Annotated in this window: 49 protein-coding genes, 1 tRNA gene and 1 pseudogene (2 of these 51 cut by a window edge); 18 read left to right on the top strand and 33 right to left on the bottom strand. The window is 69.4% G+C overall.

The annotated features are described in order from the left end of the window. From ACKTSN_RS21450 to ACKTSN_RS21410, 9 genes are all read right to left on the bottom strand, one after another. Positions 1 to 130: the 5' end (the start) of an FxsB family cyclophane-forming radical SAM/SPASM peptide maturase gene (locus ACKTSN_RS21450; RefSeq protein ID WP_409470591.1), read on the bottom strand. Its footprint begins 1,031 nt before the window's first position; the window shows 130 of its 1,161 coding nt (coding positions 1–130); the start codon lies at positions 128 to 130; its stop codon lies beyond the left edge, outside the window. Between the two features lie 13 nt (positions 131 to 143). Then, positions 144 to 347, bottom strand: coding sequence for a HaaA family cyclophane-containing RiPP peptide (haaA, locus tag ACKTSN_RS21445; RefSeq protein WP_319299621.1), 204 nt, complete (start codon positions 345 to 347; stop codon positions 144 to 146). A 139-nt stretch (positions 348 to 486) separates the two neighbouring features. Beyond that, positions 487 to 3,243, bottom strand: a complete 2,757-nt coding sequence (haaT, locus tag ACKTSN_RS21440; protein WP_409470590.1) for a cyclophane-containing RiPP biosynthesis TPR protein HaaT — start codon at positions 3,241 to 3,243, stop codon at positions 487 to 489. Positions 3,244 to 3,490: 247 nt separating this feature from the next. Next, on the bottom strand, positions 3,491 to 5,260 hold the full coding sequence (locus ACKTSN_RS21435) for a hypothetical protein (RefSeq protein ID WP_409470589.1): 1,770 nt from the start codon (positions 5,258 to 5,260) through the stop codon (positions 3,491 to 3,493). After that, positions 5,220 to 5,483, bottom strand: coding sequence for a DUF5958 family protein (locus tag ACKTSN_RS21430; protein ID WP_409474887.1), 264 nt, complete (start codon positions 5,481 to 5,483; stop codon positions 5,220 to 5,222). The genes ACKTSN_RS21435 and ACKTSN_RS21430 overlap by 41 nt, the downstream gene beginning before the upstream one ends. Positions 5,484 to 5,646: 163 nt before the next feature. Next, positions 5,647 to 7,317, bottom strand: coding sequence for a mobilization protein (locus ACKTSN_RS21425; RefSeq protein ID WP_409470588.1), 1,671 nt, complete (start codon positions 7,315 to 7,317; stop codon positions 5,647 to 5,649). Positions 7,318 to 7,321: 4 nt separating this feature from the next. After that, positions 7,322 to 7,924: a plasmid mobilization relaxosome protein MobC gene (mobC, locus tag ACKTSN_RS21420; RefSeq protein ID WP_409470587.1), complete on the bottom strand. Its 603-nt coding sequence runs from the start codon at positions 7,922 to 7,924 to the stop codon at positions 7,322 to 7,324. A gap of 126 nt (positions 7,925 to 8,050) precedes the next feature. Next, positions 8,051 to 9,040: a DUF2637 domain-containing protein gene (locus ACKTSN_RS21415; RefSeq protein WP_409470586.1), complete on the bottom strand. Its 990-nt coding sequence runs from the start codon at positions 9,038 to 9,040 to the stop codon at positions 8,051 to 8,053. A gap of 382 nt (positions 9,041 to 9,422) precedes the next feature. Beyond that, positions 9,423 to 10,955 carry a DnaB-like helicase N-terminal domain-containing protein gene (locus ACKTSN_RS21410; RefSeq protein WP_409470585.1) on the bottom strand — a complete coding sequence of 511 codons (1,533 nt, stop codon included), beginning with the start codon at positions 10,953 to 10,955 and terminating at the stop codon, positions 9,423 to 9,425. Between the two features lie 292 nt (positions 10,956 to 11,247). Here ACKTSN_RS21410 and ACKTSN_RS21405 point away from each other — a divergent pair, with 292 nt between their 5' ends. The 3 genes from ACKTSN_RS21405 (at position 11,248) to ACKTSN_RS21395 (ending at position 13,814) form a co-directional block, all read left to right on the top strand. Then, a complete protein-coding gene (locus ACKTSN_RS21405; RefSeq protein ID WP_409470584.1) occupies positions 11,248 to 11,766 on the top strand; it encodes a helix-turn-helix domain-containing protein in 519 nt (172 codons plus the stop codon). 128 nt (positions 11,767 to 11,894) lie between these two features. Beyond that, entirely contained in the window at positions 11,895 to 12,269 is a 375-nt protein-coding gene (locus tag ACKTSN_RS21400; RefSeq protein WP_409470583.1) for a helix-turn-helix domain-containing protein, read from the top strand. A gap of 27 nt (positions 12,270 to 12,296) precedes the next feature. Continuing rightward, entirely contained in the window at positions 12,297 to 13,814 is a 1,518-nt protein-coding gene (locus tag ACKTSN_RS21395; RefSeq protein WP_409470582.1) for a LacI family DNA-binding transcriptional regulator, read from the top strand. 223 nt (positions 13,815 to 14,037) lie between these two features. Here ACKTSN_RS21395 and ACKTSN_RS21390 read toward each other — a convergent pair whose 3' ends face one another. Together ACKTSN_RS21390 and ACKTSN_RS21385 are read right to left on the bottom strand one after the other, a co-directional pair. Continuing rightward, entirely contained in the window at positions 14,038 to 14,931 is an 894-nt protein-coding gene (locus ACKTSN_RS21390) for a phosphorothioated DNA-binding restriction endonuclease (RefSeq protein WP_409470581.1), read from the bottom strand. A gap of 31 nt (positions 14,932 to 14,962) precedes the next feature. Then, positions 14,963 to 16,336, bottom strand: coding sequence for a DUF4041 domain-containing protein (locus tag ACKTSN_RS21385; protein WP_409470580.1), 1,374 nt, complete (start codon positions 16,334 to 16,336; stop codon positions 14,963 to 14,965). 682 nt (positions 16,337 to 17,018) lie between these two features. Between ACKTSN_RS21385 and ACKTSN_RS21380 the strand changes: the two genes are divergently transcribed. Continuing rightward, a complete protein-coding gene (locus ACKTSN_RS21380) occupies positions 17,019 to 17,570 on the top strand; it encodes a hypothetical protein (RefSeq protein WP_409470579.1) in 552 nt (183 codons plus the stop codon). Here the strand turns inward: ACKTSN_RS21380 and ACKTSN_RS21375 are convergent. Both ACKTSN_RS21375 and ACKTSN_RS21370 read right to left on the bottom strand, forming a co-directional pair. After that, positions 17,518 to 18,120: pseudogene (locus tag ACKTSN_RS21375) on the bottom strand (IS5 family transposase); the annotation flags it as partial. The gene ACKTSN_RS21380 and the pseudogene ACKTSN_RS21375 sit on opposite strands and share 53 nt — an antisense overlap. Before the next feature lie 18 nt (positions 18,121 to 18,138). Beyond that, positions 18,139 to 18,474, bottom strand: a complete 336-nt coding sequence (locus ACKTSN_RS21370) for a transposase (RefSeq protein WP_409470578.1) — start codon at positions 18,472 to 18,474, stop codon at positions 18,139 to 18,141. 158 nt (positions 18,475 to 18,632) lie between these two features. Between ACKTSN_RS21370 and ACKTSN_RS21365 the strand changes: the two genes are divergently transcribed. Continuing rightward, on the top strand, positions 18,633 to 19,475 hold the full coding sequence (locus tag ACKTSN_RS21365; RefSeq protein ID WP_409470577.1) for a PE-PGRS family protein: 843 nt from the start codon (positions 18,633 to 18,635) through the stop codon (positions 19,473 to 19,475). On the opposite strand, the gene ACKTSN_RS21360 is transcribed toward ACKTSN_RS21365, so the two are convergent. Continuing rightward, positions 19,405 to 21,042: a PE-PGRS family protein gene (locus ACKTSN_RS21360; protein ID WP_409470576.1), complete on the bottom strand. Its 1,638-nt coding sequence runs from the start codon at positions 21,040 to 21,042 to the stop codon at positions 19,405 to 19,407. The two genes, ACKTSN_RS21365 and ACKTSN_RS21360, sit on opposite strands and share 71 nt — an antisense overlap. 402 nt (positions 21,043 to 21,444) lie before the next feature. Here ACKTSN_RS21360 and ACKTSN_RS21355 point away from each other — a divergent pair, with 402 nt between their 5' ends. Further along, entirely contained in the window at positions 21,445 to 22,293 is an 849-nt protein-coding gene (locus ACKTSN_RS21355) for an IS5 family transposase (RefSeq protein ID WP_409467250.1), read from the top strand. Here ACKTSN_RS21355 and ACKTSN_RS21350 read toward each other — a convergent pair. Beyond that, entirely contained in the window at positions 22,241 to 22,786 is a 546-nt protein-coding gene (locus ACKTSN_RS21350) for a hypothetical protein (protein ID WP_409467249.1), read from the bottom strand. The two genes, ACKTSN_RS21355 and ACKTSN_RS21350, sit on opposite strands and share 53 nt — an antisense overlap. Positions 22,787 to 22,990: 204 nt before the next feature. On the opposite strand from ACKTSN_RS21350, the gene ACKTSN_RS21345 reads away from it, so the two are divergent. Then, positions 22,991 to 23,998 (top strand): IS110 family transposase, encoded by a 1,008-nt coding sequence (locus ACKTSN_RS21345; RefSeq protein ID WP_409467772.1) that lies wholly within the window; start codon positions 22,991 to 22,993, stop codon positions 23,996 to 23,998. Positions 23,999 to 24,592: 594 nt separating this feature from the next. Here the strand turns inward: ACKTSN_RS21345 and ACKTSN_RS21340 are convergent. The 6 genes from ACKTSN_RS21340 to ACKTSN_RS21315 all read right to left on the bottom strand — a co-directional run bounded on the left by ACKTSN_RS21340 (position 24,593) and on the right by ACKTSN_RS21315 (position 31,130). After that, positions 24,593 to 25,402: a hypothetical protein gene (locus tag ACKTSN_RS21340; RefSeq protein ID WP_409470575.1), complete on the bottom strand. Its 810-nt coding sequence runs from the start codon at positions 25,400 to 25,402 to the stop codon at positions 24,593 to 24,595. A 728-nt stretch (positions 25,403 to 26,130) separates the two neighbouring features. Next, positions 26,131 to 27,312, bottom strand: coding sequence for a caspase family protein (locus ACKTSN_RS21335; RefSeq protein WP_409470574.1), 1,182 nt, complete (start codon positions 27,310 to 27,312; stop codon positions 26,131 to 26,133). Beyond that, positions 27,309 to 28,529: a hypothetical protein gene (locus ACKTSN_RS21330; RefSeq protein WP_409470573.1), complete on the bottom strand. Its 1,221-nt coding sequence runs from the start codon at positions 28,527 to 28,529 to the stop codon at positions 27,309 to 27,311. The genes ACKTSN_RS21335 and ACKTSN_RS21330 overlap by 4 nt, the downstream gene beginning before the upstream one ends. A 675-nt stretch (positions 28,530 to 29,204) precedes the next feature. Further along, positions 29,205 to 29,278 (bottom strand) — tRNA-Pro (locus ACKTSN_RS21325). Between the two features lie 34 nt (positions 29,279 to 29,312). Further along, the gene (locus ACKTSN_RS21320; protein WP_409470572.1) at positions 29,313 to 30,113 is read right to left on the bottom strand and encodes a Pr6Pr family membrane protein; all 801 of its coding nucleotides are present in this window, start codon (positions 30,111 to 30,113) and stop codon (positions 29,313 to 29,315) included. 90 nt (positions 30,114 to 30,203) lie between these two features. Beyond that, positions 30,204 to 31,130, bottom strand: coding sequence for a metallophosphoesterase (locus ACKTSN_RS21315; protein ID WP_409470571.1), 927 nt, complete (start codon positions 31,128 to 31,130; stop codon positions 30,204 to 30,206). Positions 31,131 to 31,223: 93 nt separating this feature from the next. Here ACKTSN_RS21315 and ACKTSN_RS21310 point away from each other — a divergent pair, with 93 nt between their 5' ends. Then, on the top strand, positions 31,224 to 31,688 hold the full coding sequence (locus ACKTSN_RS21310; RefSeq protein ID WP_409470570.1) for a GatB/YqeY domain-containing protein: 465 nt from the start codon (positions 31,224 to 31,226) through the stop codon (positions 31,686 to 31,688). Positions 31,689 to 31,772: 84 nt separating this feature from the next. Here ACKTSN_RS21310 and ACKTSN_RS21305 read toward each other — a convergent pair whose 3' ends face one another. Further along, positions 31,773 to 34,064, bottom strand: a complete 2,292-nt coding sequence (locus tag ACKTSN_RS21305; protein WP_409470569.1) for a transglycosylase domain-containing protein — start codon at positions 34,062 to 34,064, stop codon at positions 31,773 to 31,775. Positions 34,065 to 34,482: 418 nt separating this feature from the next. Here ACKTSN_RS21305 and wblA point away from each other — a divergent pair, with 418 nt between their 5' ends. Continuing rightward, positions 34,483 to 34,821, top strand: a complete 339-nt coding sequence (wblA, locus tag ACKTSN_RS21300) for a transcriptional regulator WblA (protein ID WP_409470568.1) — start codon at positions 34,483 to 34,485, stop codon at positions 34,819 to 34,821. 92 nt (positions 34,822 to 34,913) lie between these two features. On the opposite strand, the gene ACKTSN_RS21295 is transcribed toward wblA, so the two are convergent. Next, complete coding sequence (locus ACKTSN_RS21295) at positions 34,914 to 36,290, bottom strand: ArsA family ATPase (protein ID WP_409470567.1); 1,377 nt, start codon at positions 36,288 to 36,290, stop codon at positions 34,914 to 34,916. Next, positions 36,287 to 37,264 (bottom strand): ArsA family ATPase, encoded by a 978-nt coding sequence (locus ACKTSN_RS21290; protein ID WP_409470566.1) that lies wholly within the window; start codon positions 37,262 to 37,264, stop codon positions 36,287 to 36,289. Before ACKTSN_RS21290 ends, ACKTSN_RS21295 begins: the two co-directional genes overlap by 4 nt. 107 nt (positions 37,265 to 37,371) lie before the next feature. On the opposite strand from ACKTSN_RS21290, the gene ACKTSN_RS21285 reads away from it, so the two are divergent. The 4 genes from ACKTSN_RS21285 (at position 37,372) to ACKTSN_RS21270 (ending at position 39,788) form a co-directional block, all read left to right on the top strand. After that, positions 37,372 to 37,530: a DUF4177 domain-containing protein gene (locus ACKTSN_RS21285; protein ID WP_009189813.1), complete on the top strand. Its 159-nt coding sequence runs from the start codon at positions 37,372 to 37,374 to the stop codon at positions 37,528 to 37,530. Next, on the top strand, positions 37,527 to 37,994 hold the full coding sequence (locus ACKTSN_RS21280) for a RidA family protein (RefSeq protein ID WP_129799563.1): 468 nt from the start codon (positions 37,527 to 37,529) through the stop codon (positions 37,992 to 37,994). The genes ACKTSN_RS21285 and ACKTSN_RS21280 overlap by 4 nt, the downstream gene beginning before the upstream one ends. Positions 37,995 to 38,091: 97 nt before the next feature. Then, the gene (locus ACKTSN_RS21275; protein WP_409470565.1) at positions 38,092 to 38,961 is read left to right on the top strand and encodes an NUDIX hydrolase; all 870 of its coding nucleotides are present in this window, start codon (positions 38,092 to 38,094) and stop codon (positions 38,959 to 38,961) included. Next, positions 38,958 to 39,788: an MBL fold metallo-hydrolase gene (locus ACKTSN_RS21270; protein ID WP_409470564.1), complete on the top strand. Its 831-nt coding sequence runs from the start codon at positions 38,958 to 38,960 to the stop codon at positions 39,786 to 39,788. The genes ACKTSN_RS21275 and ACKTSN_RS21270 overlap by 4 nt, the downstream gene beginning before the upstream one ends. Positions 39,789 to 39,970: 182 nt before the next feature. Here the strand turns inward: ACKTSN_RS21270 and ACKTSN_RS21265 are convergent, their stop codons facing one another. Next, positions 39,971 to 40,792 (bottom strand): nucleotidyltransferase, encoded by an 822-nt coding sequence (locus tag ACKTSN_RS21265; RefSeq protein ID WP_409470563.1) that lies wholly within the window; start codon positions 40,790 to 40,792, stop codon positions 39,971 to 39,973. A 193-nt stretch (positions 40,793 to 40,985) separates the two neighbouring features. After that, entirely contained in the window at positions 40,986 to 41,660 is a 675-nt protein-coding gene (locus ACKTSN_RS21260) for a Crp/Fnr family transcriptional regulator (RefSeq protein ID WP_133928442.1), read from the bottom strand. Positions 41,661 to 41,938: 278 nt separating this feature from the next. Between ACKTSN_RS21260 and nth the strand changes: the two genes are divergently transcribed. From nth to ACKTSN_RS21245, 3 genes are all read left to right on the top strand, one after another. Then, the gene (gene nth, locus ACKTSN_RS21255; RefSeq protein ID WP_409470562.1) at positions 41,939 to 43,027 is read left to right on the top strand and encodes an endonuclease III; all 1,089 of its coding nucleotides are present in this window, start codon (positions 41,939 to 41,941) and stop codon (positions 43,025 to 43,027) included. A 94-nt stretch (positions 43,028 to 43,121) separates the two neighbouring features. Continuing rightward, positions 43,122 to 43,817 (top strand): NUDIX hydrolase, encoded by a 696-nt coding sequence (locus tag ACKTSN_RS21250; RefSeq protein WP_409474886.1) that lies wholly within the window; start codon positions 43,122 to 43,124, stop codon positions 43,815 to 43,817. Between the two features lie 78 nt (positions 43,818 to 43,895). Next, a complete protein-coding gene (locus ACKTSN_RS21245) occupies positions 43,896 to 45,095 on the top strand; it encodes a MarP family serine protease (RefSeq protein ID WP_409470561.1) in 1,200 nt (399 codons plus the stop codon). A gap of 15 nt (positions 45,096 to 45,110) precedes the next feature. Here the strand turns inward: ACKTSN_RS21245 and ACKTSN_RS21240 are convergent, their stop codons facing one another. From ACKTSN_RS21240 to ACKTSN_RS21215, 6 genes are all read right to left on the bottom strand, one after another. After that, the gene (locus ACKTSN_RS21240; protein WP_224734534.1) at positions 45,111 to 45,290 is read right to left on the bottom strand and encodes a hypothetical protein; all 180 of its coding nucleotides are present in this window, start codon (positions 45,288 to 45,290) and stop codon (positions 45,111 to 45,113) included. A gap of 127 nt (positions 45,291 to 45,417) precedes the next feature. Beyond that, on the bottom strand, positions 45,418 to 46,356 hold the full coding sequence (locus ACKTSN_RS21235; RefSeq protein ID WP_409470560.1) for an alpha/beta fold hydrolase: 939 nt from the start codon (positions 46,354 to 46,356) through the stop codon (positions 45,418 to 45,420). Next, complete coding sequence (locus ACKTSN_RS21230) at positions 46,353 to 46,859, bottom strand: phage holin family protein (RefSeq protein WP_409470559.1); 507 nt, start codon at positions 46,857 to 46,859, stop codon at positions 46,353 to 46,355. The genes ACKTSN_RS21235 and ACKTSN_RS21230 overlap by 4 nt, the downstream gene beginning before the upstream one ends. 78 nt (positions 46,860 to 46,937) lie before the next feature. After that, the gene (gene nhaA, locus ACKTSN_RS21225; RefSeq protein ID WP_409470558.1) at positions 46,938 to 48,368 is read right to left on the bottom strand and encodes a Na+/H+ antiporter NhaA; all 1,431 of its coding nucleotides are present in this window, start codon (positions 48,366 to 48,368) and stop codon (positions 46,938 to 46,940) included. A 221-nt stretch (positions 48,369 to 48,589) separates the two neighbouring features. After that, on the bottom strand, positions 48,590 to 50,545 hold the full coding sequence (gene acs, locus ACKTSN_RS21220) for an acetate--CoA ligase (RefSeq protein ID WP_409470557.1): 1,956 nt from the start codon (positions 50,543 to 50,545) through the stop codon (positions 48,590 to 48,592). A 237-nt stretch (positions 50,546 to 50,782) separates the two neighbouring features. Next, positions 50,783 to 53,296 (bottom strand): bifunctional SulP family inorganic anion transporter/carbonic anhydrase, encoded by a 2,514-nt coding sequence (locus ACKTSN_RS21215; RefSeq protein WP_409470556.1) that lies wholly within the window; start codon positions 53,294 to 53,296, stop codon positions 50,783 to 50,785. A gap of 295 nt (positions 53,297 to 53,591) precedes the next feature. On the opposite strand from ACKTSN_RS21215, the gene ACKTSN_RS21210 reads away from it, so the two are divergent. Further along, positions 53,592 to 54,854, top strand: a complete 1,263-nt coding sequence (locus ACKTSN_RS21210; RefSeq protein ID WP_409470555.1) for a polysaccharide deacetylase family protein — start codon at positions 53,592 to 53,594, stop codon at positions 54,852 to 54,854. 6 nt (positions 54,855 to 54,860) lie between these two features. Here ACKTSN_RS21210 and ACKTSN_RS21205 read toward each other — a convergent pair whose 3' ends face one another. Beyond that, a complete protein-coding gene (locus ACKTSN_RS21205) occupies positions 54,861 to 55,841 on the bottom strand; it encodes an ATP-binding protein (RefSeq protein WP_409470554.1) in 981 nt (326 codons plus the stop codon). 101 nt (positions 55,842 to 55,942) lie between these two features. On the opposite strand from ACKTSN_RS21205, the gene ACKTSN_RS21200 reads away from it, so the two are divergent. Next, positions 55,943 to 56,501, top strand: the 5' portion of a protein-coding gene (locus ACKTSN_RS21200; RefSeq protein ID WP_409470553.1) for an oxidoreductase. It continues 266 nt past the right edge of the window; the window shows 559 of its 825 coding nt (coding positions 1–559); the start codon lies at positions 55,943 to 55,945; the stop codon falls past the right edge of the window.

The raw sequence follows: 56,501 nt of genomic DNA, 5'->3' as shown, positions 1-56,501 counted from the left end.
GGGCGGGCAGGCGCCGCGCCGCCTGGTCCTTGGAGTTGAAGACGAAGCAGTAGTCGCAGTCGATGTTGCAGCGGTTGGCGACCTTGAGGATGAACGTCTGGAAAGGAGCGGGGCCTTCGGGTTCTGTCATCGAGCGGATGTGCTTACAGCGGCCAGGGCCAGATGAGCGAGGCCGCGTGGGCACCGTCACCGACCCGGCTCGTCGCGCCCTCCTCGGCCTCCAGCCGCTGCCGGACGCGGGCGGCCACGCGGTCCAGGACGGCGGTGCCGGCCACCATCGGCTCCGCGGATGCCGGGCCGACGGGCGTGATGGTGCATGGCTCGGTGACGGACGTGGGTGACGGCATTCAACGCTCCTCGTGAGGTACGTGCCGGAGGCGGCACGGTGCGACGGGGCTGAAGCGACAGATCAGCCGGAAACGTAGCATCCTCAACCACCCTCCTGGGACAGGAAATTCGGCCACCCGGTCGGCGTCAGCCGGACCGCTACACCAGCAACCGTTCGATGTCGTCCACGGACGCGCTCACTCCTAACCGCCGGTACACGGTCACGGCGGCTCGCAGCGAGTCCACGCCGTGACCAGGCCCGTCAATCGTCCAGTCGCAGCGGCCGATGCCCTCCAGCGCCCGCGCCTCCTCCAGCGGGCAGCGGATGTCCCGCGCGAGCATGAGCGCCTGATCGAAGTGCCGACGGGCGGCCGGCGGTTCATCGGAGGTGAACAGCAGCGTCCCCCAGTGGTTCAGTACCTCTGCCTCGCCGCACCGGTCGCCCAGGTCCCGCAGAATCTCCAAACCGCGTTGGAACGCCTCGATCGCACCGTCTCGCTCACCGACGATGCCGCGTGCCACGCCCAGCTCGCTCAGCGAGGCGGCCTCACCCCCGCGGCTGCCGAGCTCGCGGTAGGCGTCCAGGGCCTCCTCCAGAAGCCGGATCGCCTGTGTCGCATCCCCGGTCACACGCTCCACGACGCCAAGGTGGCGGACGCTGGTCGCGCGGCCGAACCGTTCACCGAGCTCGGTGAAGTGCGTCATGGCCTGGTTGTGTGCCGTCCGCGCTCCCTCGATGTCCGCGGTCAGCCGTCGGACGACGCCCAATTCGTTCAGCGCGTAAGCCTGGTGCACACGGTCGTCCAGCTCCAGGTAGATGTCGAACGCTTCCTGGTGATGCCGCGCGGCCAGGTCGTACGCGCCCATGAGGCAGTGCGCGACACCCAGGTCCCGCAGGGAGTTCGCCTCCCCGTACCGGTCACCGAGTTCTCGGTAGATCGCCAGGGCCTCGCTCTGCGCCTCTACCGCCGCGTCGAACCGGCTCATCTGCCGGTGTGTCATGCCGAGATCCGCGAGCGCGTTCGCCTGTCCGAGCCGGTCCCCCAGCTCACGGTAGAGGGCGAGGGCCTCGGTCTGGGCGCGGGCCGCGTCCTCGTTGTCCGCGGTCAGGTACCAGACGATGCCGAGCTGGTTGAGCGCGTCCGCCTTGCCGCGCCGGTCGTCGACCGCGTCGTACGCCGTCACGGCGTCGTTCAGGGCCTCGATCGCCTGTGGGTAGGAAGCCGTGAAGCGGCGTACGACACCCAGCTCGGCGAGGGCATCACCCTGCGCCCGCTGGTCGCCGGTGTGGCGGGCGGCCTCGGCGGCGGTCCGATGCAGCCCGACGGCCTGGTCCCAGGGGCCAGCCTGGCGCAGGAAGGGCGCCATGGCCGCGGCGAGCCGGACCACGAGGTCGTACAGGTCGAGGCCGTTCGCTCGCCGGACACAGGCCAGCACGTTGGCCCGCTCTGTCTCCAGCCAGCTCAGGGCATCCGCCCGCGACTCCAAGGCCGGGGTCTCCACCCGCGAGGTGTCGTCCGGCGCCGGTGGCACCGCGGCTCCGCTGCGCACGATGTGCCCGTTAGCGACGGCGAGAGCGGCCAGGTAGTAGGTGCACACACGCCGGACGGCCTGTACGTGGTCCATGCCCTCTCCCTCGGCGGCGAGACCGCGAGCGTAGTCGCGCAAGAGATCGTGCAGCCGGTAGCGACTCCCTGGTTGCTCATCGATCAGGTGGTCGTCGTAGAGCGCCTCAAGATGCCGACGGGCCACCACGACCGAGACCTCACCAAGAGCCGCACCGACGTGCGGGTCGAGATCGGTGCCCGGGAAGAAGCCGAGGTGTCGGAAGAAGCGCTGCCTCTCCGGCGCGAGATCCCGGTAGGAGAGATCGAACGTCGCGGCGACGGCTCGTTCTCCGGCGTGCAGCTCCCCCAACCGGTCCCGCGCCGCCACCAGCCGCCCGCGCAGGTCCTCGGCGGTCCAGGACGGATGGTGCCGTAGCCGTGCCGCGAGAAGCGATACCCCCAGCGGCAGACACCCGCACAGCCGCACGAGCTCCTCCACCACATCCCGGCCGAGAGCGTCGGCCGGCCGACCACTGAGCCGCACGAAGAGCTCGACAGCGTGATCCGGCGGCAGCGCGTCCACCGACATGACCACCTCCTCGTTCGCCACCAGTCGCTTGCGGCTGGTCACCAACACCAGGCACCCGCTCCCACCGGGGAGCAGCGGCTCCAGTTGCCGGTAGCTGGCCGCGTTGTCGAGAATCAGCAGTGCCTTCTTGTCCGCCAGCCTGCTCCGCCACATGGCGGCCCGAGCCTCCGTGACGGCTCCGACGTCGTCACCGACGGGAATCTGCTGCGTCGGCACGCCGGCAGCCGCGAGAAGCGAGGCGAGCGCCTCGCCGGCCTGTACCGGAGTACGCCCCGGCGTGTGCCCGTTGAGGTTCACGAAGAGCTGTCCGTCGGGGAACCGCTCCGAGAGCAGGTGGCCGGCGTGCACGGCGAAGGTGGTCTTCCCGACGCCGGGCATGCCGTCGATCACGTGAACGGGCAGCCCCTCGCCACGCTCCTGTGAAGTCCGAACCGAGCCCACCAGCCGCTCCAGCTCTGTGGCCCGGTCGGTGAACGCGGCGGTGTCGCGCGGCAACGAACGCAGCACCTGGGCGGCCCCCGGTGGCCCCGCTCCATCCTCCGGTCGTCCCGGAGGGGTGGGCGGCCGCGTCTCGGAGAGCCCGGCGAGCAGGGCCGTCAGCCCCGCCATCGCCGCCCCCAACGCGACGAACGAGAACCAGGCGTGCTCCTGTAACCACCCCAGCCAGCCGGGCCACCGCGACTCATCGGACACGGCGTTCGTGACGAGCCCGACCAGCATGGTGGTCACAGCGCCGCCTCCGGCGACGACGGCGATCGCGATCCCGCGCCGGAGTCTCATACGGAGGCCCCGGCAGCCGAGGGAACGGCCGATTCCTGCCTGGTGCCGCTGATGAGACACCACGCACTGCCAACCGACCTGGTCACGAAGGCAACCCCCGAGTAGAACGCCCAACTTCCCTAACGGAACAATCCTCGTAGACCTTGGTCAAGGGCGCGTCTGAGCCACGGCGTGCACCAGCTTCCGCAAGGCGCGGTGACCGCTTCCCTATCGGCCCCAGCCACGAACTGGTCAATCGGCTCGGGGCCTACTCGGCATCGCAGGTCGTGGCCTCGGGTTCAGCCGGTTCGGTAGACCTCGTGCCAGCACTCTCGCTCTTCTTGCCCGCCTCGATGGGGGCGTAGCGTCGCCGTTGCAGCTCATCGCGTTCAACGTCCGGGATCGTCATCGACTCGGCAAGCACGGCGGCGAGCGCGCCCACTTGAGTGTTGTCCATGTCAGCGTGAAAGAGCCACCGGATGTTCTCGTCGCGCGTGATGAGGTCGATCGCCAAGCGCGCGCTTTTGTCCTGTGTGGTCGTTGCTCGGACGTATCGCACTTGGTTAGTAGGGATGTCTTGCCGGATCTCGGCTTGCTCAAGGAATGCGTTCGTCTTGGCCGTCATGATGCGGCGATCCGTGACGGCGACCAGTGTCTTTGCCGCAGCCTTGTCCCTTGCTACCGCCAACCTCTCCTTCGCTCCGCCGACGATCGCAGAAATGGGGCCGAGGGCATCGACCTGGTCGGGGAAGCCGAGGACACGTAGGGTCTCACCGTCCTCGAGGAGCCATCGCAGGATACGAAGGTACGGCTCGGGATCCAGCGATTCGGGTGCGCAGACGACGCCCGGAGCCTCAAGCGGAGGGGCCGGCGGACGGAGAGCGTTGGCAAGAGGCTCGATCGTTTCCAGAAGACGGGCGGAGGTTTCGCGGGCTGCCTTCACGTCCTTCCGCTTCCCCGGTAGCGGCCATGTGTCGGGGCCGGGGAGTTCGGCGGTGATCCGCAGCTCCCGCGTCAGCGCGTCGACGAGGCTCGTCGACTCGGCGAGAGCGGAGTCGAACTCCGCGCGGGTGTCGCGCGCGATGACCTCGGCGTACTGCGCCTCGGCGGCGTCTTCGCGTCCAGCGGCTCTCGCCCTTGCGGCGCGGAGCGCGTGATACCCGGTCCATGCCTTGAGGGAGGACAGGAGGGCGTAGGCGTCGAAGGCGATCGCCTCGGCGTTCGTCTGCAGATATTCACGGTGGCTGCGTGCGTCGGCCCGACCGATCTGCCTGACGTGGTCGCGAGCGTTCCCCTGGTAGAGCTCAAGCTGCTTCTGCAGCAGCGCTCCACTGCCCGCGACGTCCTCCCACAAGGACGTCGGGACCGATTCGATCTCTCGCGCCTGGTCGACCGCGCGATCGATGGCGGCGACGAGCCCCGTCAGTTCAGCCCACTGATCCTTGCGGATGGCGGTGAGGACCTGACTTGTCACCGCGAGGTTGGTCCTGACGAGGCCCGAGACCTCACTCAACATCATCTGAAGGCCGACCATGGCCAGCGCAGGCCCGATCGAGGCTGCGGTCTGCGCCTTGCCCGCCGCATTCACGGAGTAGAAGCGGGCCTGACGCAGGAAGCGGCCAGGAACCATCACCGCTCCGAGGTTCCCGCCGTCCTTGACGGCGAGCGTCGCGCCGCTGTTCAGCAGGGCCTGTGTCGTGGCGTCGATCCTGTAGAGCCCCTGCACGCCGGCGAACGCGTTTCCGAGATTGCCGACCACGGTCGCCGCGTTCCCGATCGAGGCGAGGATCGCTGAGATCTGCTTGCGGTCGGCAGCCGGCACGATCCCGAAGTCGATCAGATCGGGCTTCAGCTCCGGCGGGACCTCACCGGCGACGACAGCCACCCCTGGGAGCACCTCCACCAGGACCGTCGACGCCGTGGTCGAGTCGATGTCCGAGTTGGACGTCGGATCGTCCACAACTGGTGAATCGGCGGTATTGCTCCGGCCGTTCTCCTCAGGCTCGGCGATCTCCTTCGAGTCCGAAGGGTCCTGCATGCGATCTCCTCCCCCGCGGGCGCGCGCAACGGCCGGACTTCGTCGGCGTTGAATGCCGAAGTCTACGGCTCAACGCCCTGCGGTTCAGCCCGAATCCGCCGGATTGATTCCGCACTGGCTGATGCCAGGCATGGGTGCACCCGGCGGCGCAGAACCGCTCTCTGCGGTGCTTGTCGGCCACTCCAAGCAGGCATACCAGAAGCCGAATTAGTGCTGGGGGCATGACGAGCGGCGTCATTCGCGGATCACGCGGCGGGCGCTGAGGGCGGGGCGCGGTGCTTGGGTCGGGAGGGCGTGTCCTGGGGGTTTTCCGGGGTGGGCAGGTGGGTACTGCGGAAGCGCCTTACGAGGACGTCGCTGATGGTGGCGGCCGGGCGTAGGGGTGTTCAGCGCCGCCGCGTCTGCGGTTCCTGCGGGCGTGGAGCGGCGGGGTGCGCTGCGGCGTGGCTGGCGTTGGCTGCTTGGGCTCGTGGGCCGGGCGCGTGGCGTTCGCCGAGGCGGCGGATGCGCCAGGTCAGTGCCCGCGCGGGGCTGTGGGCGTCGTCCAGCGTGCGCTGGCCGAGGGCCCGGTCGAGGATCGCGGTCGCGTTGTGCCCGGCTGCTTCCGCCTCGGCGAGCACGGCGGCAAGGGCGTCCCAGGCGGAGTCGGCCAGGATGCGCTCGGCATGCTCGGGGACCGCCTGCTGGAGCCGGTGGGCGTAGCGGCGTTTGGTCTGCGGGCTGGGTGCCCGGCTGGCGAGGCCGGCCAGGACCGTTCCGGTGATCTGCGCGTACGCGGCCTGCAGGTGGATGAGGGTCTGCTCGGCTGCCGCCTGCTGCTGGGCGTGCTGGCGGGTGCGGTGCCAGTGCATCGCGTAGGCGACCGCGGTGAGCGCGACGTCCAGCAGCATCGCCAGCCCGGCACCGTCCCCATGCCGCGCGGGGTCCTTCCAGATCGCCTGGACGCTGCGGCGCAGGACACCAGCACTGGCATGGTCGGCAGCGATGCGGGAACGGGTGGCACGCTCGAAGGCAAGGGCGGCTCGTTCGAGTTCGGCCCTCGCTGTGGTGGGGGCGGTGAGCGGGAGCAGGTCGAGCGCTCCGCCAAGCGCGGCCAGCTGGCCCTGGGCCGCTTCGTCGTCACTGCGGGTGAGGTGGCGGGGGATGCGTTCGGTGGCGGCGGTGGCCTGGTGCCAGGGGTTGCCCGGTCGGATGGCCACCGGTTCGGGAGTGGTGGTGGCGATGCGTTGGCGGATCTTGGGCAGGGAGAGGTCGCCGGCGAGGGTGGAACCGGCGTAGAACACGGGCTCGCCCTTGTCGTTGGTGTCGCCGGGCAAGGCGAAGTTGCAGCCGAGCGCATCGCCGGAAGGGCCGAGCTTGAGGCGCACAGTCACGCCGGTCGCCTCCAGCAGGGCGAAGAACTCGGCCTCGGTTGAGGCGGCTGCCATCGCGCGGCGGACCCGCAGGCGCAGGATCTCGCGGGAGGTGGCGTCCTGGCCCAGGCGCTTGGCCTTGAAGTGCTCCTTGCTGGTGGGGCGTTTGGCGGCGGTGCCGTCGCCCGGCTTCAACCGGCGGAGCCCGTAGTCGATTTCGATCTTGCGGGCTTCCCTCTGCACGGCGCGGATGTCGTAGTCCCGCCGAGGGCGGCGGCCGTCTTGGCGGACCAGGGTGGCGGCGATGTGGATGTGGTCGTCGGCGTGCCGTACGGCCACCCAGCGGCAGGCTTCCGTGTCCCCGGTGGGGGCGATGCCGGCGGCGGCCACGATCCGGCGGGCGATCTCTGCCCACTGGGCGTCGGACAGGATGGGGTCCTCGGGGGCGGCGCGGACCGGGCAGTGCCAGACCGTGGTCTGGGGTGCCCGGCGGCCGAGCATGGCCACCGGCTGGTCGAGCTGGGTGTGGAGCTGCTTCTCCGCCTCCTTGGGGGCGCGGTGAGGACTGCGGCCGGGGTCGGGGGCGAAGCCGTTCCAGGACGCCACCAGGTGCGGGTCAACGTGTTCGTTGGCGGTGCCCTTGCCGAAGAGGTAGGCGATCAGGCGGCGGGTGTCGCCCTTGCCAAGGATGATTTTCGGTATCACCGGCTCACCGCCCCTCTACGACCTGGGCGACTGCGGTGTCGACGGCGGCGATGGCCGCTTCGATGCGCTGGAGGAGACGGAGGACGGCGTCGGGCTGGGGCCAGGCGCCGTCCTTGTTGAGGTGCCACGTGAGCTGGTTGAGGTTGTTGCCGACCCCGCCGAGCTGCCGGTTGGCGGCCATCAACGACTTGACCATGGCGCGGTAGTCGGCGACCGCGGCCGATGGGTCCTCGGCGCGGGCGGCGGCCAGCGATGCCTCGGCGACGTAGCCGCCGATCGGCATACGGCTGACGTCGGCGGCACGTGCGAGTTCGGCGAACTCGCTGTCGCTGTAGCGGGGATGGGCACGGTGCTCACGCAGGCGCGGCTGACGCAGTCGGCGACGCGGAGCGGACGGCTGAACGGGTTGCGTCGACGACGTGGTCTCGCCCCCTGTCTTGGTCGGTCCCCCCGGGCCGGCCGACTCCGCCGCCCCTGCGCCGGATGTCTCCGCCTCCCCCGGGGCGGGGACCGGGTAAGGACTCCTTACCCGACAACTTGCTGTGCTGTTCAGACCGGTGGCCATCTCCAGCTGGGGGATGGCGAGTTCGTGGTGCGGGTCATGCATGGATCGTTTCTCCGTGGGGTGTTGGTGCCGGGGACTTCGCTGCGTGTGGCCCCTCTGTCCCGCGCTCGTCTGCGCGGGCACGGGGCGAGCCCGCGCAGGGTGCGGCGATTGGTTCGCTTGCGAGGGTCAGGCGGTGCCGACGGCGGCTGTTTCGAGGCCCTTCTGCCGCGGGGAGGCGGCTTCGTCGTGGCCGTCGACTGGCTCGGACTCGAAGCCGTCGTACGTGACGGGCTCGGTCTGGCCGGTGCGCTCGGCATGCAACTGGTCGCGCAGGGCGCGGGCGCGTTTCTGCCCGATCCGTAGTTCGCTGCGCAGACGCTCGGCGGTCAGCCGGTCGTCGCTCCAGTCGGCGGTCAGGAGTCGGGCCTCGTCGAGGACTTCGGCGTCGGTCCGGGCGCGCGTGCGGTCGGCGGTCGACTTGGCGGTGCCGGGGACCCGACCGGTCGCCCGACGTGGGGCGGCTCCGGTCGACTTCCCCGCGGCGGCCGACCGGGGCGGTCGGGTAGCGAGGGCCGACTCGTCGGCCTCGGTCGGCCTCGTCACGGGCACCTCGGCGACCCTCACGGGGGTCGACTCGGTCGGCTGCTCGGGGGCCGATTCGGCCTGGTCAGACCTCGACCGTGCGGCCTGCTCCTCAGCTTGTCGACTCACCGATTGGGCAGAGGCTGCTTCGGCGGAGTCGGCCGACTCGGGGTTGTGGTGCAGCACCTTCGCCACGAGGTCCGACCCGAAGTAGATCGACCCGACCGGGAGCGAGGTCGCCAGCAGTACGAGGGCCCAGTTCGCTGGGTCCCAGTCGGCCAGTCGGCCCCAGTGCGTCGACGTGGTGTGCAGGGCCGGTATGAGGCCGTGCACGTAGTTCAACAGGAGGCTGGCGATCGTGTAGGTCGCCAGGACCCGCAGCGCGAACTTGCGGTCGGTACCGGTCAGCACGAGTGTGGCGACCAGTGCGAGGGCCATCAGCCCGTCGACGACGATCGGGTAGAGCAGGGCGGCGGTGGAGTCGGCGCCGATGGCGCGGGCCACGTCGGACAGCGCGTTCCACGAGACCCGGAAGGCCATGAGGACGACGGCCACCAGGCCGAAGACGAGGATGATGCGTCCCTTTCGGTTCACGCGACGACCCCCAGCGGGTGCCTGTGCTCGGCGGCCGGGGTGAGCGGGAGCCGGGCGATACCGGCGCGGCTGCTGCGGCCGCCGCGTATGGCTGCCGGCGCGCTCGGGGCAGGGGAGTGCAAGGGCGGGCTCCAGGGTGGTGCGGTGGGGCTTGTGGCGTGCGAGTGAGGGGCGTTCACGCAGGGGGCGTACACGCGGGCCCCCTTCTAAAGGGGGCCCCGCGCGTGATCGCTTGCGTGCGTGTACGGCGTGGACGCTCGCGTGATCGCTTGACCTGCGGTTTCGCGATGAGCGTGAGCGCTGTGAGCGGTTCACGGCCCGGTGTCCGCGTGAGGGCCGCGTGTACGGTCGCGTGATCGCTTCGCGCGGGCCGAGAGGGGGTTCAGCCGACGGCGGTGAGGTGGCGTGCGGAGGCGTAGTAGCGGGTCTGCTGTCCGCCTCCGGCTCCTCCGGCGACGCCGTCGGCCCTGGTGGCCAGGCCGCTGTCGACGAGGCGGGCCAGGTGGCGGCGTGCCTTCTCCACGTCGGCGCGGTCGGGGTCGCCCCCGCCGATCAGGGTCGCTGCCAGCTCTCGGGCGGTCAGGCCGCCTGGGGAGTTGCGGAGCAGGACGGCGGGGTCCTTGGTGGGGTCGACCGTGGTGGTGCCGCGCACGTGATCGTGGGTGACATCCAGCGGGCCGATCTCCCCGGTGGGGGTCTTGAGGTGGTGCAGGGTGACGGCGGGGTCGCCGGCCTTGCCGGTGACGAACAGGACGCTGCCTGCGCCGGAGACGTACCAGGTGGAGCCGTAGACCTGGTCCAGGCTGGGGCGCTGGCCGCGCGGGGCGTCGGCGGTGGCCTTGCGCTGGTGGTGCAGCTCCAGGATCTCCACACCGCCTCGCAGGGCGCGGTTGCGGGCGTTGTGGAAGGCGACGGCGAGGCTGTCGTCGACCATCGTGCTCACCGCGTCCTTGAGGCTGTCGATCACGATCGTGTCAGCCCGGTGGGCGGCGGCGAGATCCGCGAGGAGGTCGGGCTCCTTGTCCAGGCTGGCGGGCAGCGGGCCCTGCCAGACGACGAGCCCCTCGCGCAGGATCTTCTCGTCGGCGTCGAAGACCCGGCGGGCCATGGCCTTGGCGATCTGCTTGGGGCGGTCCATGGCCAGGTAGAGCACCCGCCTGCTGGGGGCGACCGGCATCTCCAGGACCGTCTCCGTGAGGCCCAGGCGGGCGAAGACCACCTGGTGGGCCAGGGTGGTCTTACCGACCCCGGGTGCGCCGACGATCATCAGGCTCTCGCCCGGCGCCCAGACCGTCTTGTCGCGCGTTCCCCACAGGGGCTCGGCGTCCGCGCCGGTCTCCGTGACGAAGGTCCACCCGTCGGTGGCGAAGCGGTTCAGACGTCCCTGTCCCGAGGCGAGTGCGCGCTCGCGCTCGGCGCGCATCTCCGCTTCGATCTCGCTGCGTATCTCGTCGGGGTCGGCGCCCGGTTCCTGGGCGCGCTGGACGGTCCGTACGGCGGAGGCGAGCAGGCGGCGCAGGTCCGCCTTTTCGCGGATGATCTCCGCGTGGTGCTCCGCGCTGCTGCTGTCGTAGAGGGCGCCGGCGAGCTGGTGAAGGTAGCTGGCGCCACCGACACGCTGAAGGTCCCCCTGCTGCTGGAGCATCTCGGCCAGCACGATCGGATCGGTCGGCCTGCCCTCGCGGTGCAGGGCGAGCAGCGCACGCCAGACCGTCTCGTGCGCGGGCCTGTAGAAGGCATCGTCGCCCAGGATCGGCCGGACAACGTCGATGACGTCGCAGTCGTGCATGCACGCGCCGAGCACCGCGCGCTCGGCCTCCACGTTGAAAGGCTGCGAGGGCCTGTCCGGCGCTGACGCGTGGAAGTCCATGGAGCGGGATGGCGTACTCGGCTGGGCATCGGTCATACTGGGCATCAGCTCCTCTGCTCGCGGGCCATACGGGACGGCAATCCCGGCCACGCGGGTCGATCGCTAGGGATGGCGGTTGAGAGGTTTGCGCTTGGCCCCCGGTGACAGCCGGGGGCTTTTTGCATGCGGCGCTACATGGGGTGGGTCGCGCAGGCTCCTCGGGCTGATGGGGGTGGGGCTACCACTATGCCACAGGAATTGCCGATCGCAGAAGTGTTCTGCATCTCGCAGAACGGATGCTACTCTTTAGGGGTCGCTGCAAAAGGCAGTGCCTTGTTACGAACGGAAGGAGGTGGCCGTGGCAGACGACGACGCCCCACAGGGCGTGCTGCTCAGCGGCGAGGCGAACGTCGCGGTGCGCATCAAGCTGGAGCGAGAGGCGCGCGGCTGGAGCACCAACGCCCTGTCCGACCGCCTGAACGAGGCCGGCTTCGAGATGAACCCGTCGGCCGTCTGGCGCATCGAGAACGGCAAGCGCCGCATCAACCTCGACGAGGCCATCGGGTTCGCCGAGGTCTTCGGCATCGACCTGCGCAACCTCGTCGGCCCCCCGCAACTCGCCGCCCAGGCCCGCGCCATGGAACTCATCGACGCCGTCGTGGACGCGTTCCGCGAGACCCAGTGCGCCAACGCCGCCTACACCCAGGCGCGCGACGCCCTGGACGCCTACCTCGCCGAACATCCCGACATCCGCGAGGAAGCGGACGTGATGGTCTCCAACGCCATGGCCGAGGCGTCCGCCAAGCATCTGCTGGAGGCTTACGGACCGCCGTCCGCCGAGCGCCAAGACGAGGCCGACACCTCCGACGAGGCATAGCCTCCATCCCTCTCTCCACTCCGTCCTGGGCCCGCAAACCCCCAGGACGGGCACCTCACCCCATCCCCAGCGATCGACCGGCGGTCCGGTGTTGCCGCACCCACGCCCGCCAGAAGAGGACCCACCCCTTGCGCCAACCCGCAATACCCCCTGCCTCCACAGCGGCTCCGCACTCGGAGGCCGCCCTGCCACGCCTCTACGTCCCGGAGGAGGTCGCCGCCGTCCTCGGCTGCTCCGCCTGGTGGGTCAAGGACCGTGCCCGCCGACGGCTCATCCCCTTCACGCGCGTAGGCCGCGCCTACCGCTTCACCGGTGAGCACCTCGCGGAGATCATCCGCATGAACGAGGCCCGTCCTGCCTCGCCGCAGCAGCACCCGGCGGCGGCTCGCGCTCCCAAGCCGCCAACTCCTCAGCCCTCCCCGCCGACTGCCGTGCCCACGTCTCGCCTGCGTGCCCGGCCACCGCGCCGAGCACGCCAGGGCCAGTTCGGGACCGCCGCTTAGGACGACGACGGGGAAGGGGAAGTACACGTGGGTTTCGCGGAGAAGCGCGGAAACTACTGGCGCGGCCGGTACAAGACCGCGCCCGGCAAGCACCTCACGGTGGTCGACGACAACGGCAAGGCGATCAGGTTCGCCACCAAGGGCGAGGCCCAGCGCGCCGCGAGCGAGGCCGAGAACAAGTACCGGCGCGGCGACTGGCGCGACCCGTCACTCGGCCAGGAGACCTTCGGAGAGTACGCGAACCGCTGGTACGAGGCCCAGGACCTGGCCGCCTCGACCATGCAGAACTACAAACGCCACATCGAGGAGCACCTGCTCCCCGACTTTGAGGACAAGGCGCTCGCCGGCATCCTGCGCACGGACGTCGACTTGTGGGAGAAGAAGGAGAAGGCCGCGTACGCGGCCTCGAGCGTCAAGACCTGGCGCTCGACGCTCCATCTGATCTTCGAGGACGCGATCGACGAGGGGCTGATTACGTCCAACCCGGCCGCCCGACGTCGCGGGCGCGGCAAGCGCGCCGGCCGCTCCCGCGACCGCGGCCCGGAGAAGGTCGTCACCGACCCGCTCGGCATCCTGCTGACCGCCGAACGGGCCGCCCTGCTCTCCGGCCGCGACGACGAGTTCGTCGCCGTCGTCCTCAAGGGATACACCGGCATGCGCTGGGGCGAAATCGTCGGCTTGGAGACGGAGTTCGCGCGCCCCGGCTCCATCCGCGTCGAGTGGCAGCTGTACGAACTCGACACAGGCGAGCTCGTGCGCTGCCCGCCCAAGGACGACAGCTACCGCACCATCTACGCGATGGACTGGCTGTCGGCCTTGGTCGCCAACCATGTCGCCCGTACGAAGCCGAAACCTTGCCCGTGTCACGGCAAGACCTACGTCTTCCGGGGACAGGGCGCGGCCCGCACCGGCGGCCACCAGGGCGGGAAGCTCGTCGACGTCGCACGCCGTGCCGAAGTCTCCACGGGCACGGTGTCCAACGTCCTCAACCACCCTGACCGCGTCACCGAAGCCAGGCGGATGAGGGTGGAGCAGGCCATCGAGGACCTTGGCTTCGTGCGGGGTGGCGTGGTGGCGGAGCACGCCGCCCACTGGCGTCGAAACGGGTTTGCGACGTGGCTGTTCACTCCGGCGGTCTCCGGCTGGTACCCAAAGAAGGCACCACAGGAGGCCCGCCCCGTCCCGCTGCTCGGCGAGCCGTGGCCTGGTGTCCCGGCCAGAGGACGTGGCGCCAGTGACCGGGCCGACGCCTGCTGGCTCCCGATCGCCAAGGGCTTCACGCCCCACGGCCTTCGCCACACCCACCGGACCGTGATGGAGGACCTCGGCACCGAGAAGGTGCTCATGGACGAACGTATGGGCCACATCGACGGCTCGGTCTCGGCGCGCTACGCGCACGTCACCCCTGGCATGCGCAAGCGCCTCATGGCTGGCCTAACCGAGCAGTGGGAGGCAGCGCTCGATGCCCGCTTGACAATGAGCGCACGCTCGCCAGTGAGTGTCCTCGACACGTTGTTGCGAGCGCGCCGTGAAGCGGTGGAGTAGCCGAAGACGAGGGTGCATACGATGCGGTGAGAGGGCCTCGACCAGAACATGGTCGAGGCCCTGGCCACGCGTGGATCGCCTCCCGCACTTCGACCGGGCGGGGAGGCCGAGCGTTGCCTCAGGCGACGGACTGGGAGCCGCATGCCAGCGGTGAAAGCAGCATGAGGAGCGATCAGGGATGCTTGGTGCGCCCCGTCCATGGAATCCCACATTGAACACCAGGTCAGGCGGCGGCCGCGCGTGGGCTGCCGTGGAAGACCTGGCTGGTGTGCCAGGAGCGGTGGGCTGCCGAGATGGGCGGCAGGCCGGGTTGAGGGCCTATGAGCGGACGGCCCGCGAGTGCGGTGACATGCTCGCGGGCAGCCTGACTGCGGCCGATGAATTGCTGCGAGACCAGGATGCGGTGCCCGTCGCCTATGCCGAGGACGCCCTTGTCGAAGAGTTTGTGGTGCAGCGAGCACAGGCACAGCCCGTTGTCGACGTCGTCCGGGCCATCGAACGCCCACCAGCGCACGTGCGCGGCCTCCAGCCCGACGGGCGCCGAGCCGATCATGCCGTCGTAGCCGCAGAAGGCGCACTGGTACTCGTACGCGGTCAGCACCATCTCCCGCATCCGGCGGTCCCGCTGCCGCCTCTCGGGCGCTGCCAGAGCGCCGGTCTCCGCCAGTTCCAGTTCCAGGCCCACAGCGCCACACAGGTCCTGGTGCAGTGACGCTGGGAAGTGTAGATCCAGCAGCACCCTGGCCATGCGGCCCAGCAGCGACGGTTCCCGCCGGAGCGCCACCTGAAGGTCCGGGGCCAGCCGCCCAGTGGCTCGGCTGGCTCGTAGTGCCCGCACCCCGGTGCCTGGGCTGCCGGCGCCGTGCTCGGTCCGCACTTCCCACACCCCGTCGCTGACCAGATGGTGGAAGGGATAGGCGGGTGTGGTCCCGCGCGGTGGACCGTACTCCACCAGCAGTTGCTTCAGATCCGCCTCCACCGCGCTGTACGGCAACTCGTCCGCGGCATCCGTCTGAAAGCGGCCCAGCGCGTACAGCAGCAGCAACGGCTTGTGCGGCGCCCGCACCCCGTCCCGACTCCACTGCCTCAGCTTCGCGGCCCGCTCCAGCCAGTCCATGACCGTGATCGTAGTGATGCTTGGTCGCACCTCATGCTGTCCGGGCGGCAACTCCTGCTGCGCCTGCGGCAGGCGCACCGGCTTCGACCATGCGCCTGCCGGCCCGCCATTCCAGCGCCTGGGGTTCCTCGGTGAACTCGATCAGATGCTGTCCGGCGAACCGTTGCAGCGCATCGCGCACCTCGGCCGGGGTGGCGTAGAAAAACTCCTTTCGACTGTTGACCTGGTTGACCCGCTGTGACGCGAACTGCCGGTGGAGTTCCGTCTCCAGGCCGACCGCGTCCTTGCTGAAGATCAGTGCGTGCACATCGAAACGGAAGGGCACGGCCGCGCCACTCAACTCGTAGACGCGCTCCAGAGGTTCTAGTCGACGGGTCATGCCGATCTTCACCATACGATCGCCGAAGGCGCCGATGTTCGAGATGACGTACACATAGCCGGCGCGGACGTTCGCCGCGCGGGACTCGACGTCCTGCAGAGCGTTCTCGATCTCGGCCAGTTTGGCCTCCATCTCCGCCACACCCGCCTCGTCACCGCGCTCGCGCAGGCGCTCAAGTGCTGACTGGTAGTGGCCGAGTTCCTTGTTCAGCTTCTCGCGCTGCCGGTCGAGTTCTCGCTGCACCGCCGCCTCCTCACGCTCCCGGGCGCGTACCTCGCGCTGGGCCTCCTTCTCCTCTTCCTTCTTCTGCAGGAAGTCGGCGGTGAGTTCCAACTCCTGTACGCGCGCGTTGTGGTACTCGTCGGTGATCCGGATGTGCATGGTGGCGCCGAGCCTTGCGATCGTCTCGCGGCTCTTGTAGAGCCGGTCGACGAGGGAGCTCAGCCGGTGCGGCCGCATGGACCGCACGGCGTAGTCGGCTTCGGCGTTGTAGGCGCGCAGCATGAGCTTGGAGAAGTCGCGGACCATCTTCTGGCCCTCGCGCTTGGAGCCGTTGACCGTCCAGTCCGTGGCCGCCTGGACGGCGCGGCCCGCACGGGCGAGCGCCTTGATCTCGTTCTGCAGTGTGTCGAGCCGGCTGCGGTAGGCGATCGCGTCGTGCAGCGCATGCCGGTAGGCATAGATCCCGGCCTCCTGCAGCATGGCGGTCTCGTCGGCGTTGACGATCCGGCCCTGCAGTTCGGCAAGCCGCCGCTCGGCGTCGAATACGTCCTTACGGTGCCGGTCGGCCTCCTTGCGGACCCGCTCGGTCTCCTTCGCCGTCCGGCGCGCATCGCCGAGAATCTCCTTCGCCGTCTCACGGGCGTCCTTGAGGATCTCCTCGGCTTCCTCGGCGGCTTCGGCGGACGTCCGCTCCCGCAGTGCAGCGGCCTCCGCTTCGGCCTGCCGTACGAGGCCGGCGACCTGCGCGGCATCCAGCCCCTGTGTCCTTGCGATCCACGCCCGCAGTTCTTCGGCCTCGGACACGGCATCCGAACGCCGACGCCCGAACAGCCCTCCCTTTCGAGGGGCGTCGCTGGCGGAGTCGGCCTCAGGAATCCACAGCTGCCATCCCGTCGGCATCGGGGGCCACGAGGGGTCGGGCCGCCAGTCCGGCGGCGGCATCCATCCCGCGGGTGGCACAGGCCAACCCGGCGGGGGATTGAAACGGTAACTAGTCATTCCCCACACCCTCGCCGCTGAGGCTCCCCAGCACACAGGGCGCCGGATATTCCCGGCAAACGTAGAGTGAAATTTTCTTGGTGATCAGCCACTTGATCACCCGCATATTCCATCTCGTGACCATCCTGTGACTATGTGTGAGGGTCTCTCTGGAGGAGGGCCACGGGTTCCAGGTGGAACGCGACCAAGTCCCCGACCGGCGAACTCATCGACGAGCCACTGAGTCTCGTACGTGGAGGGAGCGTCGTCCGGTGAGAAACACTGCGAGGGACAGCGCGGATGACCGGACGTGCTGCTGTGCCTCCTTGTGTCCCTGCCGGGAAGCTATTTCGCGCGATGCTTCGCAGAGCGGCGTCAACTTGGTGATGAGGAGCTTGCGCCTGTAGTTAGAAGCCGTCTCTCAACCGAACGTGATCGGTTGATCCTTGCTGGTCAGGAATGGTTTCGCTCGGGGTGAGGGAGGGATGCGGCGTCTTGTGTCCGCTTCATGACCGAGGGGTGCGCGGTGGCGTCGGTGCTGGGAATGCTGGAGGAGCGGGAGGCGGCTGCCCGTGTGCGGGTGGAGGGTCTGCGGGAGGAAGCCGCTCGGCTGGCTGAGGTGTTGGAGGCCGCGGAGATCGAGCTGGACCGGCGGGTGATCGCGCGGGAGGAGCTGCTCGAGGCCCTGGCCGCGTCCGCGGCCGAGTCCACTGCGGTGACGGAGAGCGGGGCGGAGCAGGAAAGGGCGCCATCGACCGTGCCGGTGCCGGGCTCGACGGTGCCGCCGTGGCGGGACGGGCTGCCGGTGACGGTGCTGGCGCCGGACTATCAGCGGATTCTGGGCGTGCTGGAGGAGCGGCGCTCAGCGGGCGAGGGACCGGCGAAGGCCAAGGAGGTCGCGGTTCAGCTGGGCCTGGGGACGACACCGGCGAAGGTCGAGGGGGTGCGCTCGAAGGCCAGGCGCCTGGCGGAGCGCGGGTGGCTGCTGCAGGAGACGTCGGGAGCGTTCAGCGCCGGCCGGCGGCCCGTGGCCGCGCCAGGCGCCGGCTCATCCGCGTGACCATCGACCACCGGATCATCGCCTCGCTGGAAGCGGGCAGCGTCTCGTAATCTCTCGCCAGACGGCGGGAGTTCATCAGCCAGGCGAACGTGCGCTCCGCCACCCAGCGTCTGGGGAGCACCACGAACCCTGTCATGTCGTCGGTGCGCTTGACGATCTCCAAGGTCAGGGCGAGTTTGTCCCGGCACCAGTCGACGAGGCCGCCGGTGTAGCCTCCGTCGGCCCAGACCAGGGTGATGTCGCGGTGCAGGCGGCGCAGCCGTCTCAGCAGGCCGGCCGCGGCGTCGCGGTCGCCGATGTTCGCGGCGGTGACCGCGACGACCAGGAGCAGGCCGAGGCAGTCGGTCACGATGTGCCGTTTGCGGCCCGGCACCTTCTTCCCGCCGTCGTAGCCGCGTGAGGAGGCCGGCACCGTCGCGGCGGCCCGCACCGACTGCGCGTCGATGATCCCCGCCGTGGGCTCGGCCTGGCGGCCCTCGCGTTCACGGACCCTCCCGCGCAGCCGGTCATGGAACTCGGCGATCAGCCCGTGCTCGCGCCAACGGCGGAAGAAGGCGTAGACCCGGCCTCATGCGGGGAAGTCCGCGGGCATCGCCCGCCAGGAGATCCCGCCCGCGACCAAATAGCGGATCGCGTCCAGCATCTGGCGGTGGCAATACCCCTCGGGCTGCCCGCCTCTGCCTTGGAGCCAGGCCGGCACCGGCAGCAACGGCCGGATGGCCGCCCACTCCGCGTCCGTCATGTCCGACGGATACCGGCGCACCCGATCGGGATGATCGGCCGCGTTGCCGTACACGTGCGCGAGGCAATCGCACGACACGGCGGGCGAGTTGAAGTGGGCGGGCTCGGGCGCGTACAACAACGACAACAGGGCCTCCGGGAACCGCTCGGATTGGGGTCGCACCCCCGAGCTACCAGGAGGCCCTGCCTTCATGCGCGTACGGCCGGAAGATCACCCGACCAGGAACTCCGTTCGATCTGCACGTTCCAAGATCGGTTGAGAGACGGCTTCTTATGGCAAACGCCCAGTGATGGGTCCAACAGACCTGGCTCAATAGGCACATGGAGATTGGCGAGCACTGGGCGTACCGCGCGAGGCCGAAGGATCTGGGTAGCGCGGTGCGCCAGGTGGAGGTCGTTCGAGTGGGCGGCCCTGGCAGGTCTGGCTGGATCCACGTGCGGTTCCTCGAAGGCGATGCCGGCGGCCTGCAGGAGTGGGTCAATTCCGGCTCTCTCGTAGCGCCGTGGGCGGATGTCGATACGTTCCGCGCGGACGACGCGGCGGAGTTGGCGCTGGTGGAGTCCTCTCGCCACGTCCGGGGCAGCACGGAGTTCGAGGCCGCCCGTATGGTCCTCGGATTCGTCCGCCCGAAGAACAGGCTGCGCCTGCGCCGAACGGTGGCGGACGCAGGCGTTCTGGAGCTGAGCCGCCTCGACGAGACTGCACCGCTCATCGGCATGGACGCAGCCGAACTACGCGGCGACACCATGGTGTGCGAGAACCGCCACGGCATGTGCCTGGCCGGTTGGACGGTCACCGAGCGCATCGCCCGCCACGTGGCCGGACGCCTCGCCGACGAGATCCTTCCAGAGGTGGACCGCAAGCAGCAGGACATCGAGCAGGAGCGTGCCCAGCCCTCCTGGTACTCCTACAGCCGACGGGACGAGCGCAAGTTGGACGCGGAGGCGGCCGTCCTGCGAACCGTCCGGGTGTGGTGCGGCCAAGACAAGGCCGACCGCTACGACGAGTTGGTTGCCCTACGCGCCGAGGTCATCCGACTGGGGGAGCTGGTTGAGAAGGCGGTCAAGTCCCTACGCGACCGCGGTCACGGCGTCATCGCCTCCACCATTGAGCGCGACCTTGGCGTCCATATCGCCAGCCTTGATCCTGACGTGCGTCGATGAGACCGCGCCACGGATCTGGATCCACCTTGGCCGGTGTCGGCTGAGTAGCGGGCTTCTTCTCCTTCTCCGGCCGGTGTGGGTGCCAGCCGTCGAGGAACGGCCGCAGTTGATCTCCCGTCGGCTCCGCATAGAAGTTGAGAGAAGCCAAGCCCTTGCCGCTGAGGGTGGGGTCGAGCCGGTCGGCCTCCGCCTTCCCCCAAGCCGACCACTCTCGCAGCCTCTCGGCTTCGAGGCTGTCTTCCGACGCCGCAGCGGCTTCATCCAGAGCGGCACAGAACGTCCGGATCTCCCCTGCCGCCTGCCACCGCTCAAGGGCCGTACCGAAGTGCTCGGCCCGTACTGCGTGAACCGCCTTGATCGAAGCCACGCTGACGGCGGCCTCCCACTCGCGCCGCTCGCGTTCCTCCCGCTCAGCTTCTAGGCGCCGATGCTCTGCCTCCTGCCGCTCCCGCTCCTCTCGCAGGCGCTGCTGCTCCGCCTCACGTTCCAGCCGAGCCCGCTCCTGCTCCTCCGCGCGGGCCTTCACCGCCCGGAAGACGGAACCGATCTGATCTTCCAACGGCTTCTTGGCCGTGTCGGCCCATTCCTTCTTCCAGCCGTAGCTGTAGCCCGATTGCTGGCTGACCAGCAGCTCCAGTTCGCCGCACGGCTCGAACTTCTGGGCTGGGGTGACACGCTGCCAGTCGTACGTACGGCGGCCCGGCTGCTTGGGGACGTACCGGACCGGCTTCTGCCGTTCTCGGAAGCCGACCTCGTACGTCCTGCCGTGGACGGTGAGCAGCGGCCTCGGCTGCCTGCGCTTCTTCGACACCGCGATCTCGCCGTGGCGTGCGAGGGCTTCCTCGGCGAGGAGCCGGAGCAGCGAGAGCACCCGGGGGAGGACCTCCTCCGAGATCTCGAAGGCGCTGTGGTCCGCGCTGACTGCGGCGATCACGTCCTCGACATCGGTGATCACACGGCTGCGCGCCAGCCGGATACGGTTCCACTCGGTCTCGTCTTCGCCGGTCACCCGGAGCAGGCCGAGGAAGAAGTCCCCCTTCACCCGCCCGCTGTACTTCAGGCTGTATCCCTCGGGGGCACGCTGCCGGGCCGCGTCGAACGCCCTGCGGTAGCGGGCTCGCTCCTGGTCGCTGGGGTTGGGGATCCGGAGGAACCGCCCAGCCTGCTGTACCTCCGCGATCAAGGCGGCGCCGATTTCCGCCGGCGACGGCTGTGGGGGCTTGGCGGCGCGCTGCGGCGTTGGCCTCGTCGGGGGCGGGGCTGTGACTTGCTTCTGCGGGGGAGGGGCCGGTCGTGTCCGTTGGCCGGAGTCCGTTGACCGCTGCCTGCGCTGAGCTGGTTCCGGCCGGTCCGGGTGATGGCCGTGTTCCAGGTAGAAGCGCCCCGCGTCAGTGATCTCTGCCTGCCACTTCCCATCCTGCTTGGGCATGGTGATCAGGCGCCGCTCCTTGAGCGCGCGGGCGGTGAGAGCGAACTCGGGGCTGTCCGACGTGACGGGGTCGGCTCCGCCTCCGATGCGGGTGAGGAGAGCGAGCTGCCGGTCATTTAACGGAGACCATCGGTGCATGTCGATCGTCGTACCGTCTGTTCTCTCCTCGGCACAAGCCGTGGGGTGACTCTTGCGGAGCGCAAGGTGTACTCGAGGCGGAACACCTCTCGCTGGGAGCCGCCGGGGAGCCGCTCCCCGAAGTCGGCTCCCAAATGGCTCCCAAACTGGGCCCACAAAGCAAATCAGGCCCGGCGCTGATCTCTCAGAAGCCGTATCTCAACCGATCATGGAACGTGCGGGTCGAACAGGTTTCCCGCCGGGGTGATCTTCCCGTTGTACGCGCATGAAGACAGGGCCTCTCGGTAGCTCGGGGATGCGAATCTAACCGAGCAATGCCGGGAGGCCCTGGTGTCGTTGTTGTACGCGTCCGAGCCCGTCCAGTTCAACTCGGCTGCACCATCGTGTGATTGCCTCGCGCACGTGTACGGCAACGCGGCCGATCATCCCGATCGGGTGCGCCGGTATCCGTCGGACATGACGGACGCGGAGTGGGCGGAGGTCCGGCCTTTGCTGCCGGTGCCGGCCTGGCTGCAGGGCAGAGGCGGGCAGCCCGAGGGCTATTGCCACCGCCAGATGCTGGACGCGATCCGCTATTTGGTCGCGGGCGGGATCTCGTGGCGGGCGATGCCCGCGGACTTCCCCGCATGGGGCCGGGTTTACGCCTTCTTCCGCCGCTGGCGCGAGCACGGGCTGATCGCCGAGTTCCATGACCGGCTGCGTGGGACGGTCCGTGAGCGCGAGGGCCGTGAGGCCGAGCCCACGGCGGGGATCATCGACGCGCAGTCGGTGCGGGCCGCCGCGACGGTGCCGGCCTCCTCACGCGGCTACGACGGCGGGAAGAAGGTGCCCGGGCGAAAGCGGCACATCGTGACCGACTGCCTCGGCCTGCTCCTGGTCGTCGCGGTCACCGCCGCGAACATCGGCGACCGGGACGCCGCGGCGGGCCTGCTGCAGCGGCTGCGCCGTCTGCACCGCGACATCACCCTCGTCTGGGCCGACGGCGGCTACACCGGCGGCCTCGTTGGCTGGTGCCGGGACAAACTCGCCCTGACCTTGGAGATCGTCAAGCGCACCGACGACATGACAGGGTTCGTGGTGCTCCCCAGACGCTGGGTGGCAGAGCGCACGTTCGCGTGGTTGATGAACTCCCGCCGTCTGGCCCGTGATTACGAGACTCTGCCCGCTTCCAGCGAGGCGATGATCCGGTGGTCGATGGTTACGCGGATGGGCCGGCGTCTGGCACGTCCACGGGCCGCCGGCCGGCGCTGAACATCCCCGACGTCTCCTGCAGGAGCCACCCCCGCTCTGCCAAGCGCCTGGCCTTCGAGCGCACCCCCTCGACCTTCGCCGGCGTCGTCCCCAGGCCCAGCCCCACCGCGATCTCCTTGGCCTTCGCCGGCCCCCTGCCCGCTGACCGCCGCTCCTCCAGCACGCCCAGAATCCGCTGGTAGTCCGGTGCCAGCACCGACACCGTCAGCCCGTCCCGCCAGGGCGGCACCGTCGAGCCCGGCACCGGCACCGGTGAGCACGCCGTTTCCTGCTCCGCCTCGGTCACGGCAGTCGCCTCGGCCGCGGACGCGGCCAGGGCCTCGACCAACTCCTCCCGCGCGATCACTCGCCGGTCCAGCTCGATCTCCGCGGCCTCCAACACCTCAGCCAACCGCGCGGCTTCCTCCCGCAGACCCTCCACCCGCACGCGGGCAGCCGCCTCCCGCTCCTCCAGCATTCCCAGCACCGACGCCACCGCGCACCCCTCGGTCATGAAGCGGACACAAGACGCCGCATGCCTCCCTCACCCCGAGCGAAACCATGCCTGACCAGCAGAAATCAAGGGATCGCGTTCGGTTGAGATACGGCTTCTCAGCACCGGGCCTGACCTGACCCTATGAGGGCCGGGCCCCCTTCCCTGCTCAGCCCGGCGATACCTATCGTCCGGGTATGTACGGGCTCAGGAAGGAGGCCCTCGATGTCTGTCTACGTCGGTATCGACGTGCACCGCAAGCGGTCACAGATCGCGGTGGTCGAGGACGACGGTGCGGTGCGGGCCAACCGCAACGTGCCCAACGGGGTCGAACCGGTCCTGTCGGTGATCGGGGATCTGCCGATCGGCGCCCCGGTCGCCTTCGAGGCCGCCTACGGCTGGGGCTGGCTGGTTCAGCTGCTGGAGGACTACGGCTTCGAGCCGCATCTGGTCCACCCGCTGCGCTGCAAGGCGATCGCCTCCGCGCGGCTGAAGAACGACAAGGTCGACGCGGCCACCCTGGCCCAGCTGCTGCGCGCCGATCTGCTGCCGGAGGCGTGGATCGCCCCGCTGGATGTGCGGCAGCAGCGCGCGTTGGTGCGGCACCGCTGCCAGCTGGTGCGGTTGCGCACCCTGCTGCGCAACCGGGTCCACGCCGTCCTGGCGGACTACGGCTGCGACCGTCCCGGCAGCTGTTTCACCGCTCCGGGCCGCATCTGGCTCGACAGCCTTGATCTGCCCGACGCCTCGCGCCGCGTGGTCGACGACCTCCTGGTCCTGATGGACGCCCTCAAGGAGCCGATCGACACGGTGGACCGGCAGCTGCTCGCCACCGCACGGGGCGACCCCCGCATCAAAGCGCTCACCCGGCTGCCGGGGGTGGGCGTACTCACCGCGCAGGTCATGGTCACCGAGATCGGTGACGTCACCCGCTTCCCCTCCGCCCGCAAGCTCGCCGCCTGGGCCGGACTGACCCCCACCGTCCGCGCCTCGGACCTGACCGTGCGGCACGGACACATCTCCAAGCAGGGCTCCAACTGGCTGCGATGGATCCTGTGCGAGGCCGCACAGAGCGCCAAGCGGTCCCCGCAGTTCGCCCCCGCCTACCAGCGCCTGGCCCGCCGCCGCGGCAAGAAGATCGCCACCACCGCGATCGCCCGAAAACTGCTCACCCACGCCTACCACCTGCTGCGCGCCGTCCCGGCCCGGCAGGACCACCGGGGGGCGCGATGACAGCAGCACACGACAACCGCCACAGGCGGTCGCAAACCCCGGGCGAGCTCGCAAAACACCATGAGACGGCCCTGTGGCCGCGCTCGATGACCTGACTGAGCAACCCGGATCCCCGCACCATGGTCATGGCGCCGGCCTGCGGCCGGACGCCGAATGGGTGTGTGTGAGACCACTCCGCCGACCAGCCGGTACCGGGGATGACAACGACCGTTTCTGCCAACATCCGTGACGCTTCCTCGGCCTCCATTCTCGGCCGCCGCTCGTCGGCGTCCAGCTCGTTCGTCCTCGCCCCGCTCGTCCCTCGCGGGGCTCCGGGCGCTCCAACTGGACCCCTCCCACGCGGCGGCCCCCCACAAAGACCGCGAGGAAGGTCCGCAAGGAAAAACGCCCCGGCATCCCACCGAAAAGCCGCAGGCGGGGGCCGTCTACGCCCCCTTGACAGGCCCGGCCCTCATGGGTGGTGTTTCTCTGTCAGGGTGGCGATTTAAACCTACGACCTCTTCGTCCCGATGGGGCTCGGGTGAGGTCGATGAGGTCTGCTCAAAGCGACCTCTGACCGTGTTTTGTAGCTTCCCCGGAGAGCACCGTTGGAGACTATGTGTCGTCACCTCGTCCTAGGCGCACACCAGGCAGTCGGTCTTCCAGTTGGCCCGCGAGACCGCCTTGAATATCGTATTCGGCCCCAGGGACGTTCAGAGTCATCCGGCCGTCGCTTACATGATCCCGAATGTCGCTCAACTCCCGCCCCATGTCCTCGATGTCTCGTGCGGTGATGCGCAGTTCCAGCGTGTGGGTGTCGCTGAAGACGACGGGGCGAATATTCGTACGGGACATCAACTGTCGGGCAAACTGCCACAGCCATTCCGGGTCACGGTGGCGGATGATCAGTGTGAACGCTGCCGGGCTGCGGTGCGGACGAAGGGTATCCGGCTCGCGCCATGCCTGGGCGGCCACCATACGCTGCTGGAGTGCGTTCGCGGGCTGCCAGTCGATGCGCGCGCCCTCGCCAGCAGGTGCGAGTTTGAAATGCAGGGATTCTTCATGCGGCGGCGGTAGACGCCGTGCGGGAGCACGGGTCGGCTGATCAGGACTCTGGGCGGTGTAGGTGGTCAGCGCGGTGTGCGCGCTGGAGTTGAGGCATTGCTCGAGCCACCGCCAGGATGCTGGGCGTTCGCCCTGGCGGTCTTGGGTAAGCAGTTGCATCGCGTCGGCCAAAATGCGCAGCCCCTCTGCGGCCATCGGCAGCGTGCGGCTTTCTGTCAGATGCTCGATGACGCTATGGCTGTCGAAGCGACGTTGTGTTCGGTGCGCCAACCAAATCCCGATGGCGAGGACGTCGGACATTCCTTCACCCGTGGTTCGATCATTTGCCAGGCGCTGCAGCCACTGCTGAGCTCCTTCCACCTCACCTCGTCGGCAGCGTGCGTACCCGACGGCCACATCGAACAGTGAGGGCCGCATCCCCGGGGCCTGGGGCGGCTCTTGCCACGCTGTCTCGATGGCCTGAGCAGCATGCACGCGACCAGTGCGTAGTGCTTCGAGCAGTGTGTATCCGGAGTCGGCGACTGGACGTACTTCGAGCGGTCCCTTCAACGCTGCCGAGAGAGGTTTAACTGTCATCTCGGTGCGGCTGGGCAGGATGGTGCAGGCGGGTGCGCGGTTTGCACCGCCTGTTTGTACGGCCCAGACGCTGTCCGGTGTTAGGTGTGGGGTAGAGGGTCCGCGGCGCCTGGTGTCCCGGGCCCAGGTAATGGGAGAGCCGGTGGCTAGGCTGCGCGGGCTCCACTGTCCGTCGGCGTGCTGCCACAAACAGATCCATCCGCTACTGGAGCGGGTAGCGCGCGTGGGTGGCAGCGAGGGTCTCGCCGGAGGGATGAGTGAAGTGGAGGGGGAGCTGCCGCCAGTAATGACGGTCGGTTGCAGACGGATATAGGGCGACCAGCTGCGCAGGAGGTTGCGCTCGCCGCGGGGCAGGGAGACGGTATGCGGGATTCCTGCGATGAGCGGGAAGACGTCCTGAATCTCGGCGCTGCTGTTTAGGCGCTCAACGGTACCAATCACCGTTCCGGGGGCGGCCCCCGCCAGATCAGGGGGGTACACGTGTGTCGTATGCATTGCGGCTGCGGGGCTACTCATGAGACATCCACCTGCACGGTGTGGTGGAAGCATGGCGGCTGTAGCCACACCTGCTGACTCGTGGTGCTGTAAGGCCCGTCGGTAAATGCGACATGGAGGTCGCCCTCGCCTGCCGGACCCGAATCGATCCACGGTTCGGGTCCGGGCATTCGTGAGGCGACCTGGTTGCCGCGCAAGTCTGCGAGCGACCAGGCAGCAGTGGCCAACGCGTGGCTGGGAGCAGTGTCGAAGTGGAACGACACTTGTGGGCGGTTGTTGAACCGCAGCAGCACACCGCCGCGCACATTGGTGCTGGACGTGACGCACTGCTGCTCGGGCATGCTGCTGTTGCGCAATCCGGGCCACTGCATGAGTTGGTCGATGGCCGTCCCGATGCTGGTGGTGGTCACCTGCCAGCCCTGCCCATCACGGCGGTGCTCGGGCGAGAACAGAGCCTTCAGGAACGACTGGGTGAACAGGGTGCTCTCGCCGGTGCGGCCGTGCGCTGGTGCTCCTGGACCGGTGGAGTACACCACGAGCTGTTCCGGATCGTGCGAAATATGTAGCTCGGGGCCCAGGGCCGTGGACTTGAGTGAGCGCAGCGTGACATCCACATCCTGTGAGCCCCTGCATGCGTCAAGGAAGAAACACTGGATGGCCGCACGGTTACCCTGCATGTTCTGTACGGTCCCGCGTACGTCGATGGAGTTCTCGAAGGCGGCGAACCGGCTGGCGCGGGTGTTCTGCAGGAGCAGGGAATGATCCCCATGGGCGCCTAGCTGAAGACCATGACCGCAGAAATAGAACAGAGCGACATTGCCTCGGTTGCTGTCACACCGCTCGTACCACCGCTCGAAAGCTTCATTAACATCTTCCAGCTCGGCCGTGCTACCAAGCTCGTCGCCGGCATCGGGAAATAGATCCGCGAAGCCAGCGGGAAGCTGTGGATCTACGGCCGAGATGACGGCTTCGATGCTGCCCAGTGCCCGATCTGGCACGTCACGCAACTCTTTCAGCAGCGTCACGCACACCTCGTACGCGGACACGGGAGGTGCGGTCAGCTGCCCTAACCCTTTGGCCAACGTCCCGGGGCGAACCTGGTGCTTGCTACCGCCGTTGAAGTAGTCATAGCGGCCGACCCCGATGACCAGGACATGGATTGCTGGGCCAGTCTCCTTGCTCTGCCACAGGGTGGTCACCGCTTGCCCTCCGCAGCGCGCAGGGCAAGCCGGTGGTGGAAATGAGGGGAAGTGACATAGCCGCCGTGCGCCCACCAAGCCCCGGTGCCGAAGTTGAGGTCCTCCGCGCCAGCGAACACCCCAGCCGCTGCGAACGCCAGTGGGTCCGCCGGGTCCACCACGTTGAGCCACCGACTCACATTGGGCAGAGCTGGCACCTTCTGGCCGCCTGCGCCAGTCAGCAATCGGTCACTGGCCCGGAAGAGCTTGAGCTCCTCGAAGAGACCGATCTGCGTCCCTGCAGTTACCAACAGATCTACATGCAGGTCAGATCGGAAGTGGGAGAGCAGATCATGAACGATGTTGCCACCCATGCTGTGGGCCACGACGACCAGCGGCTCCCCGTGCTGCTGAGCATGGTCGGCAGCCTCTTCGAGTGCCTCACTCACCAAGGCGATGATCGAACTGTTATCGGCCGTGTCCCGTTGGGCAAAGTAGCCCATTACATCGCCCAGTAGCAGTGCGAGCCTGCGCGTGGGTCGCCCTCGCAGTAGTGCCGCGCCACCACGGGTGACAGTCCTGGCTGCGGAGGAGTTGAGGCGCCGCAGCACTGATCGGGCGGCACGGGGTACACCGCTCGCGACACCGAACGTCTCCCACTCCGCCGCACAACTGCTGATGTGCGTCTTTTCAGCGGGACGCCATGCTTCCAGCTCCGTACTCAGCCGCTCCAGCAACTCGGTGTCGTCAGTGACCTCGGCGAGCCAGGGAAAGACGGCCAGCCCGTCACCGCGCGCGCCTGTATCCGAGCGCTCAGCCCAGTACGCTGTGGCCCGCCCGCAGAATGTCGCGCCCTCCCGCAGTTCGTCTTCGGTACCGACCAGGGAACCGCATACGATGTCGATGGCCCATTGCAGTGACCTCGCGGCTGCAGTGATCAGTACCCGTTCCGGCTCGGCCACACCGGCCTGGGCGATCACGTCCAGTACGGCCGCATCCGACGCACTCGCCTCCTCGGCGCCGCCAAGCCGTTCCATACCTCCCAGGTCCAGGGAAGCCCAGCCCCACGCGGGCTCCGCCACCAGGCCGCCCCACCACGGACTCCAGACCCGCGTCTTGCTCTGATCACAGCCCAATGCAGCCAGGACATGTTGGCGATACAACGCATCGCGCACGGCCACATGCTCCGGATCCTGCGGCGTCCGGTTGTCGATTCCATGGACATGCACCAATGGCATGCCAAGCCCCCTCCTGTGCGGCGATCCCCCATTGTGCGGCACGTCCCTCCCTGAACACAGCCTGATCGCCACTTACTTCGCCCGCCCGATGCACCGGGACGACACGGGAGCGACCGGCGTGAGTTCCACCAGCGGAACCGGCTCAGCAGATGTCATGGACTGCCCCCTGGCGCACCTTCCACGCCGCTGCGGTGTGGGTGATGACGAGTGGCTTCGAACCGGTCAAGTCTCCAGGACTGGCTATCGGGTGCACTTTGGCGGCGACCTGGCGATGCTCGTGACGACAAGGCGCTGCGGTCAGCCCGCCGAATGGTTCACGGTGCATCACGGCGTCCTCGCCGGGTACCCATGATCCGCAGTGGTGGCCGACCTACTTGTCGCTCGACCGCTCTATTGGCCCGCGAGATGCATCGTTCTCAGTGCTATCGCTGGCGATACCGAGAAAGGGCCGGGCAGCCGCCCTGGCGATGGGATCATCGCCCTCGGCAAGCTTGTGCGTGTCCCTTGAAAGAGCGTCGGTCACAGCCTCTGCATCGCCGACAGCACCGGCAGTGGGAGCCCGATCGGGAGCCGGATTCCGAACTCGGCTCCCAAACGGCTCCCACGATGGGCCCAGAAACCACTCAGGGGCCTGATCCACCAAGTGGATCAGGCCCCTGACCTGGTACTTCACTGTCGGGGTGGCGGGATTTGAACCCACGACCTCTTCGTCCCGAACGAAGCGCGCTGCCAAGCTGCGCTACACCCCGATCGCCGCCGCTTGTCGCGGCGACGACGTTTACTTTAGCCCACCGGTGGCTGGAGACGAAATCCGGTTTTCGCGCGGTGGCGGATGGGGTTCGGGCGGGCGTGGTCGAGGGCGATGAGGAGGACGGCCACGGCGTAGATGGAGAGGCCGAGGAGGAGGGCGTTGCCGAGGACACCCTTGTAGCCGTGCCGGTCGACGTCGAGGAAGGAGTAGAGGTAGCGGCCGGGCGTGCCGGGGAGCAGGAACTCGCCTCGGGCGAAGGAGAAGGCCAGGTAGGCCAGGGGGTAGAGGAGCCACCCGCTCGCCTGGCGGAGGTGCAGGCGGCCGGGGGTGGTCAGGAGCAGCCAGTCCAGCAGGGCCGCGATCGGGACCGCCGTATGGAGGATGTGGTCGGCGATGGTCTGCACGAGCGTCGGGGTGGTGTCACCGGTGATCGAGGCCGGCATCGCGAAGGGGCTCGCCTCGTTCGTCAGGAGCAGGTGGTGCACCAGCGCCGCGATCGTGACGTAGAGGAGGGTCGCGCCGGTCAGGGTGGCCGGTAACGGGCGGCGGGCGGTCCAGGATCGGCGGGCGGAGAGGGTGAGGACCAGCGCCAGCAGGATGCTGCTCTGGATCGTGAAGTGGCTCAGTACTCGGGGTGGGCTGCCGAGGAGCAGGTGGATCGTCACGCCGGCAGTTGCCGCCAGTGCGGTCAGCAGGCGGAAGGCGGCCGTCAGGCGGCGGGGCGCGGGCGCCACCACCGCCGTGGCGGGGACTGGGGCGGGCAGCAGTGCGGGTGCGCGCGGGATCGCGGGCAGGTCCGGGATGTCCCTGGGTATCGGGGGCGTGGCGGGCATGCCCTCACGCTAAGCGGATCGGGCAAATGGGGCATTGTGGGTGGCCCGGGTGGGTTACCCCGCCCCGCCCGGCCCTCCACCTACTCCCGCCTACTCCCGCCCCACCAACGTCAACAACGTCGCCTCCGGCGGGCAGGCGAACCGGACCGGGGTGTACCGGTTGGTGCCGCAGCCCGCCGAGACGTGCAGGAAGGCGGTGCGGTCCTCCACCGTGTGCGTGGACAAGCCCTTCACGCGGTCGGTGTCCAGGTCGCAGTTGGTGACGAAGGCGCCGTAGAAGGGGAGGCAGAGCTGGCCGCCGTGGGTGTGGCCGGCCAGGATCAGGGGGTAGCCGTCGGCCGTGAAGGCGTCCAGGCTGCGCAGGTACGGGGCGTGGACCACGCCCATGGCGAAGTCGGCCGTCCCCGAGGGGCCGCCGGCGACCTGCGCGTAGCGGTCCCGCTTGATGTGCGGGTCGTCCACGCCCGTCAGTTCCACCGAGACGCCGTCGACCTTCAGCGTGCCCCGCGTGTTCGTCAGGTTCAGCCAGCCCGCCGCGTCGAAACCGTCCCGCAGGTCCTCCCACGGGTTGTGGACCACGCCGACGGCGGGTGCGTTGCCGTTCAGGCCGTGGCGGCCCTGCGCCTTCTCGATCAGATAGCGGGCGGGGTTGCGAAGCTTGGGGCCGTAGTAGTCGTTGGAGCCGAAGACGTACGCGCCCGGGAAGTCCATCAGCGGCCCGAGCGCGTCCAGCACCTCCGGCACGCCCTCCGGGTCGGACAGGTTGTCGCCCGTGTTGATCACGAAGTCGGGGCGCAGCCCGGCCAGCGAGCGCAGCCAGCGCTGCTTCTTGCGCTGCCCGCTGACCATGTGGATGTCGGAGACGTGCAGCACGCGCAGTGGGCGCATGCCCTCGGGCAGTACCGGGACGGTGACCCGGCGGAGGCGAAAGGAACGGGCCTCGAACCCGGCCGAGTAGAGGAGACCGGCGGCCGCGACCGCCGTGATGCCGAGGGGTACTCCGTATCGCGCGCGCATGGCTCCATCGTGTCAGACCCGGCCCGGGCGCCGCGCCCGGCGTCCCTTAAATCAACGGGCGTCCGGCCGTCCACACCTGCGACAATCGACCCCATGACCACGCTCAAGTCGAAGCTGCAGGAAGACCTCAACGCCGCGATCAAGGAGCGCGACGAGCTCCGCTCCTCGACGCTCCGGCTGACGCTCGCCGCGATCACCAAGGAGGAGGTCGCGGGCAAGGAGAAGCGCGAGCTCTCCGACGAGGAGGTCACGAAGGTGATCACCCGCGAGGCGAAGAAGCGGCGCGAGGCCGCCGACGCCTTTGCGCAGGGCGGTCGCCCCGAGCAGGCGGAGCGGGAGAAGGCGGAGGGCGAGGTGCTCGCCGCGTACCTGCCCAAGCAACTGTCCGACGAGGAGCTGAACCGGATCGTCGCCCAGGCGGTCGAGGAGGCGAAGGCGGCCGGCGCGGAGGGGCCGCGGGCCATGGGCGCGGTCATGAAGATCGTGAACCCGAAGGTCGCCGGGCAGGCGGAGGGCGGCCGCGTCGCCGCCGCGGTGAAGAAGCTCCTCGCTGGCTGAGGTCGTAAACGGGCTGTACGGCGATGGGGGCGCCCCTCCTCAGAGGGGCGCCCCCATCGCCGTACTACCGCCTCAGCCGGCCCGTCACGGCCAGTTCCCCCCGTTGCCGTTGCCGTTGCCATTGCCGTCATTGCCGCCGTTGTCGCCGCCCTGGATCCAGCCCTCGGGGATGGAGAAGGAGGGCGTCGGGAAGTCGCCGCCGCCGATAAGGCCGCCGTTGCCGTTCCCGTTGCCGTTGTCACCGTTGCCGTTGTCGTTGTCCTCGTCGCCGCGGTCGCCGCGGTCCTCGTCCTCGTCGTTGCCCTCGGGGATATCGACGAGGTTGAAGGACCCGGCTTCCTTGCCGACAAGGGCGCCGGACATCGCGTCCCGCCAGATCGGGCCCGGCACCTGGCCGCCGTAGACCTTGGCGTGATAGACGCCGCCGATGGAGATGCCCTCCATCTGGACCTGCTGGGTGGCGCTGCCGACCCAGACCGCGCCGGCCAGGTTCGGCGTGTAGCCGACGAACCAGGCGTTCTTTCGCTCGTCCGTCGTACCCGTCTTGCCGGCGCTGTCCCGGTCGGTGAGGCCGGCCTCCTGGCCGGTACCGGAGTCGACCACACCCTGCAGCAGTGTGTTGACGGTGTCGGCCGTCTTCTCGGACATGGCCCGCGAGCAGGTCGACTTCGGGACCTCCAGCGACTTCTGCTGCTGGCCGATCTTCTGGGTGATCGACTCGATGGCGATCGGCGTGCAGTACATACCGCGCGAGGCGAAGGCGGCGTACGCGGACGCCATCGTCAGCGGGGAGATGCCCTTGGAGCCGAGGGAGATGGCGGGGACCTCGGGAAGCTTCTCGCCGTTGCCCTGCACGACGTGCAGGTTGTCGGTCATCTTCACGACCGGGCAGAGACCGATGTCGGAGATCATCTGGACGAAGTAGGTGTTGACCGACTTCTCCATCGCCTCCCTGAGGCGGTACGGGCCGACCTCCGACTCGTCCTCGTTCTCGACGGTCGCCTTCTGCGGGCCCCCGTTCACCCACGGCTTGCCGGAGCACGTCTGGACGGGGCTCGGGTAGTCCATGTCGTACGGCGCCGAGTACTCCTGCGTCACCGGCCGCCCCTCCTCCAGCGCGGCCGCCGCGACGAACGGCTTGAAGGTCGAACCGGTCGGGAAGCCGTAGTTCGAGCCACCCATGGAGGCGTCGACCGAGTAGTTGTACTCGGTCTCGTTCTTGCCGTAGCCGAACGGCTTCGACTGGCCCATGCCGAGGATCCTGCCGGTGCCGGGTTCGACCAGGGTGGTGGCCGCGGCGACCTGGTCGTCCTGGTTGACGTGGTCCTTGAGCGAGTCCTGGACCGACTCCTGCGACTGCGGATCGAGGGTGGTGCGGATCGTCAGGCCGCCCTGGTTCCAGATCTTCGCCCGCTCCTCCTGGGTCTTGCCGAAGACCGGGTCGCTCTTGAAGACCTTCTCGACGTACTTGCAGAAGAAACTGGCGCCCTTGACCGCGGTGATGCAGCCGTTCTGCGGTCGGCTGATCTTCAGGTCCAGCGGCTGCTCCTTGGCCTCGTCGGCCTCCGCCTGGGAGATGTTGCCGACCTCGGCCATCCGCTGCAGCACGACGTTGCGCCGCTTGGTGGCCTCCGCCTCGTCGTTCACCGGGTCGTACCGGCTGGGCGACTGGACGATGCCGGCGAGCATCGCCGACTCCTGGAGGTCGAGGTCCTTGGCCGACTTGGAGAAGTAGCGCTGGGCGGCGGCCTCGACGCCGTAGGCCTGCTGGCCGAAGAAGGTGATGTTCAGGTAGTTCTCGAGGATCTTCTTCTTGCCCAGCTCCTCCTCGACCTGGATCGCGTACTTCAGTTCGCGGATCTTGCGGCCGAGGGTCTGCTGGGTGGCCTGCGCGACCTTCGTCGGATCGTCGCCGGCCTCCTCCACGAAGACGTTCTTCACATACTGCTGGGTGAGCGTGGACGCGCCCTCGGCCACGCCGCCGCTCTGCGCGTTGCGGTTGAGGGCGCGCAGGACGCCCTTCAGGTCGACCGCGCCGTGCTGGTAGAAGCGCGCGTCCTCGATGGCGACGATCGCCTTCTGCATGTACGGCGAGATGTCCTTGAAGTCGACCACCGTGCGGTCGCGCGAGTACACCGTGGCGATGTGGTCGCCCTTGGCGTCGAGGATCGTGGTGCGCTGGCTGAGCGGCGGGGTCTTCATGTTCGCCGGGAGCTCGTCGAAGCTCTCCACCGAGCCCTTTGCCGCAAGGCCCAGCGCGCCGACGGCGGGCAGCGCGATGCCGGCCATGACGGCTCCTGCGAGCACACTGACACCGAGGAACTTGGCGGCCTGCTGCGTTGGCGACAGACCACCGCCCGAGCGCTTCTTTGGCATGAGGGCAGCCTACGTTCTCATTCGCCGGACACGCGTATATGCCTTGGCCTAAGCTGCTCTCAACTGTCACAGCAGTAGGGCCACGTATCAATACGTCCGGCGACCCCGAATCGTTCCGGATCCGCTCGGTCTTTTTTGCCGAGGCGTGTTGGGTGCGTGTCCGAATTCGCCTTGTGTGTCACCTGGCATCCGTTGCGACTCAGCTGAACCGTCCCGGATTGTCGGGATTGTCGCGCATGTCGCGGGCTCACTCCCCCGGGTGATCTGCCGCTTACCCATAGTCCGTTCGGGCCATTCAAGATTGGGCCCGAAGGGGGTGTTGCGCTGTGCCCACCTTCCGTAACGTCCTCAACTGGCGGCGGTGAATATGCCGCTGCCGCCGTGGGGGAGCCTCGATTCGGGAGAGGACGGCGCCGGTATGGGCTGGGTAACCGACTGGAGTGCGCAGGCGGCCTGCCGCACTACCAATCCGGATGAACTGTTCGTTCAGGGAGCAGCGCAGAACAGGGCCAAGGCGGTGTGCACCGGATGCCCGGTACGCACCGAATGTCTGGCCGATGCGCTCGACAACCGCGTCGAGTTCGGCGTGTGGGGAGGCATGACGGAACGGGAACGCCGCGCACTGCTGCGCAGGCGGCCCACTGTCACTTCATGGCGCCGGCTCCTCGAGACTGCGCGTACGGAGTACGAGCGCGGGGCCGGCCTCGTGCCCCTCGACGACGACGAGGTGTACGAGAACTACGCGGCGGTGAGCTGAGGCGTCCTCTCCGGGGGTTTCTCTCCGGCGGTCGGGGGTTGTTCCCCCTCATGGGTTGGGGCTGTACCCCCTCATGTGTCTCCGTCAGGCACTCATGCGCCGCCGTCAGACACGCGGACCTCGCCGTCAGGCAGCTCCGGCCGGTTGGCCGCGAGCCGGTCACCGATGTCCCGCAGTCCCGCGAGGTCATGCACATCGCCGGGCAGCGCGGCCACTTCGGCCACCGCCACCTCGGGGTGGAGCGCCGTGAAGCGATCACGCGTGCGCTGCTCGCGGGCGAGCAGCTGCATACGCTCCGCGTGCAGCCTCAGCAGGCCCGCGGTGAGCTGGTCGACGGATCGCTCCGAGTCCGGGTCGGCGGGGGAGCCGTCGTCCGTGACGGTGGGGGAACCTTCGTCCGGAGCAGCCGGTGAGTCGGAAGCGGGAGATTCTGAACTGCCGTACGTGTCGGGAGAGTTACGAAGACCAGCTTTCCCTCCCCCCTGATCCACAATGCGGGGCTCCTCAAGATTTTCCGCGGCGGCGAGCGCCCGTTCGGCCGACAGTCGGAAGGCGCCGCTGCCGTGGACCCGGTTGAGCACCAGACCGGCCAGCGGCATGTCCTCGGCGGCCAGCCGCTCCACGAAGTACGCGGCCTCCCGCAGCGCGTCCCGCTCCGGGGCCGCCACCACGAGGAACGCCGTGCCCGGTGCCTGGAGCAGCTTGTACGTCGCATCCGCGCGCGTACGGAAGCCGCCGAACATGGAGTCCATCGCCGCCACGAACGTCTGTACGTCCTTCAGCAGCTGACCGCCGAGCAGCTTCCCCAGGGCGCCGGTCATCATCGACATACCGACGTTCAGGAACTTCATCCCTGCCCGGCCGCCGACCTTCGCCGGGGCCAGCAGGACACGGATCAGCTTGCCGTCGAGGAAGGAACCGAGCCGCTTGGGCGCGTCCAGGAAGTCCAGCGCCGAACGGGACGGCGGCGTGTCGACGACGATCAGGTCCCACTCGTGGCGGGCCCGCAGCTGGCCCAGCTTCTCCATCGCCATGTACTCCTGCGTGCCCGCGAAGCCCGCCGAGAGCGACTGGTAGAAGGGGTTCGACAGGATCGCGGCCGCCCGGTCGGGATCCGCGTGCGCCTCGACGATCTCGTCGAAGGTGCGCTTCATGTCGAGCATCATGGCGTGCAGTTCACCTTCGCCGTCGATCCCCTTCACCCGGCGCGGGGTGTTGTCGAGGGAGTCGATGCCCATGGACTGCGCCAGCCGGCGCGCCGGGTCGATGGTGAGGACGACGACCTTCCGGCCGCGCTCGGCGGCCCTGAGGCCCAGCGCCGCCGCCGTGGTGGTCTTGCCGACCCCGCCCGAGCCGCAGCACACGATGATGCGGGTCTGCGGGTCGTCGAGGAGCGGATCGAGGTCGAGCACGCGCGCGGGGGAGAGATGGCGGGCGCCTTCCGGGGTGTGGGCCGGGTCCGGACTCATGCGATCCCCTGCTTCCGCAGTTCGTTGGCCAGTTCGTACAGGCCCGCCAGGTCCATGCCCTCGGCGAGCAGCGGCAGTTCGTGCAGCGGCAGGCCCAGCTCGCCGAGGGCGGCGCGCTGTTCGTGCTCCAGCAGGTACCGCTCGGCATACTCATCGGCCTGCGCCAGCAGCGGGTCCACCAGCTTCTCGGCGTTCTGCCCCCGGCGCGCCCCGCCGAGCCCGGCGGCCGACAGCGACCGCGCGATGTCGGTCCGCGGAACGGTCCGTACGAACTCCAGGTCGGCCGCGCCGAGCACCCCGGGCCGCACCATGTTCACGATGACCCGCCCGACCGGCAGCCGCGCGGCCCGCAACTCGGCGATCCCGTCCGCCGTCTCCTGGACGGGCATCTCCTCCAGGAGCGACACCAGATGAACCGCCGTCTCCGGCGACTTCAGCACCCGCATCACGGCCTGCGCCTGATTGTGTATCGGCCCGACCTTGGCGAGCCCGGCGACCTCGTCGTTGACGTTGAGGAAGCGGGCGATGCGACCGGTGGGCGGCGCGTCCATGACGACGTAGTCGTACACGAACCGCCCCGACCTGCCCTTGCGCCGGACCGCCTCGCACGCCTTGCCGGTCAGAAGTACGTCGCGCAGACCGGGCGCGATGGTGGTGGCGAAGTCGATGGCACCGAGCTTCTTCAAAGCCCGTCCGGCACTGCCCATCTTGTAGAACATCTGGAGGTAGTCCAGAAGGGCCAGTTCGGGATCGATGGCGAGGGCGTACACCTCCCCGCCGCCCGGAGCTACGGCGATCTTCCGTTCCTCATAGGGCAGCGCCTCCGTTTCGAAGAGCTGTGCGATGCCCTGCCGACCCTCGACCTCGACGAGAAGCGTCCGCTTCCCTTCCGTGGCCAGAGCCAGCGCGAGGGCTGCGGCGACCGTCGTCTTGCCGGTCCCGCCCTTGCCGCTGACGACCTGGAGCCTGCTCACGTCTTCGAGCGTAACCAGTCCACGCCGGAACCAATCCGGGGCCTGTGGACAACGGGGCGGCTTAGGCGTCCGCGTACCCCGCCGACCACAGCGGATACAGTCGGCCCATGACCAAGTGGGAATACGCAACCGTGCCGCTGCTCGTCCACGCAACGAAGCAGATTCTGGACACCTGGGGCGAGGACGGCTGGGAGCTCGTCCAGGTGGTGCCCGGACCGAACCCCGAGCAGCTCGTGGCCTACCTGAAGCGGGAGAAGCAAGCGTGAGCGCGGTCGAGGCGAAGCTCGCCGAGCTGGGCCTTGCGCTGCCGGCGGTCGTCCCGCCGCTGGCCGCCTACCAGCCGGCCGTGCAGACCGGGCCGTACGTCTACACCGCCGGCCAGTTGCCGATGGTGGACGGCAAGCTTCCGGTCACCGGCAAGGTCGGTGCGGAGGTCACCCCCGAGGAGGCCAGGGAACTCGCCCGTACCTGCGCCCTGAACGCCCTCGCGGCCGTCAAGTCCGTCGCGGGCGACCTGGACCGCATCGCGCGCGTCGTGAAGGTCGTCGGCTTCGTGGCCTCGGCGTCGGACTTCACGGGGCAGCCGGCCGTCCTCAACGGCGCGAGCGAGCTGCTCGGCGAGGTCCTCGGTGACAAGGGCGTGCACGCGCGCAGCGCGGTCGGCGTGGCGGTACTGCCGCTGGACGCGCCCGTGGAGGTCGAGATCCAGGTGGAGCTCACCCAGCCTTAGGGCGTGTCCGGCGGATCATGCCGGAATCGCGGGGTCCGGCAGCCGAGGTGATCACTGCCTCTCGAACATCCGCTCACCACGGGATAGCCTCGCGCCCATGGCGAACGGTCAGTGGTACCCCGCGGAGTGGCCGGACCGTATCCGCGCGCTTGCGGCGGGCACGCTCACGCCGGTGACCCCGAAGCGCGCGGCCACGGTCATGCTCCTGAAGGACACCGGCACCGGCCCCGCTGTCCACATGCTGCGCCGACGCGCGTCCATGGCCTTCGCCGCGGGCGCGTACGCGTACCCGGGCGGCGGCGTCGACCCGCGCGACGACGAGCACCACGTCGGCTGGGCGGGCCCCACGCGCGTGTGGTGGGCGACACGGCTGGGCGTCGACGAGACGGCCGCCCAGGCGATCGTCTGCGCGGCCGTACGGGAGACGTACGAGGAGGCCGGCGTCCTCCTCGCCGGACCGACCCCCGACTCGGTCGTCGGCGACACCACGGGCCCGGACTGGGAGGCGGACCGCGCCGCCCTCGTCGCCCGCGACCTCTCCTTCGCGGAGTTCCTGGACCGCCGGGGCCTGGTCCTGCGCTCCGACCTGCTCGGCGCGTGGACCCGCTGGATCACCCCGGAGTTCGAGGCCCGCCGCTACGACACCTGGTTCTTCGTCGCCGCCCTCCCCGAGGGCCAGCGCACCCGCAACGCCTCCACGGAGGCGGACCGCACGGTGTGGATCCGGCCCGCGGAGGCGGCCGCGTCGTACGACAAGGGCGAGCTGCTGATGATGCCGCCCACGATCGCGACCCTGCGGCAGCTGACGGCGTACGGCACGGCCGCCGAGGCGCTCGCGTCGGCCCCGGACCGCGACCTGACGCCCGTCCTGGCGCAGGCCCGTCTGGAGGGCGACGAGATCGTGCTCGCCTGGCCGGGACACGACGAGTTCACCAAGCACATCCCGACCGGTGGAGCCCCCGCATGACGGACGCAAGCGCCCTTCCCGGCCAGCCGCGCGGCGGGGTCCTCTCCGGCCCCGCCACCCCGCGGGCGGTCAACGTCCTCGCGCCCAACGCGTCCGCGATGACCCTGGACGGCACCAACACCTGGATCCTGGCGGAACCGGACTCCTCGGTGGCCGTCGTGATCGACCCGGGCCCCCTGGACAAGGGCCACCTGCGTACCGTCATCGACACCGCCGAACAGGCCGGCCGGCGCATCGCCCTGACCCTTCTGACCCACGGTCACCCGGACCACGCGGCGGGCGCCGCCCGCTTCGCCGAGCTGACCGGCACCAAGGTGCGGGCGCTGGACCCGGCGCTGCGGCTGGGCGACGAAGGCCTGGCTGCCGGACACGTGGTCACGGTCGGTGGGCTTGAGCTCAGGGTCGTACCGACGCCTGGCCACACCGCGGACTCCCTCTCCTTCCACCTCCCGGCCGACCGGGCCGTCCTGACCGGCGACACCATCCTGGGGCGCGGTACGACGGTGGTGGCGCACCCCGACGGTCGCCTGGGCGACTATCTGGACTCCCTGCGGCGCCTGAGGTCCCTCACGGTCGACGACGGCGTCCATATGGTGCTCCCGGGCCACGGACCCGTCCTGGACGACGCTCAGGGCGCCGTGGAGTACTACCTCGCCCATCGTGCCCACCGGCTCGCCCAGGTGGAGACGGCCGTCGAGGACGGCTACCGGACGCCGGCCGAGATCGTCGCCCACGTGTACGCGGACGTGGACCGCTCCCTGTGGCCGGCCGCGGAGCTGTCGGTACGGGCGCAGCTGGACTACCTCGAGGAGCACGGGCTCATCTAGTGCCGCGGCAGGCAACGTTTGCCCGTCAAGGAGCGGCGTCCGGTGCGTGCTCTCGGCGTGCCGGCCGGAAGTCCTCGTACTGGACGTACTTGGGCTTTCGGCCGGTGCGGCGAGAGGGCGTGCCGGGCGTCGCGACGGGGCGAACGTTGCCTGCCGCGGCACTAGCTCGGTGGGCTGATGGCTCAGTCGGGGCGGGGCGCCTTGATGCCGTGCACGCGCGCGTACTCCCCGGCGAGCCACGGCCCGAGGTCGTCGACGTACGACCTGAGAAGGGCAGGGTCTCCCGTCGGCTCGTACCCGGCGACGGCCGCGGTGTTCATCTGTTCCGCGCGCGTGGGGTAGTACGCGCCGAAGATCTCGGCCATCTCCGTCAGATCGCTGGTCCAGCCGCCCCAGCGGGGCATGACGAGCGTGAAGCCGGTGCGGACGAGATGCCGGGACATGAAGCGCACGAGCGGCCGACGGGCCTCGTCGGTGTCGTCGGCGGTGGCGATCCGCTCGCGCCAGCGGGGCAGGAGAAGGGCGAGATCGCCGTTGGTCTCGCGGGCGAGCAGACTGTCGGGCCGGTAGCGCGGCAGGTGCTCGGCGAGATCCTCCCCTAGCAGGGGTGTGCACAGGCAGGCGACGAACCAGCCCAGGTCGTGGGTCTCCAACTCGCTCAGCAGCCGCGTACGGCTGTACAGCAGCGTTCCGGCCCCGTCGATCTCGGGGAACTCCTCGTCCAGGGCCTCGCCCAGGGCACGAGCGGCGGCGCGGTCCGCGTCACCGGGCTCCTCCCACAGGGCGACCAGCAGATCCAGGTCGCTGCGCCCCACGCGCGCGGTGCCGCGCGGGATCGACCCGTAGAGGTACGCGCTGTGCAGCCGCGCGCCGAAGACGTCCGGCAGCCGGTCGCGGGCGGCGGCGACGACGGGACGGAAGGGGGCCGGGATGCGTCCCAGGGAGCCTTCGCGGACGAGGTGGCCCTCGGGGTCGAGGCCTTTGGGGAGACGGGGCTTGGGCATTGGCCCACTGTGCCGGGACGCGGGCGTCAGGGCAGCTCATTTTGGCGCCGGTCAGCCCCTCCAGCCCGTCCGGCGATTGAGGACGAGGCCGTTCAGGCCGAAGCGGGGGTCTGGGGGCGGCAGCCCCCAGGACGACGGCAACGACAGAGGCCCGCCTGACAGCAGACGGGCCTCAGCGGCATACGGCCGACGCTCAGCGCGAGCGCTTCGCCAGCCTCTCCACGTCCAGCAGAATCACCGCACGCGCCTCCAGGCGGAGCCACCCGCGCTGGGCGAAGTCCGCCAGCGCCTTGTTGACCGTCTCGCGGGACGCGCCGACCAGCTGGGCCAGCTCCTCCTGCGTCAGGTCGTGGACGACGTGAATGCCCTCCTCGGACTGCACGCCGAACCGGCGGGAGAGGTCCAGCAGGGCGCGGGCCACACGGCCCGGGACGTCCGAGAAGACGAGGTCGGACATCGCGTCGTTGGTCTTGCGCAGTCGACGGGCGACGGCGCGCAGCAGCGCGGAGGCGACCTCGGGGCGGGCGTTCAGCCAGGGCTGGAGGTCGCCGTGGCCGAGGCCGAGCAGCTTGACCTCGGTGAGCGCGGTGGCGGTCGCGGTACGCGGGCCCGGGTCGAAGAGCGACAGTTCGCCGATGAGCTCGCTCGGTCCGACGACGGCCAGCATGTTCTCGCGGCCGTCGGGGGACGTGCGGTGAAGCTTGACCTTGCCCTCAGTGACCACGTAGAGCCGGTCGCCCGGGTCGCCCTCGTGGAACAGGGAGTCACCCCTTGCGAGGGTCACCTCACTCATGGAGGCGCGCAGCTCTGCGGCCTGCTCGTCGTCGAGCGCCGCGAAGAGCGGATTGCGCCGCAGAACGTCGTCCACGAGTTCTCTCCTTGTCGACCTGCTCAGGGGAATCTTGCTCCCCCGTGTGTACCAGGGGACCCTGGTGCCCATTTTGCCGGACGGACCAAACAGTGTGATCTGTCACAAGGATGCCGCACGGCTGTCCCCAGGTAAGCGGCAGGGGTCCAATTGGGCGCCGATCTTCGGGGTCCAGGGCGGATGTCGGTGCAGGGCCTTAGGCTGGCCGAGTGTCCAAATAGCCGGTGAGAGCACAGGCCTAGGGAGCTGCACGGGTGGTTGTACGTCGGGATTCTGCCGTGGGCGAACAGGAGTCTGATGGCGGAAAGAAAGCTGCAAAAGCGACAAAAGATACGCCGGTAAAAAGCGCGACCGAGAAGAAGGCGACCGCGAAGAAGACGCCGGCCAAGAAGGCCACGGCGAAGAAGGCGCCGGCGAAGAAGTCAACGGCCAAGAAGGCCCCCACGAAGAAGCCCGCGGCCGCCGGGACGGCCACCGCCGTGGCCCGGAAGGCGACCCTCGGGCGGAAGAAGGCCGTCGCCGCCCCCAAGAAGGCCTCCGCCGCCGTCAAGAAGGCCCCGCCCGCGAAGACCGTCGCCCCGAAGCCGCCCAGCAACGAGTCCCGTACGGCCCTGGTCCGCCGCGCCCGCCGCATCAACCGCGAACTCGCCGAGGTCTACCCGTACGCGCACCCGGAGCTCGATTTCGAGAACTCCTTCCAGCTCCTGGTCGCCACAGTCCTGTCCGCCCAGACCACGGACCTGCGCGTCAACCAGACGACCCCGGCCCTGTTCGCCAGGTACCCGGGCCCCGAGGACCTGGCCGCCGCCAACCCGGAGGAGGTCGAGGAGATCCTGCGGCCGTGCGGCTTCTTCCGGGCCAAGACCAAGTCGGTGATGGGGCTGTCGAAGGCCTTGGTGGAGCAGTTCGGCGGCGAGGTCCCCGGACGGCTCGAGGACCTCGTGAAGCTGCCCGGTGTCGGCCGCAAGACCGCGTTCGTGGTGCTCGGCAACGCCTTCGGCCGTCCCGGCATCACTGTGGACACGCACTTCCAGCGGCTGGTGCGACGCTGGCAGTGGACCGAGGAGACCGACCCGGACAAGATCGAGGCCGCCGTCGGCGCGCTCTTCCCCAAGAGCGAGTGGACGATGCTCTCGCACTATGTGATCTTCCACGGCCGCCGTATCTGCCACTCCCGCAAGCCCGCCTGCGGCGCCTGCCCCATCGCCCCGCTCTGCCCGGCGTACGGCGAGGGCGAGACGGACCCGGAGAAGGCGAAGAAGCTGCTCAAGTACGAGAAGGGCGGCTACCCCGGCCAGCGGCTGAAGCCCCCGCAGGCCTATCTGGACGCGGGCGGCAAGCCGGCCCCGCCGCTGGGGGCCGGATGACGGGACGAGCGGCGCACACTGCACAGACCTCGGAGCGGCCGGAACGATCTCGGTGCCGCCCGGCGTTGGACGTAAACGGACGACGGGGGTGGCGATGACACGTGCGAGTCATACTCAGGGCGGTTCGGTGACGCTCAGCAAGGAGGGACTGCCCGCCTGGCTGGGCCCGGTGGTGCACGCTGTGGAGACGGTCGAGCCGTTGCAGCTGAGCCGCTTCCTGCCTCCGGCGGACGGCGCCGGCCGCCAGTCCGCCGTACTCATCCTGTTCGGCGAGGGTGAGCGCGGCCCCGAGCTGCTGCTGATGGAGCGGGCGAGCTCACTGCGCTCGCATGCCGGTCAGCCCTCCTTCCCCGGCGGTGCTCTGGACCCCGAGGACGGCGACCCCACGGCGGACGGGCCGCTGTGGGCCGCTCTCCGTGAGGCCGAGGAGGAGACCGGTCTCGACCCGTCCGGTGTGCAGCTGTTCGGTGTGCTGCCCAAGCTCTACATCCCGGTCAGCGGATTCGTCGTCACGCCGGTACTCGGCTGGTGGCGCGAGCCGAGCCCGGTCGGCGTCGTGGACCCGAACGAGACGGCGCGGGTCTTCACGGTTCCCGTGGCGGATCTCACGGACCCCGCCCACCGCGCGACCGCCATTCACCCCAGCGGCCACCGGGGCCCGGCATTTCTGGTCGAATCGGCCCTGGTGTGGGGCTTCACGGCCGGAATCATCGACCGCCTGCTGCACTTCGCGGGCTGGGAGAGGCCGTGGGACCGCGACAAGCAGGTCCCGCTGGACTGGCGGTCATGACAGGGTGGCCCTCGTGCTGTTGCCGGGCCCCCGGCCGACCTGGAGTGACCGCGAAGTGATGAGGCGAGGCTTGAAGCGGTGAACGTGCTGGACATCCTGTTGCTGGTCGCCGCCGTGTGGTTCGCGATCGTGGGCTACCGCCAAGGCTTCGTCGTCGGCATCCTGTCGGTGATCGGCTTCCTGGGCGGCGGTCTCGTCGCCGTCTACACACTGCCCGTCATCTGGGACGTGCTCACCGACAACTCCGAGGTGAACACGACCGCCGCCGTGGTCGCCGTCGTCGTCGTGATCGTCTGTGCCTCGGTCGGCCAGGCCCTGACCACTCACCTCGGCAACAAGCTGCGCCGCCACATCACCTGGTCTCCGGCCCGCGCCCTGGACGCGACCGGCGGCGCCCTGGTCAACGTCGTCGCCATGCTGCTGGTGGCGTGGCTGATCGGCTCGGCGCTGGCCGGCACCACGCTGCCGACCCTCGGCAAGGAGGTGCGCAACTCCAAGGTGCTGCTCGGGGTGTCCCGGGCCCTGCCCGCACAGGCCGACACCTGGTTCGCCGACTTCTCCTCGGTCCTCGCGCAGAACGGCTTCCCGCAGGTCTTCAGCCCGTTCTCGAACGAGCCGATCACCGACGTCCAGCCCCCGGACCCCGCCCTCGCGAACAGTGCCGTCGCCGCCCGCGCCCAGCGCTCCATCGTCAAGGTGATGGGCACCGCCCAGAGCTGCGGCAAGGTCCTGGAGGGCACCGGCTTCGTCTTCGACGAGCGCCGGGTCATGACCAACGCGCATGTCGTCGGGGGCGTGGACGAGCCCACCGTCCAGATAGGCGGCGAGGGCAGGCGGTACGACGCGACGGTCGTCCTGTACGACTGGGAGCGCGACATCGCCGTACTCGACGTACCCGACCTGGACGCGCCCGTCCTCGAGTTCACCTCCGAGGACGCGGCCAGCGGCGACAGCGCGATCGTCGCGGGCTTCCCGGAGAACGGCGCGTACGACGTGCGCTCCGCGCGCGTACGCGGGCGGATAACGGCCAACGGCCCGGACATCTACCACCGGGGCACGGTCCGCCGTGATGTCTACTCGCTGTACGCGATCGTCCGCCAGGGCAACTCCGGCGGCCCGCTGCTCACGCCCGAAGGCAAGGTCTACGGCGTGGTCTTCGCGAAGTCCCTCGACGACGCCGAGACGGGGTACGCGCTGACCGTGGACGAGATCCGCGAGGACATCACCAAGGGGCGTACGGCCAACCAGCAGGTGGGCAGCGACAGCTGCGCCCTGTGAGGGCCGTTCGAGGGATCAGCCGCGCGGGTGACGCAGGCGCATCGAGACCCAGCGCGCACGCCGGCGCAGAATGCGCGGGATGCCCACCCTGAGTTCCGTGCCCGCCAGTTGCGGGGTGCCCCGCTGGTGGGAGCTCAGGCCATTGCCCGAGCGGCGAGTGCGTGCTGCGTCACTGTAGTCGTGCGTCCAGCCCATACCCCGACGTGTGCCCCTGGCCCAAGGTCGATAACCGCCCCCGGAGCGCCCAATTGGCCTATGCGCCAGGCATTTGGCAGTTCGTAGCACAAGCGTTCAGAACCGCATACCGGGCGCATCGGCTCGGTCACCGATCGGGTTCGGGGTCTTTCAGCCAGTTGACGAGTTCCGACGAGAACGCCACCGGGTCCTCCTCGTGCGGGAAGTGACCCAGACCGTCGAACAGCCGCCAGCGGTACGGCGCTTCGACATACTCTCCGGAACCGGCCGCGCTCCTGGTCCGCATCACCGGGTCGAGGGAGCCGTGCAGATGCAGCGTCGGCACCCGCACAGGCCGCTTCATGCGCCGGTTGAACTGGATGCCGTCGGGCCGGGCCAGGGACCGCACCATCCAGCGGTACGGCTCGATGGAGCAGTGCGCCGTCGAAGGGATGCAGATCGCCCTCCGATACGTCTCCACGGCCCCGTCCTCCGGCAGCCGCGGGCCGGACCAGTCCCGGATCAGCCGGCCCACCAGCGCCCCGTCGTCCGCGACGAGCTGCCGCTCCGGGATCCACGGCCGCTGGAACCCCCAGATGTGGGAACTCGAGGCCGTCTGCTTGACGTCGGAGAGCATCGCCGAGCGCCAGCGCCGCGGATGCGGCATCGACGCGACCGCGAGGCGCCGGACGAGCTTCGGGCGCATCACGGCCGCCGTCCACGCCAGATAACCACCCAGGTCATGGCCGACGAGCGCGGCGTCCGGTTCGCCCAGGGACCGTACGACGCCCGTGATGTCGAGGGCGAGGTTGGCCGGGTCGTAACCCCGGGGCGTGCGGTCGCTGCCGCCGACGCCCCTCAGGTCCATGGCGACGGCCCGGAACCCGGCGTCGGCGAGGGCCACCAGCTGGTGCCGCCAGGTCCACCAGAACTGCGGGAAGCCGTGCAGCAGCAGCACCAGCGGTCCGTTGCCCAGCTCCGCGATGTGGAACCGCGCGCCGTTCGCCGCGACGTCCCGGTGCAGCCAGGGACCTTCGGGTCGTACGACCGAGGCGGGTTGCGCCGAAGGGGTGTCGGGTTCCGTCATGACGACGAGCGTGCCACAGCCTCGATGGCCTCGGGCACGCGGTCCTGGGGCAGCTCTTCAAGCTCCGGCCGCTCCGGTCGCGGATGCGGCTTGGCCTTCTGCAGCACGCCCGCCGTCTCCTTCACCGACGCGGCGACCTTCTGCGGGCCCCGGCCCTTCTTGGCCTTCTTCGCGAACACCACGCCGATCAGGGCGAGGACGAGGGCGATGAGGACGTTCGCCGCGAAGGACAGCAGGAAGCAGATCGCGAGGTTCCAGTCGCTCCAGGTCCGGATGCCGTACGCCAGGGCGAAGTTCAGCATCGGCAGGGAGAAGACGAGGAGTCCGGCGGCCGCGACGAACGCGCCGCCGGACGTCGCTCCGCGCTTGACGTCCTGCCTGATCTGCGCCTTCGCCAGTGCGATCTCGTCGTGCACCAGCGCCGACATCTCGGTCGTCGCCGAGGCGAACAACTGGCCGATGCTGCGTTCGGCGCCGACCGGGCTGCCGTCGGGTGCGCTCATCGCGGTCTCCCTCTTCTGCGTACGGGTCCGTCCATGCCTGATTGCGTACGGTCCCGACTTTTGTACCGTCCCGTCAGATCATGCCGGACCGTCGTTCTCCTCGCCTGCCCCGCCCGCGACTTCGGCAAGCGCGCGTCGCTCCGTCTCCCTGACTGCGGCGAGCCTGCGGTGCTCCGCGGCCTTGCGGTCGTAGATCTCCGCCATGCGGAGGTGGTACGCCGGGTCGTGCTCCTCGTAGATGTCCGGGACGCCGTCGAGGTCGTCGTCGCGCTCCTCGGCCTCGCACAGCCGGCGGTACTTGACGTTGCGCACCTTCAGTAGCGTGCCGGCGACCAGCGCCGCTATGAGGGAGCCTGTCAGTACGGCAGCCTTCACCTCGTCCGTCAGGACCGTGTCGCCCTCGAAGGCCAGTTCACCGATGAGCAGCGAGACGGTGAAGCCGATGCCGGCGAGCGACGCGACGGCGAAGACGTCGGCCCATTGGAGGTCGTCGCTGAGGGTGGCGCGGGTGAAGCGGGCGGTGAGCCAGGTGCCGCCGAAGATGCCGATCGTCTTGCCGACGACCAGACCGAGGACGACACCCAGGGTCTCCGGCTTGGTGAACACCTCCTTCATGGAGTCGCCGGAGAGCGAGACGCCTGCGCTGAACAGGGCGAACAGCGGTACGGCCAGGCCCGCGGACAGCGGGCGCACGAGATGCTCGATGTGCTCGCCGGGGGAGCGGTCCTCACCCTTGCGGGTGGTGCAGCGCAGCATCAGGCCCATGGCGACACCGGCGATGGTGGCGTGGATGCCGCTGTTGTACATCAGCGCCCAGATCACCAGGCCCAGCGGGACGTACACGTACCAGCCGCGTACTCCCTTGCGCAGCAGCAGCCAGAAGACGCCGAGGCCGACGACCGCGCCGCCGAGCGCCGCGAAGTCGATCGTCTCGGTGAAGAAGACCGCGATGATGAGGATCGCGAAGAGGTCGTCGACGACGGCGAGGGTGAGCAGGAAGGCGCGCAGTGCGCTCGGCAGGGACGTGCCGATGACGGCGAGCACGGCGAGTGCGAAGGCGATGTCCGTGGCGGTGGGCACGGCCCAGCCGTCGAGGGAGCCGCCGCCGAGGACGTTGGTGAGCGTGTAGACGAGCGCCGGTACGGCCATGCCGCACAGTGCGGCGACCACGGGCAGGACGGCCGCCTTGGGATCGCGCAGATCGCCGGCGACCAGCTCACGCTTGAGCTCGATACCGGCGACGAAGAAGAAGATCGCCAGGAGGCCGTCGGCGGCCCAGTGCTCGATCGAGAGGTCGAGGCCCAGGGCCTCGGGGCCCAGGTGGAAGTGGCTGACGGTCTCGTAACTGTCGTGCAGCGCAGGTATGTTCGCCCAGAGCAGTGAGGTGACGGCGGCGAGGAGCAGCAGCACACCGCCGACGGTCTCGGTGCGCAGCGCGTCCACGACGAAGGTCCGCTCGGGCAGCGACAGGCGTCCGAGTACCTTGCGAGGGGTGATGGGCGCGGTCACGGCGAGACCTCCGGTCGGTGGGCAGCACGGAACACATGCCGACCAGACTTCCCGGCGCACCTGAGATCACTGTTGCGTTGTTGACGCTTTTCTTAGCTTACCTAAGATGCGGCGGACCGGTCCGGTGAACTTCACGTTAGGTGCAAAAAGGGCACCCGGCGCGCCTGTCAGGCGTCTTTCGCCGGGTGCCCTGTCGGGTCGCCCTCAGCCCTCGATCGTTCTCAGTCCTCGCTGGGTGCAGCCGGGAGCTTCGCCTGGATGAGATCCATGACCGTGGAGTCGGTCAGCGTGGTGACATCGCCGAGCTGGCGGTTCTCCGCGACGTCCCGCAGCAGCCTGCGCATGATCTTGCCGGAGCGGGTCTTCGGCAGCTCCGCCACGGGCAGGATCCGCTTCGGCTTGGCGATCGGGCCGAGGGTGGCGCCCACGTGGTTGCGCAGCTCGGCCACCAGGTCCTCGGTCTCCGCCGCCGTACCCCGCAGGATCACGAAGGCGACGATCGCCTGCCCGGTCGTCTCGTCCGCGGCGCCGACCACGGCCGCCTCGGCGACCGACGGGTGCGACACGAGCGCCGACTCCACCTCGGTCGTGGAGATGTTGTGGCCGGACACCAGCATCACGTCGTCCACCCGGCCCAGCAGCCAGATGTCGCCGTCGTCGTCCTTCTTCGCCCCGTCACCGGCGAAGTACTTGCCTTCGAACCGCGACCAGTACGTGTCGAGGAACCGCTGGTCGTCGCCCCAGATGGTGCGCAGCATGGACGGCCACGGCTCGGTGAGGACCAGGTAGCCACCGCCGCCGTTGGGGACCTCGTTCGCCTCGTCGTCCACGACGGTCGCGGAGATGCCGGGCAGCGGACGCTGCGCGGACCCCGGCTTGGTCTCGGTGACCCCCGGCAGCGGCGAGATCATCATCGCGCCGGTCTCGGTCTGCCACCAGGTGTCCACGATCGGCGTGCGGTCGGAGCCGATGTGCTTGCGGTACCAGATCCACGCCTCGGGGTTGATCGGCTCACCGACGGAGCCGAGGACACGCAGGGAGGACAGGTCGAACTTCGCGGGGATGTCGTCGCCCCACTTCATGAACGTACGGATCGCGGTCGGCGCCGTGTACAGGATCGTCACCCCGTACTTCTGCACGATCTCCCAGAACCGGCCCTGGTGCGGGGTGTCCGGTGTGCCCTCGTACATCACCTGCGTCGCACCGTTGGCGAGCGGCCCGTACACGATGTACGAGTGCCCGGTCACCCAGCCGACGTCGGCGGTGCACCAGTAGACGTCGGTCTCCGGCTTGAGGTCGAAGACGGCGTGGTGGGTGTACGCCACCTGGGTGAGGTAGCCGCCGGAGGTGTGCAGGATGCCCTTCGGCTTACCCGTCGTACCGGATGTGTAGAGGATGAACAGCGGGTGCTCGGCCTCGAACGCCTCCGGGATGTGCTCGGCGGACTGCCGTTCGACGAGTTCATGCCACCACACGTCTCGCTCGTCGTTCCAGGCGACCTCCTGACCGGTGCGGCGCACCACGAGCACATGCTCGACGTTGTCCACGCGGGCGATCGCGTCGTCGACGGCCGGCTTGAGCGCGGACGGCTTGCCCCGCCGGTAGCCGCCGTCGGAGGTGATGACGACCTTCGCGTCGGCGTCCTGGATGCGGGTGGCGAGCGCGTCGGCCGAGAAGCCGCCGAAGACCACGGAGTGCGCGGCGCCGATCCGGGCGCAGGCCAGCATCGCGATCGCGGTCTCGGGGATCATCGGCATATAGACCGCGACCCGGTCGCCCTTGCGGACCCCCAGCTCCAGCAGGGCGTTGGCGGCCTTGGAGACCTCGTCCTTGAGTTCGGCGTAGGTGATGGCGCGACTGTCGCCGGGCTCGCCCTCGAAGTGGATGGCGACGCGGTCGCCCTGCCCGGCCTCGACATGCCGGTCGACGCAGTTGTACGCGACGTTGAGCTCGCCGTCCTTGAACCACTTGGCGAACGGCGGGTTCGACCAGTCCAGTGTCTCGCTCGGCTCCTTGGCCCAGGTCAGCCGACGGGCCTGCTCGGCCCAGAAGCCGAGCCTGTCAGCCTTGGCCCGTTCATACGCCTCCGCCGTGACGTTGGCGTCGGCGGCCAGGTCGGCGGGGGGTGCGAACCTACGCTCCTCACGAAGCAGGTTGGCCAGGCTCTCGTTGCTCACGACATCTCCCTCTCGAAGGGTGTCCGTTGTGTCCCGGGCCACAGCTCATCAGACCTGGTGGTCCGATGACAAGGGTCGACTGAATATTGGTTTAGACCTGTCGGGGGTCGCGCCCGTGGGGTGACCGGGTCGCCTCGAACCGCTTCCGACGCCGGTCATCCCTTCCCACGGACCGCGCGCGGCCCTGGTTCAGTCCTGTAACGCCCCTCACACCTGCGGACCGCACCGGGCCACGCGTCATGCGGACAGGTCCACCGGCCGCACGGTGTCGAACACCTTCTCCTCCTCCGCCTCCTCCGCCTCCTCCGCATCGACGAGCAGATATGCCTGCGCCTCCCCCACGTGGAAGTACATCCCGTGCAGCTCCAGCGCGCCCTCGCGCAGCGCGCGGGACACCGACTCGTGGGCGCGCAGGTGCTCCAGTTGCTGCACGACGTTGGTCAGGCAGAGCTGCTCGACCGCGTCGGCGGGCGCGCGCCCGGCCAGCCGGGCCCAGGGCCGCCCGGTGTCGGCCATGCGCTCGAGGCTGGGCAGCCCGTGCCGCAGCCACCGCCTGAGGGGCGTCCGCGCGCCGTCCGGCTCGGAGTTCAGCAGCGCCTGCATGGCCCCGCACCCGGAGTGCCCGCACACCGTGATGGACCGCACCTTCAGCACGTCCACCGCGTACTCGATTGCCGCCGCCACCGAGTCGTCCCCGCTCTCCTCGCCGGGCAGCGGCACGAGGTTGCCCACATTGCGCACCACGAACAGGTCCCCGGGACCACTGGAGGTGATCATCGAGGTGACCAGGCGTGAGTCGGCGCAGGTGAGGAAGAGCTGGGACGGCCGTTGCCCCTCCCGGGCCAGTCGGGCCAGCTCGGCCCGCACCAGGGGAGCGGTGTTGCGCTGGAACGCGCTGATTCCGCGCACCAGTTGGTGACTGCTCGGCTCGTGACCGCCGGCGTCACCCGGCCCGGGCAGTCCCTCCCGGTCGGGCATGACGCTGACGTGGATGCCCTCACCGCACGTGCCCGAACCATCCCCGACGGTCTCGGGGCCGTCCGTTCCGCCCGGGTGCTCACCGGCCGGCTGCGCGGACTGCGGGCGGTCCCGCTCGCACTGGTGGTTGCGCCAGGGCGTCCAGGGACGGCATCGGCAGCCGCCCGAGTCGGCCGGCTCGGGGACCCAGGAACCTCCGTGGCGGCCGGAGGCGCCGGTGCGCTCGGCGATCCGGACCCCGGCACTGCGGCCCGTCAGTTCGACGGAACCGCCCCGCGCGGTGTGCGTCTTCTGCCAGTCGTGCAGGGTCTCGTACGCCGCGTGGTCCATGAACGAGCCGTCCAACTCGACGACCACGTCCGCCCCGTGGGGCACGAGGTGCAGGGCCCGGCTGAGCCTTGGCACCGCGAGGAACGTCAACTGCCCTCGTACATGTACGTGATGGACTCCTTCCGTCTCGTAGTGCGTGATACGTGTGCGGGTCAGGCGGTGCAGGGCGACGCCGACGGCCATGGCGATCCCCAGTGCCACGCCCTCCAGGACTCCCAGGAGCACCACGCCGGCGGTGGTGACGGCGTACACCAGCACCTCTCGATGGCGGGTCACCGTGCGGATGTGGTGCAGGGACACCATCTGGATGCCGACGGCCATCACCAGGGCGGCGAGCGAGGCGAGCGGGATGAGCTCCAGGATCGGGACCATCAGCAGCGCGGCGACTACTACGAGAACGCCGTGCAGCATCGTGGAGTTCCGGCTGACGGCACCGGCTCGCACATTCGCCGCGCTGCGCACCGCGACACCGGTGACGGGCAGTCCGCCGAGCGCTCCCGAGACCATGTTCGCGGCGCCCTGTCCGCGCAGCTCGCGGTCGAGGTCGGCGCGCGGCACGGGCGGCCCCCCGGGACGGGAGGCGGCCAGCCTGTCCACGGCTACCGCGGACAGCAGCGACTCGACGCCACCGACCAGCGTGATGGTCAGTACGGCGGCGATGAGTCCCGCCACGGGTCCTTCCGGCAGCCCGGCCAGGGCGTGGCTGCTCCACGACGGCAGGTCGACCCGGGGCAGTCGCAGCCCGCCGAGTGCGGCCACAGCGGTGGCCGCCGCCACCGCGGCGAGCGCCGCCGGGACCAGCCGTACGACTCGCCCCACCTGCCCGGGGATCCGCGGCCAGACGAGCAGGACGGCCAGGGTCAGGACGCTCATGGACAGAGCAGTCGGATGCAGGTCGGCCAGCTGGGCGGGCAGTTCGCGCACGTTGTCGACGACGGAGCTGTGGGGGGCGCCGCCGAGGACGATGTGCAGCTGGGCCACGGCGATGGTGACGCCGATACCTGCGAGCATGCCGTGCACGATGGCGGGGCTGACGGCGAGCGCGGTGCGCGCCACGCCCAGGAAGCCCAGGCCGAGTTGGGTGAGGCCGGCGAGGATGGTGATGGCGCACGTCGTACGCCAGCCGTAGCGCTGGATGAGGTCGGCGGTGACCACCGTCAGGCCGGCTGCGGGGCCGCTCACCTGGAGCGGGGCGCCGCCGAGCCGGCCGACGACGAGTCCGCCCACGGCGGCGGCGACGAGGCCGGCCTGCAGGGGCGCGCCGGTGGCGAGGGCGATGCCGAGGGACAGCGGCAGGGCGATCAGGAAGACGGCGATGGAGGCCGACACGTCGGCGCCGGCGACGGGGAAGCGGCGGTGCCGGGGCGGTGGCGGGCTGTGCGGTGGGCGGGTGCGTTCGGGGCCGTAGGGGTCGGTGGCACGAGTGGGGACGCAGGCTGACATGTTTCCCGTCTCCTCCGGGGCAGCGCGGTCGCGGAACAGGTGGTCCCGCCCGGCGGCGGGGTTGGGTCGCGGCCGTGGGTCACGGCGTGCAGCGGCGGGATGTGACAACTCTCAGTAAATGAATCGTAATGCAGGGTAAAGGTCGGGCATGGATTTTCCCGGCAAATGGGTTAGAGCATCGCCTCAGTGGGTGAAATGAGCTTTTGATCGGCTTGTCTTACTAATTCCTTCTCCTTCTCATGCGACCTTGGCCGCGCTGCCAACTCATCGACTGGAGAAGGAAGGTGGGCGGAACATGGCCGCCACCCAGAGGATCGCCGCGGTCGCCGTGGTCGCCGCGGCCTGTGCCGCATCGCTCGCCGGTTGCACGACCGGCTCCGACAGTTCGGAGGAGGGGGCCCCCGGCCCGCAGCAGGGCGCCGGGGTACCCAGGAGCCCGGTCCGCCTGATCGGTGACGGCTCCACCGCGTTCACCGGGGCGCAGCCGCATCTGCCCCGGCCCGAGCGGCTGAAGCCCGGTGCGAAACCCCCGCAGTTCGTGGTGTTCTCCTGGGACGGCGCCGGCGAGGACAGCCAGCACCTGTTCTCCCACTTCCGCAGGGTCGCCAGGGAGAACAACGCCACGATGACGTACTTCCTCAGCGGCGTGTACCTGCTGCCCGAGGACAAGAAGGACCTCTACCGCCCACCGCAGCACTCGCCCGGCCGCTCCGACATCGGCTTCAACGACCGCGAGGGCATCGCCGACACCGTGAAGCAACTGCGGCTGGCGTGGTTGGAGGGCAATGAGATCGGTACCCACTTCAACGGTCACTTCTGCGGCAACGGTGGCGTCGGTGAGTGGTCGGTGGAGGAGTGGAAGGAGGAGATCGCCCAGGCGAAGAAGTTCGTGAAGTCCTGGAAGACCAACGCCGGCATGGAGGACGCCTCCCCGCTGCCCTTCGACTACGACAAGGAGCTGATCGGAGCGCGCACTCCCTGTCTGGAGGGCCAGAAGAACTTCATGAAGGCCGCCCGCGAGCTGGGCTTTCGCTACGACACCAGCGGCGTCAACAGCCAGGTCTGGCCCGGCAAGAAGGAGGGCCTGTGGGACCTGTCGATGCAGCTCGTGCCATTCCCCGGGCACACCTACGAACAGCTGACCATGGACTACAACTTCATGGTCAACCAGTCGGGCACCACCACCCAGGGCGACCCCGACAAGTACGAGTTCTGGGGCGACCAGATGCGCGACGGCCTGCTCCAGGGCTTCCAGCGGGCATACAACGGCAACCGCGCACCGCTGATCATCGGCAACCACTTCGAGTCCTGGAACGGTGGCGTCTACATGCGCGCCGTCGAGGAGGTCATCGAGCAGGTGTGTACCAAACCCGAGGTGCGCTGTGTCTCCTTCCGGCAGCTCGCGGACTGGCTGGACGCCCAGGACCCGAAGACCCTCGCGAAACTGCGCACGCTGAAGGTCGGTCAGGCCCCGAAGCACGGCTGGGCGTCCTTCCTGTCCGTGCGCCCCGCCCCGGCCCCGAAGGGAGTCCCCGGGGCGCCGGCGGACAGGCAGTAGGAGTCGTCACGCGGGGGTGGCGACACTCTCACTGAGTACGAACCCGGGGTCGATCTGCGCCGCCAGGTCGACCCCGAGGCGCTCATTGCCCCAGGACTGGGCGTTCTTCAGGTGGAAGTGCACCATCTGGTGGGTGTAGCGCTCCCAGTCGCGCAGTTCGTACGTCGCGTCGGCGGCCGTACGCAACGTGCGCAGGGCGTGCTGGTTGACGTCCTCCAGGTGCTCGAACCGGGGCGGCCGGCCCTTCTCCATGGCGCGCACCCAGTCCGAGTGCCCGACGGTCTCGAGCAGGTCGTCCCCGACTTCGGCGCGGAGGAAGTCGAGGTCGTCCTGGCCCTGAACCTTGTTGCCGACGACCTTCAGCGCAACGCCGAAGTCGCGGCCGTACTCCTTGTACTGGCGATAGACGGAGACCCCCTTCCGGGTCGGCTCGGCGACGAGGAACGTGATGTCGAAGCGGGTGAACAGGCCGGAGGCGAAGGAGTCCGAGCCTGCGGTCATGTCGACCACGACGTACTCGTCGCGGCCGTCCACCAGGTGGTTCAGGCACAGCTCCACCGCTCCGGTCTTGGAGTGGTAACAGGCGACCCCCAGGTCGGCGTCCGTGAAGGGGCCGGTGACCATCAAACGGACGGCCCCGCCGTCGAGTTCCACCGGCCGGGCGCAGGCGTCGTAGACCGGATTGTCCTCGCGCACCCGGAGCAGCCGCGAGCCCTCGCCCGGCGGCGTGGTCTTGATCATCGAATCGGCCGAGCCGATGCGCGGATTGGAACCGCGCAGGCAGTCCTTGATCAGGGTGAGCCGGTCGCCCATCGCGGGCAGTCGGGCGGCCTCCGCCTCCTCGAGGCCGAGCGCGGCCCCGAGGTGCTGGTTGATGTCGGCGTCGATCGCGATGACCGGGGCGCCCGAGGCCGCCAGATGGCGGATGAACAGGGAGGACAGGGTGGTCTTGCCGCTGCCGCCCTTCCCGACGAAAGCAATTTTCATGTTCACCAAGGGTAGTGCCATGCTGGCGGTGCGTGGCGGGTGCAGGTGAAGAAGACCACTCCATCGTGGGGTGTGCGCCCGGGGTGGCTAGGGTCGTACTCATGAGTACGACAGGTGGGACCGCCGATCCGTTCGCGGCCCTGGGCGCGCTGCCCGGTGTGGCCGAGTCGGTGGAGTCCGTGCGCAAGGCCGTGGACCGGGTCTACGGGCACCGGATCATGCGCCGGCGGAGCAACGAGATCACCTCCGAGGCGGCGCTGCGTGGCGCCCGCGGTTCCGCGGCGCTGTCCGGCGCGGACTGGGCTCTGGAGGAGGTGCGTCGGCGCACCGACTTCAGCGGGGACGACGAGGCGCGGGTCGTGGGTGCGGCGCTCCGATTGACAGCCGAGGCCGGTCAACTGCTGTCCATCTGGCGGCAGTCGCCCCTGCGTGTGCTGGCCCGGCTGCACCTGGTGGCCGCCGCGGACAAGGCCGAGCAGGTGGGGCGGCCCCGCCGGCCGGGCGAGCCCGTCGACGAGCCGCTGATCGAGCAGCCGCTGCCGGATGCGGCCGAGGTGTCCGGGCGCCTGGAAGGCCTGGCCGAGCTGATCATCGCGGGCAGTTCGGCTCCCGCGCTGGTCACGGCGGCCGTCGTGCACGGTGAGCTGCTCGCGCTGCGCC

The organism is Streptomyces flavusporus (assembly GCF_046267975.1).
Classification (GTDB): Bacteria; Actinomycetota; Actinomycetes; order Streptomycetales; family Streptomycetaceae; genus Streptomyces; species Streptomyces flavusporus.
Note: the sequence above shows the minus strand (reverse complement) of the source record. Positions and strands in the feature narration are given on the sequence as shown.

What these genes read in the sequence shown, in the direction of transcription:
- haaA (WP_319299621.1), bottom strand. Translation starts at nt 347, where the DNA reads ATGCCGTCACCCACGTCCGTCACCGAGCCATGCACCATCACGCCCGTC.
- haaT (WP_409470590.1), bottom strand. Translation starts at nt 3,243, where the DNA reads ATGAGACTCCGGCGCGGGATCGCGATCGCCGTCGTCGCCGGAGGCGGC.
- ACKTSN_RS21435 (WP_409470589.1), bottom strand. Translation starts at nt 5,260, where the DNA reads ATGCAGGACCCTTCGGACTCGAAGGAGATCGCCGAGCCTGAGGAGAAC.
- ACKTSN_RS21430 (WP_409474887.1), bottom strand. Translation starts at nt 5,483, where the DNA reads ATGCCCCCAGCACTAATTCGGCTTCTGGTATGCCTGCTTGGAGTGGCC.
- mobC (WP_409470587.1), bottom strand. Translation starts at nt 7,924, where the DNA reads ATGCATGACCCGCACCACGAACTCGCCATCCCCCAGCTGGAGATGGCC.
- ACKTSN_RS21410 (WP_409470585.1), bottom strand. Translation starts at nt 10,955, where the DNA reads ATGCCCAGTATGACCGATGCCCAGCCGAGTACGCCATCCCGCTCCATG.
- ACKTSN_RS21390 (WP_409470581.1), bottom strand. Translation starts at nt 14,931, where the DNA reads ATGGACTGGCTGGAGCGGGCCGCGAAGCTGAGGCAGTGGAGTCGGGAC.
- ACKTSN_RS21380 (WP_409470579.1), top strand. Translation starts at nt 17,019, where the DNA reads ATGACCGAGGGGTGCGCGGTGGCGTCGGTGCTGGGAATGCTGGAGGAG.
- ACKTSN_RS21365 (WP_409470577.1), top strand. Translation starts at nt 18,633, where the DNA reads ATGGAGATTGGCGAGCACTGGGCGTACCGCGCGAGGCCGAAGGATCTG.
- ACKTSN_RS21360 (WP_409470576.1), bottom strand. Translation starts at nt 21,042, where the DNA reads ATGCACCGATGGTCTCCGTTAAATGACCGGCAGCTCGCTCTCCTCACC.
- ACKTSN_RS21350 (WP_409467249.1), bottom strand. Translation starts at nt 22,786, where the DNA reads ATGACCGAGGGGTGCGCGGTGGCGTCGGTGCTGGGAATGCTGGAGGAG.
- ACKTSN_RS21345 (WP_409467772.1), top strand. Translation starts at nt 22,991, where the DNA reads ATGTCTGTCTACGTCGGTATCGACGTGCACCGCAAGCGGTCACAGATC.
- ACKTSN_RS21330 (WP_409470573.1), bottom strand. Translation starts at nt 28,529, where the DNA reads ATGCCATTGGTGCATGTCCATGGAATCGACAACCGGACGCCGCAGGAT.
- ACKTSN_RS21320 (WP_409470572.1), bottom strand. Translation starts at nt 30,113, where the DNA reads ATGCCCGCCACGCCCCCGATACCCAGGGACATCCCGGACCTGCCCGCG.
- ACKTSN_RS21315 (WP_409470571.1), bottom strand. Translation starts at nt 31,130, where the DNA reads ATGCGCGCGCGATACGGAGTACCCCTCGGCATCACGGCGGTCGCGGCC.
- ACKTSN_RS21310 (WP_409470570.1), top strand. Translation starts at nt 31,224, where the DNA reads ATGACCACGCTCAAGTCGAAGCTGCAGGAAGACCTCAACGCCGCGATC.
- ACKTSN_RS21305 (WP_409470569.1), bottom strand. Translation starts at nt 34,064, where the DNA reads ATGCCAAAGAAGCGCTCGGGCGGTGGTCTGTCGCCAACGCAGCAGGCC.
- wblA (WP_409470568.1), top strand. Translation starts at nt 34,483, where the DNA reads ATGGGCTGGGTAACCGACTGGAGTGCGCAGGCGGCCTGCCGCACTACC.
- ACKTSN_RS21295 (WP_409470567.1), bottom strand. Translation starts at nt 36,290, where the DNA reads ATGAGTCCGGACCCGGCCCACACCCCGGAAGGCGCCCGCCATCTCTCC.
- ACKTSN_RS21285 (WP_009189813.1), top strand. Translation starts at nt 37,372, where the DNA reads ATGACCAAGTGGGAATACGCAACCGTGCCGCTGCTCGTCCACGCAACG.
- ACKTSN_RS21275 (WP_409470565.1), top strand. Translation starts at nt 38,092, where the DNA reads ATGGCGAACGGTCAGTGGTACCCCGCGGAGTGGCCGGACCGTATCCGC.
- ACKTSN_RS21270 (WP_409470564.1), top strand. Translation starts at nt 38,958, where the DNA reads ATGACGGACGCAAGCGCCCTTCCCGGCCAGCCGCGCGGCGGGGTCCTC.
- ACKTSN_RS21265 (WP_409470563.1), bottom strand. Translation starts at nt 40,792, where the DNA reads ATGCCCAAGCCCCGTCTCCCCAAAGGCCTCGACCCCGAGGGCCACCTC.
- ACKTSN_RS21250 (WP_409474886.1), top strand. Translation starts at nt 43,122, where the DNA reads ATGACACGTGCGAGTCATACTCAGGGCGGTTCGGTGACGCTCAGCAAG.
- ACKTSN_RS21240 (WP_224734534.1), bottom strand. Translation starts at nt 45,290, where the DNA reads ATGGGCTGGACGCACGACTACAGTGACGCAGCACGCACTCGCCGCTCG.
- ACKTSN_RS21235 (WP_409470560.1), bottom strand. Translation starts at nt 46,356, where the DNA reads ATGACGGAACCCGACACCCCTTCGGCGCAACCCGCCTCGGTCGTACGA.
- ACKTSN_RS21230 (WP_409470559.1), bottom strand. Translation starts at nt 46,859, where the DNA reads ATGAGCGCACCCGACGGCAGCCCGGTCGGCGCCGAACGCAGCATCGGC.
- ACKTSN_RS21215 (WP_409470556.1), bottom strand. Translation starts at nt 53,296, where the DNA reads ATGTCAGCCTGCGTCCCCACTCGTGCCACCGACCCCTACGGCCCCGAA.
- ACKTSN_RS21210 (WP_409470555.1), top strand. Translation starts at nt 53,592, where the DNA reads ATGGCCGCCACCCAGAGGATCGCCGCGGTCGCCGTGGTCGCCGCGGCC.
- ACKTSN_RS21205 (WP_409470554.1), bottom strand. Translation starts at nt 55,841, where the DNA reads ATGAAAATTGCTTTCGTCGGGAAGGGCGGCAGCGGCAAGACCACCCTG.